The 57,671-nt window shown below is 33.8% G+C and carries 54 protein-coding genes (1 of these 54 running past the window's edge); 16 read left to right on the forward strand and 38 right to left on the reverse strand.

Going from position 1 to position 57,671, the window contains the following annotated elements:
- Positions 1 to 346: 346 nt before the first annotated feature.
- The 3 genes from FLACHUCJ7_RS09805 to FLACHUCJ7_RS09815 all read left to right on the forward strand — a co-directional run bounded on the left by FLACHUCJ7_RS09805 (position 347) and on the right by FLACHUCJ7_RS09815 (position 1,674).
- Positions 347 to 616: a helix-turn-helix domain-containing protein gene (locus FLACHUCJ7_RS09805; protein WP_180908765.1), complete on the forward strand. Its 270-nt coding sequence runs from the start codon at positions 347 to 349 to the stop codon at positions 614 to 616.
- A gap of 22 nt (positions 617 to 638) precedes the next feature.
- Positions 639 to 935: a helix-turn-helix domain-containing protein gene (locus tag FLACHUCJ7_RS09810; protein WP_180908766.1), complete on the forward strand. Its 297-nt coding sequence runs from the start codon at positions 639 to 641 to the stop codon at positions 933 to 935.
- Between the two features lie 283 nt (positions 936 to 1,218).
- A complete protein-coding gene (locus FLACHUCJ7_RS09815; RefSeq protein WP_180908767.1) occupies positions 1,219 to 1,674 on the forward strand; it encodes a response regulator transcription factor in 456 nt (151 codons plus the stop codon).
- 114 nt (positions 1,675 to 1,788) lie between these two features.
- Here the strand turns inward: FLACHUCJ7_RS09815 and FLACHUCJ7_RS09820 are convergent, their stop codons facing one another.
- The 4 genes from FLACHUCJ7_RS09820 to FLACHUCJ7_RS09835 all read right to left on the reverse strand — a co-directional run bounded on the left by FLACHUCJ7_RS09820 (position 1,789) and on the right by FLACHUCJ7_RS09835 (position 4,503).
- The gene (locus tag FLACHUCJ7_RS09820) at positions 1,789 to 2,001 is read right to left on the reverse strand and encodes a hypothetical protein (RefSeq protein ID WP_180908768.1); all 213 of its coding nucleotides are present in this window, start codon (positions 1,999 to 2,001) and stop codon (positions 1,789 to 1,791) included.
- Complete coding sequence (locus FLACHUCJ7_RS09825; RefSeq protein WP_180908769.1) at positions 2,001 to 2,711, reverse strand: FAD-binding oxidoreductase; 711 nt, start codon at positions 2,709 to 2,711, stop codon at positions 2,001 to 2,003. The genes FLACHUCJ7_RS09820 and FLACHUCJ7_RS09825 overlap by 1 nt, the downstream gene beginning before the upstream one ends.
- Before the next feature lie 79 nt (positions 2,712 to 2,790).
- Entirely contained in the window at positions 2,791 to 3,648 is an 858-nt protein-coding gene (locus tag FLACHUCJ7_RS09830) for an AraC family transcriptional regulator (protein ID WP_180908770.1), read from the reverse strand.
- Positions 3,649 to 4,074: 426 nt separating this feature from the next.
- Complete coding sequence (locus tag FLACHUCJ7_RS09835) at positions 4,075 to 4,503, reverse strand: hypothetical protein (protein WP_180908771.1); 429 nt, start codon at positions 4,501 to 4,503, stop codon at positions 4,075 to 4,077.
- A gap of 650 nt (positions 4,504 to 5,153) precedes the next feature.
- Here FLACHUCJ7_RS09835 and FLACHUCJ7_RS09840 point away from each other — a divergent pair.
- Complete coding sequence (locus tag FLACHUCJ7_RS09840) at positions 5,154 to 5,912, forward strand: DUF6597 domain-containing transcriptional factor (protein WP_180908772.1); 759 nt, start codon at positions 5,154 to 5,156, stop codon at positions 5,910 to 5,912.
- A 29-nt stretch (positions 5,913 to 5,941) separates the two neighbouring features.
- Complete coding sequence (locus FLACHUCJ7_RS09845; RefSeq protein ID WP_180908773.1) at positions 5,942 to 7,081, forward strand: FAD-dependent monooxygenase; 1,140 nt, start codon at positions 5,942 to 5,944, stop codon at positions 7,079 to 7,081.
- 215 nt (positions 7,082 to 7,296) lie between these two features.
- On the opposite strand, the gene FLACHUCJ7_RS09850 is transcribed toward FLACHUCJ7_RS09845, so the two are convergent.
- From FLACHUCJ7_RS09850 to FLACHUCJ7_RS09865, 4 genes are all read right to left on the reverse strand, one after another.
- Positions 7,297 to 8,286, reverse strand: coding sequence for a hypothetical protein (locus FLACHUCJ7_RS09850; protein WP_180908774.1), 990 nt, complete (start codon positions 8,284 to 8,286; stop codon positions 7,297 to 7,299).
- A 339-nt stretch (positions 8,287 to 8,625) separates the two neighbouring features.
- Positions 8,626 to 9,063 (reverse strand): nuclear transport factor 2 family protein, encoded by a 438-nt coding sequence (locus tag FLACHUCJ7_RS09855; protein ID WP_180908775.1) that lies wholly within the window; start codon positions 9,061 to 9,063, stop codon positions 8,626 to 8,628.
- A 50-nt stretch (positions 9,064 to 9,113) separates the two neighbouring features.
- Positions 9,114 to 9,497, reverse strand: coding sequence for a DoxX family protein (locus tag FLACHUCJ7_RS09860; protein WP_180908776.1), 384 nt, complete (start codon positions 9,495 to 9,497; stop codon positions 9,114 to 9,116).
- 168 nt (positions 9,498 to 9,665) lie between these two features.
- Entirely contained in the window at positions 9,666 to 10,022 is a 357-nt protein-coding gene (locus FLACHUCJ7_RS09865) for a winged helix-turn-helix transcriptional regulator (RefSeq protein WP_180908777.1), read from the reverse strand.
- Positions 10,023 to 10,160: 138 nt separating this feature from the next.
- Here FLACHUCJ7_RS09865 and FLACHUCJ7_RS09870 point away from each other — a divergent pair, with 138 nt between their 5' ends.
- Both FLACHUCJ7_RS09870 and FLACHUCJ7_RS09875 read left to right on the forward strand, forming a co-directional pair.
- Positions 10,161 to 10,901, forward strand: a complete 741-nt coding sequence (locus FLACHUCJ7_RS09870) for a 3-oxoacyl-ACP reductase family protein (protein ID WP_180908778.1) — start codon at positions 10,161 to 10,163, stop codon at positions 10,899 to 10,901.
- A 255-nt stretch (positions 10,902 to 11,156) separates the two neighbouring features.
- A complete protein-coding gene (locus FLACHUCJ7_RS09875; RefSeq protein WP_180908779.1) occupies positions 11,157 to 11,543 on the forward strand; it encodes a winged helix-turn-helix transcriptional regulator in 387 nt (128 codons plus the stop codon).
- Positions 11,544 to 11,757: 214 nt separating this feature from the next.
- Here FLACHUCJ7_RS09875 and FLACHUCJ7_RS09880 read toward each other — a convergent pair whose 3' ends face one another.
- From FLACHUCJ7_RS09880 to FLACHUCJ7_RS09950, 15 genes are all read right to left on the reverse strand, one after another.
- Positions 11,758 to 12,312, reverse strand: a complete 555-nt coding sequence (locus FLACHUCJ7_RS09880) for a nucleotidyltransferase family protein (RefSeq protein ID WP_180908780.1) — start codon at positions 12,310 to 12,312, stop codon at positions 11,758 to 11,760.
- 329 nt (positions 12,313 to 12,641) lie between these two features.
- Complete coding sequence (locus tag FLACHUCJ7_RS09885; protein ID WP_180908781.1) at positions 12,642 to 13,448, reverse strand: PRTRC system ThiF family protein; 807 nt, start codon at positions 13,446 to 13,448, stop codon at positions 12,642 to 12,644.
- On the reverse strand, positions 13,448 to 14,167 hold the full coding sequence (locus FLACHUCJ7_RS09890; RefSeq protein WP_180908782.1) for a PRTRC system protein B: 720 nt from the start codon (positions 14,165 to 14,167) through the stop codon (positions 13,448 to 13,450). The genes FLACHUCJ7_RS09885 and FLACHUCJ7_RS09890 overlap by 1 nt, the downstream gene beginning before the upstream one ends.
- Entirely contained in the window at positions 14,164 to 15,330 is a 1,167-nt protein-coding gene (locus FLACHUCJ7_RS09895; protein ID WP_180908783.1) for a hypothetical protein, read from the reverse strand. The genes FLACHUCJ7_RS09890 and FLACHUCJ7_RS09895 overlap by 4 nt, the downstream gene beginning before the upstream one ends.
- Before the next feature lie 17 nt (positions 15,331 to 15,347).
- Entirely contained in the window at positions 15,348 to 15,566 is a 219-nt protein-coding gene (locus tag FLACHUCJ7_RS09900; protein ID WP_037438461.1) for a PRTRC system protein C, read from the reverse strand.
- Between the two features lie 18 nt (positions 15,567 to 15,584).
- Positions 15,585 to 16,190 (reverse strand): PRTRC system protein E, encoded by a 606-nt coding sequence (locus FLACHUCJ7_RS09905; RefSeq protein WP_180908784.1) that lies wholly within the window; start codon positions 16,188 to 16,190, stop codon positions 15,585 to 15,587.
- A gap of 4 nt (positions 16,191 to 16,194) precedes the next feature.
- Positions 16,195 to 16,398, reverse strand: coding sequence for a hypothetical protein (locus FLACHUCJ7_RS09910; protein ID WP_180908785.1), 204 nt, complete (start codon positions 16,396 to 16,398; stop codon positions 16,195 to 16,197).
- Positions 16,399 to 16,450: 52 nt separating this feature from the next.
- Complete coding sequence (locus FLACHUCJ7_RS09915) at positions 16,451 to 17,524, reverse strand: DUF932 domain-containing protein (protein WP_180908786.1); 1,074 nt, start codon at positions 17,522 to 17,524, stop codon at positions 16,451 to 16,453.
- Positions 17,525 to 17,567: 43 nt separating this feature from the next.
- Entirely contained in the window at positions 17,568 to 17,945 is a 378-nt protein-coding gene (locus FLACHUCJ7_RS09920) for a single-stranded DNA-binding protein (protein WP_180908787.1), read from the reverse strand.
- Between the two features lie 677 nt (positions 17,946 to 18,622).
- A complete protein-coding gene (locus FLACHUCJ7_RS09925) occupies positions 18,623 to 19,933 on the reverse strand; it encodes a site-specific integrase (RefSeq protein WP_180908788.1) in 1,311 nt (436 codons plus the stop codon).
- Between the two features lie 476 nt (positions 19,934 to 20,409).
- Entirely contained in the window at positions 20,410 to 21,078 is a 669-nt protein-coding gene (locus FLACHUCJ7_RS09930) for a DsbA family oxidoreductase (protein ID WP_317170892.1), read from the reverse strand.
- A 205-nt stretch (positions 21,079 to 21,283) separates the two neighbouring features.
- Positions 21,284 to 22,402, reverse strand: a complete 1,119-nt coding sequence (dnaN, locus tag FLACHUCJ7_RS09935) for a DNA polymerase III subunit beta (RefSeq protein WP_180908789.1) — start codon at positions 22,400 to 22,402, stop codon at positions 21,284 to 21,286.
- 105 nt (positions 22,403 to 22,507) lie between these two features.
- Positions 22,508 to 24,193, reverse strand: a complete 1,686-nt coding sequence (gene gldG / locus FLACHUCJ7_RS09940) for a gliding motility-associated ABC transporter substrate-binding protein GldG (protein ID WP_180908790.1) — start codon at positions 24,191 to 24,193, stop codon at positions 22,508 to 22,510.
- Positions 24,193 to 24,918: a gliding motility-associated ABC transporter permease subunit GldF gene (gldF, locus tag FLACHUCJ7_RS09945; RefSeq protein ID WP_180908791.1), complete on the reverse strand. Its 726-nt coding sequence runs from the start codon at positions 24,916 to 24,918 to the stop codon at positions 24,193 to 24,195. The genes gldG and gldF overlap by 1 nt, the downstream gene beginning before the upstream one ends.
- Before the next feature lie 170 nt (positions 24,919 to 25,088).
- On the reverse strand, positions 25,089 to 25,916 hold the full coding sequence (locus FLACHUCJ7_RS09950; protein WP_078229968.1) for an SAM hydrolase/SAM-dependent halogenase family protein: 828 nt from the start codon (positions 25,914 to 25,916) through the stop codon (positions 25,089 to 25,091).
- Positions 25,917 to 26,098: 182 nt separating this feature from the next.
- Between FLACHUCJ7_RS09950 and FLACHUCJ7_RS09955 the strand changes: the two genes are divergently transcribed.
- The 6 genes from FLACHUCJ7_RS09955 to FLACHUCJ7_RS09980 all read left to right on the forward strand — a co-directional run bounded on the left by FLACHUCJ7_RS09955 (position 26,099) and on the right by FLACHUCJ7_RS09980 (position 33,425).
- On the forward strand, positions 26,099 to 27,049 hold the full coding sequence (locus FLACHUCJ7_RS09955; RefSeq protein WP_078229967.1) for a PhoH family protein: 951 nt from the start codon (positions 26,099 to 26,101) through the stop codon (positions 27,047 to 27,049).
- A gap of 170 nt (positions 27,050 to 27,219) precedes the next feature.
- Entirely contained in the window at positions 27,220 to 27,666 is a 447-nt protein-coding gene (locus FLACHUCJ7_RS09960) for a hypothetical protein (RefSeq protein WP_180908792.1), read from the forward strand.
- Between the two features lie 158 nt (positions 27,667 to 27,824).
- The gene (locus tag FLACHUCJ7_RS09965; RefSeq protein WP_180908793.1) at positions 27,825 to 28,655 is read left to right on the forward strand and encodes a Cof-type HAD-IIB family hydrolase; all 831 of its coding nucleotides are present in this window, start codon (positions 27,825 to 27,827) and stop codon (positions 28,653 to 28,655) included.
- 152 nt (positions 28,656 to 28,807) lie between these two features.
- Entirely contained in the window at positions 28,808 to 31,156 is a 2,349-nt protein-coding gene (locus tag FLACHUCJ7_RS09970; RefSeq protein ID WP_180908794.1) for a S9 family peptidase, read from the forward strand.
- A 143-nt stretch (positions 31,157 to 31,299) separates the two neighbouring features.
- Positions 31,300 to 32,256 (forward strand): phosphoribosylaminoimidazolesuccinocarboxamide synthase, encoded by a 957-nt coding sequence (locus tag FLACHUCJ7_RS09975; RefSeq protein ID WP_180908795.1) that lies wholly within the window; start codon positions 31,300 to 31,302, stop codon positions 32,254 to 32,256.
- A gap of 29 nt (positions 32,257 to 32,285) precedes the next feature.
- Positions 32,286 to 33,425, forward strand: a complete 1,140-nt coding sequence (locus FLACHUCJ7_RS09980) for a glycoside hydrolase family 26 protein (RefSeq protein ID WP_180908796.1) — start codon at positions 32,286 to 32,288, stop codon at positions 33,423 to 33,425.
- 120 nt (positions 33,426 to 33,545) lie between these two features.
- Here the strand turns inward: FLACHUCJ7_RS09980 and FLACHUCJ7_RS09985 are convergent, their stop codons facing one another.
- Positions 33,546 to 34,025 carry an SRPBCC family protein gene (locus FLACHUCJ7_RS09985; RefSeq protein WP_230408807.1) on the reverse strand — a complete coding sequence of 160 codons (480 nt, stop codon included), beginning with the start codon at positions 34,023 to 34,025 and terminating at the stop codon, positions 33,546 to 33,548.
- 332 nt (positions 34,026 to 34,357) lie between these two features.
- Between FLACHUCJ7_RS09985 and FLACHUCJ7_RS09990 the strand changes: the two genes are divergently transcribed.
- The gene (locus FLACHUCJ7_RS09990; RefSeq protein WP_031456215.1) at positions 34,358 to 34,741 is read left to right on the forward strand and encodes an ankyrin repeat domain-containing protein; all 384 of its coding nucleotides are present in this window, start codon (positions 34,358 to 34,360) and stop codon (positions 34,739 to 34,741) included.
- 267 nt (positions 34,742 to 35,008) lie between these two features.
- Here FLACHUCJ7_RS09990 and FLACHUCJ7_RS09995 read toward each other — a convergent pair whose 3' ends face one another.
- The 7 genes from FLACHUCJ7_RS09995 to FLACHUCJ7_RS10025 all read right to left on the reverse strand — a co-directional run bounded on the left by FLACHUCJ7_RS09995 (position 35,009) and on the right by FLACHUCJ7_RS10025 (position 44,565).
- Complete coding sequence (locus tag FLACHUCJ7_RS09995) at positions 35,009 to 38,107, reverse strand: efflux RND transporter permease subunit (RefSeq protein WP_180908797.1); 3,099 nt, start codon at positions 38,105 to 38,107, stop codon at positions 35,009 to 35,011.
- Positions 38,108 to 38,110: 3 nt separating this feature from the next.
- Positions 38,111 to 39,196, reverse strand: a complete 1,086-nt coding sequence (locus FLACHUCJ7_RS10000; protein WP_180908798.1) for an efflux RND transporter periplasmic adaptor subunit — start codon at positions 39,194 to 39,196, stop codon at positions 38,111 to 38,113.
- A gap of 11 nt (positions 39,197 to 39,207) precedes the next feature.
- The gene (locus FLACHUCJ7_RS10005; protein ID WP_180908799.1) at positions 39,208 to 40,455 is read right to left on the reverse strand and encodes a TolC family protein; all 1,248 of its coding nucleotides are present in this window, start codon (positions 40,453 to 40,455) and stop codon (positions 39,208 to 39,210) included.
- Positions 40,456 to 40,553: 98 nt separating this feature from the next.
- Positions 40,554 to 41,912: a sensor histidine kinase gene (locus tag FLACHUCJ7_RS10010; RefSeq protein ID WP_180908800.1), complete on the reverse strand. Its 1,359-nt coding sequence runs from the start codon at positions 41,910 to 41,912 to the stop codon at positions 40,554 to 40,556.
- The gene (locus FLACHUCJ7_RS10015; RefSeq protein WP_180908801.1) at positions 41,909 to 42,589 is read right to left on the reverse strand and encodes a response regulator transcription factor; all 681 of its coding nucleotides are present in this window, start codon (positions 42,587 to 42,589) and stop codon (positions 41,909 to 41,911) included. The genes FLACHUCJ7_RS10010 and FLACHUCJ7_RS10015 overlap by 4 nt, the downstream gene beginning before the upstream one ends.
- A 141-nt stretch (positions 42,590 to 42,730) precedes the next feature.
- Positions 42,731 to 43,405 carry a DUF3575 domain-containing protein gene (locus tag FLACHUCJ7_RS10020; protein WP_180908802.1) on the reverse strand — a complete coding sequence of 225 codons (675 nt, stop codon included), beginning with the start codon at positions 43,403 to 43,405 and terminating at the stop codon, positions 42,731 to 42,733.
- 71 nt (positions 43,406 to 43,476) lie between these two features.
- Positions 43,477 to 44,565 carry a M42 family metallopeptidase gene (locus FLACHUCJ7_RS10025; RefSeq protein ID WP_078229954.1) on the reverse strand — a complete coding sequence of 363 codons (1,089 nt, stop codon included), beginning with the start codon at positions 44,563 to 44,565 and terminating at the stop codon, positions 43,477 to 43,479.
- Between the two features lie 82 nt (positions 44,566 to 44,647).
- Here FLACHUCJ7_RS10025 and FLACHUCJ7_RS10030 point away from each other — a divergent pair, with 82 nt between their 5' ends.
- Entirely contained in the window at positions 44,648 to 45,325 is a 678-nt protein-coding gene (locus FLACHUCJ7_RS10030) for a DUF4294 domain-containing protein (protein WP_180908803.1), read from the forward strand.
- A gap of 177 nt (positions 45,326 to 45,502) precedes the next feature.
- Here FLACHUCJ7_RS10030 and FLACHUCJ7_RS10035 read toward each other — a convergent pair whose 3' ends face one another.
- The 5 genes from FLACHUCJ7_RS10035 to FLACHUCJ7_RS10055 all read right to left on the reverse strand — a co-directional run bounded on the left by FLACHUCJ7_RS10035 (position 45,503) and on the right by FLACHUCJ7_RS10055 (position 54,682).
- Positions 45,503 to 46,132, reverse strand: coding sequence for a response regulator (locus FLACHUCJ7_RS10035; protein ID WP_180908804.1), 630 nt, complete (start codon positions 46,130 to 46,132; stop codon positions 45,503 to 45,505).
- Complete coding sequence (locus tag FLACHUCJ7_RS10040; RefSeq protein ID WP_317170893.1) at positions 46,129 to 47,487, reverse strand: sensor histidine kinase; 1,359 nt, start codon at positions 47,485 to 47,487, stop codon at positions 46,129 to 46,131. Before FLACHUCJ7_RS10040 ends, FLACHUCJ7_RS10035 begins: the two co-directional genes overlap by 4 nt.
- A 589-nt stretch (positions 47,488 to 48,076) precedes the next feature.
- Complete coding sequence (locus FLACHUCJ7_RS10045; protein WP_180908806.1) at positions 48,077 to 49,900, reverse strand: leucine-rich repeat domain-containing protein; 1,824 nt, start codon at positions 49,898 to 49,900, stop codon at positions 48,077 to 48,079.
- A 517-nt stretch (positions 49,901 to 50,417) separates the two neighbouring features.
- Complete coding sequence (locus tag FLACHUCJ7_RS10050) at positions 50,418 to 51,563, reverse strand: hypothetical protein (RefSeq protein WP_180908807.1); 1,146 nt, start codon at positions 51,561 to 51,563, stop codon at positions 50,418 to 50,420.
- A gap of 485 nt (positions 51,564 to 52,048) precedes the next feature.
- Positions 52,049 to 54,682 (reverse strand): valine--tRNA ligase, encoded by a 2,634-nt coding sequence (locus FLACHUCJ7_RS10055; protein WP_180908808.1) that lies wholly within the window; start codon positions 54,680 to 54,682, stop codon positions 52,049 to 52,051.
- A gap of 290 nt (positions 54,683 to 54,972) precedes the next feature.
- On the opposite strand from FLACHUCJ7_RS10055, the gene FLACHUCJ7_RS10060 reads away from it, so the two are divergent.
- Positions 54,973 to 55,353: a DUF1573 domain-containing protein gene (locus tag FLACHUCJ7_RS10060; protein ID WP_180908809.1), complete on the forward strand. Its 381-nt coding sequence runs from the start codon at positions 54,973 to 54,975 to the stop codon at positions 55,351 to 55,353.
- A gap of 80 nt (positions 55,354 to 55,433) precedes the next feature.
- On the opposite strand, the gene FLACHUCJ7_RS10065 is transcribed toward FLACHUCJ7_RS10060, so the two are convergent.
- Together FLACHUCJ7_RS10065 and FLACHUCJ7_RS10070 are read right to left on the reverse strand one after the other, a co-directional pair.
- Complete coding sequence (locus FLACHUCJ7_RS10065) at positions 55,434 to 55,916, reverse strand: hypothetical protein (protein WP_180908810.1); 483 nt, start codon at positions 55,914 to 55,916, stop codon at positions 55,434 to 55,436.
- A 92-nt stretch (positions 55,917 to 56,008) separates the two neighbouring features.
- A protein-coding gene (locus FLACHUCJ7_RS10070) for an OmpA family protein (protein ID WP_180908811.1) crosses the window boundary here: on the reverse strand, positions 56,009 to 57,671 show its 3' portion. Its footprint extends 467 nt past the window's final position; only the last 1,663 of its 2,130 coding nucleotides appear in the window; its start codon lies beyond the right edge, outside the window; its stop codon occupies positions 56,009 to 56,011.

The following is a 57,671-nucleotide window of genomic DNA, read 5'->3' on the forward strand; positions in this document are numbered from 1 at the left end:
TGGTCAATTTGCTCCGGAATTAGGTGGTCAGTTTGCTCCGGAACGGGTGGTCAATTTACTCCGGAATTAGGTGGTCAAATTGACCGGTTTTTCCACTAAAGGATCAAGTCCAGTGATTAGATTTATTGATGCTCCCCAAAACGGATAATTTGATTTGCCTTTTTGTAATACTGCCATTAAAAATTTATTTATCAATAAACTATATTTTTCAAATTTACAAAATAAACTATATTGAAATTTATATTGTGGCGACAAATACTGCCTCTCAACGCCAACTTATACCACAACTCCTAATGCTTTAAAAATCCTTTATAAATTCGACTTCCACAGAAAAATGAAGCAAGCTATGGAAGTTATCGCAATACAAAAATCCGCATTGGACAGAATGAAAAATGAGTTGAAGGAACTTTTGGAACTGGCCGAAAATGCTACTCGAAAATATACCTCGATTTTCAAAGAAGAGAAATGGCTGGATAACCAGGAAGTGTGTCTAATGATGAACATTACCAAACGTACTTTGCAGACCTATAAGGACAAAGGTTTATTGCCGTATTCCAAACTGAACCGCAAGAATTATTATAAACTCTCGGACGTACAGGCTTTGCTCGAAGCCTGACAACCATACAACACCAATGATAATGGATTTACTGACGAATGAAGCCGAAGAAATTATTGAACAACAGCAGATGATAATGCAGTTGAGAAGCCGTATCGAAGAAATATTAAAAAATTACCGTCCTGTAATGAACGGAGAGATATACCTCTCTGGTCAGGACGTATGTGAATTGCTACACATTAGTAAGCGCACTTTACAACAATACAGGGATGATAAAATACTTCCTTATATCCAGATAGGCGGTAAGATTATTTTCAAGCAATCAGATATACTCTTGATACTTGAGCAAAATTACATAAACAATGCTAAATGCTTATAAAAGTTCTTTATTCAATCGTTGAAGTCTGATTGTGTATCGTTAGAGAGTTTTAGTATCTTTGTAGCTATATATAGAAAATTCTTAAAGTGTTTTTACTTTAAGTCCCTCATTGAAAACTGGTAATTTTTAAGACAACGGGACAAATAAGGAGGAACGCTCATGCCATAGGCGTGGGCGCTCACTTATTCGTTGTCGGGCGTACCAGTGCCTCAATGTCGGTAAGTGTAGTTTGCCTGCGTCTTCTTTTTTGTTCAGGGCTACATCAACTCAAAAAAGGTATGATATGAAAACAGCACAACAAAAAAACACCCTAGCCTTTATCAATGATAAAAGCCCGATTTTGGATTTGACATGCAACGATCTCATTTCTTCAGGAATTGAAGTATTGCTTCGTTCAGAAAACACTAAAGACGGACTATCTCAATTATCCGCTTTAAAAACACCTCCCGAAGTCTGTGTTATTGACCTCGATTTTTATGATAAGAATATATTGGCACAGCTTCAAGAATTGAGGATACAATACCCAACAATAAAACTGATTGTCCATAGTGATATTGACGCAGAAGAAACTGTAAAATCTATCTTAAAAATTGGTTTTGCTGGTTATCTTCTCATTGGTAGCGATGCAGACGATTTTAAAAAAGCCATTGAAGTTGTTATCAATGGCGGAAGATATTTTAGTATGGGAGTAGCGGAAATTGCTAAAGAATATTTTATAAATAACGAAATAACGCTCTAACGGTTCAGAACTTTGCGTATTGGAGGCTTTTTAGAACAAGAGTTCAATCAAAATCGTTCAGCCCCAATTTCAAAAAATCCCTGTTATCGGCTTCCATTTTGTTGTTCTGTGGTTTTAATCCACTAATTCTTCGCAGTAAAAACCTTTGTCTTTCAAGAGATTAATTATAGATTGGGTAATTTCCGTTTCAATGTCAATTCGTAAAATTTTGTCACAATCTTCAAGGTCAAAATTCCATTTTGCCTGTTTTAACAAATCATTTAAGTGTGGTTTTAATTGTCCGACCTCTTGTTCCGTTTTTACTGATGTTATAAATACATAAATCATTACAATCCTTTTTTTCCTTCAAGCCAATAGCCCTGTGAATTAATTTTACTTTTTATTCTGCTCTTTAATATTTTTCTGAATGTTTGAATCGATTTTACATTTCCCGTTAAAATATAGTTGGCAGTCTGCAATTCTAATGATTTGAAAATAGGTAAATCATTTATCTGGTTTTCGCTTTTGAATGTATTTTTCTTGGGGAATACAGTACAGTTCTCCAAACCTAATAAATTGGGAACGTTTTTATTTTCATCATCTAATTCAAAGTAGAATTGATATTGATGCTCATTTTTCTTTAGAATTGAAAGAAATGAATAAGCAAGTCCTAACGATGTTTCATCGCCAAAAAAGAATTGATATTTTGCATTTGAATGGTAAATTTTCAGCCCTCTTGGTGGACTTACAAATATCTCATCGCCTACTTTTAAGCTGTCAATGTATTTACATCCAACTCCGTTGCCGTGAATATGGAATACAATTTCAAAAATTTCATCTTTCGTATTGTGATATGCCACCGTATAATTCCTAAACTCGGTTTCGCTCACACGAACAACGCTTGCGTATCCAATTTGAAAATCCCATTTTGATATATCGCCTTGGAAACGTATTTTTTTGATGTGCGGACTTAGGCAATGCGTTTCCATAACTCTCATATTCGGTCGCATTGTGCTTCCGAACAAATTACTAACCCATTTTGGTATGCTTGAAATCATTATTCTATACATTAAATTATAATGCAAAGGAACAACGAATGGAAATATCAAACAATATAAGAAAAGGGTTAGTATTGGACTAATCGTGGTTTTTGTTTCGGAATGCTACGGCAGATATTCCTGAAACTTTAGTAAACAGCCTTGAAAAATAAGGATAGTTGTCATAGCCTAATTCCGTTGCAATTTCTTTTACCGATATATCGGAATGATAAAGCAAACGTTTGGCTTCTAAAACAATACGTTGCTGTATGTGATGCGAAACAGAATGACCTGTCGTGTTTTTTACGCATTCGTTTAAGTAAGAGGAGGAAATATTTAATTGTTGGGCGTATTCTGTCGGTCGTTTGGCAGTTATAAAATTTCGCTCCAATAATTGCTTAAAAGCTTTGGTTACAATTTCAAACCGTGAAAGTTTGTCAAATGGTTTTGATTGAACTAAATACTGTGAAATAACAAGTCCAATTAAGGTATTGCAACTTCCATTTAGTAAGGAGTAATATAATTTTTCGTTTTTACGTTCAGAAAATTTTAAACATAATGATGCTGCTTCGGAAATAACAGCAAGCGTTTCTTTATTTAAAGTCAAGGGTTTTACTGGTGTAATGTCTTCCAATAATTTCAAGTATTCAGAATTTAGGTTCTCATTATTAATCGCCCAAAAACTGGCAATTACATTTTCAAAAGCCCCCATACGATGTACCTGATTGGGATGAATGTAAATCACACACGATTGTGACACGTTATACTGCTGAAAGTCAACTTCAAAAGAAACATTTCCTTTTTCCAGCAGGAAAAATATGTGATAATCATCCCGATGTGATTGTTCAGCTTTCTCAAAAATTTGCAAGTCTTTAATGGTTGCTTTTCCAATAGCAATACCCGTACCAAACATATCTGCCATCGTGTTTACAGGAATAGTTTTTATATTTTTAAGCATCGGTTTCCATTTATTATGCAAATTTATTACTTGAATTTTGTTAAGAGGTGAGTTTATATTATGGTCTCCATAGTATCACTAAAACTCTCAAATTTAAGAGATGTGTATTTTACTGCACAAACTTAATGAATTAGAATATTCCTTTTGGACGTTAGTAAAACAAAATTTAACATAACCAAGCGACATTCTTTTGCTTCTTTTCCTTGGTCGCTGTGTGAAAAGAAAAGAAGTCAACTGAAACAACAAAGGGATACCGAATATCCCACTAAATAATAACGCAACCTTTTTGATAAAATGTAGAGAGGTAGATTTATGGAGCGGTACATTTTGGCAAAGTGGTTGCACCGATTAAATGCAAAAATGCGTTTCCGACCGCAGTAAGGAATTGCATTTTCGTAACAACTATTATTAAACTAATAACGGACATTAGTTACTCTCGTTTTTTAATGATATGGCTTTTGCAGTATTGAGTTCGAAAAACGCAAGCAATAAAATCACTACTATTTCTGCTGACAAATAGGTTATACCAAAAACTGTTAGTTCTGACCAGTGATAGATTAAAACTCCAATGGTTAAAGCACAATAAGCAATATTGATTACAGAAATTGAAATTAGAAATGACATCCAACGATGTTTTACTCCAAGAGAACAAAGGGTTAAATAAAAAGCCATTAATAATGCAAGAAACGAAAGTTTAACCCAAACTGCCTCTGAAATACCAAAATTCAAACTAAACTTTTTTGCAATCATAAATAGAAAAACAGACGATAGTAATGCTCCTATTGCATCTATTACGAAAAGCATTTTAGGATTTCTTGAACACTGAATTATGATTTTATTTATTATTTCTATCACTTTTATATTTTTGAACATTATATTTATCTATCTCTAATTTGAGACCTAAAATAGTATTCTATAAAATTAGTGTAATTTTTGGGATACCGAATATTCCACGAAATAATAACACAACCTGTTTGATGAAATGTAGAGAGGAAGATTTATGGAACGGTACATTTTGGCAAAGTGGTTGCAGCGATTTAATGCAAAAATGCGTTTCCGACCGCAGGAAGGAATTGCATTTTTGCCACCCTATTTTGGTTGTCAGGCAACTTTTATATAATGGATGGTAAAATCCTTTAGATTATGAAAAAATGCACTTTTTGACAATAGCTTATTAGCCATCTGTTCTTTTTTATCGCAAATGTTTTGGATCAAGATTTTGCTTTGCACTTTATACAATTTCGGCAATGCGTTTTTGTCTGTTTTCCTGTTACTTAACTCAAATTTTTACTTTCTAAAAAATAAATCTCACGTTACCAAAAAAATATCAATCATATTGTTCTTTTTTTGTGTGGTATTGTAAACTTTACGGTATATTTCGTGGCTTTATATACATCTATAAAAAAAGGTTGATAAGTGCTATTATAACGGGGATTTAAGAATTATCTAAAACCCTAAAAATACCCTAAAATATTTTAAATCATAAATTTGACTACACCAAACGGATGGACAACGAATTAAAATTATCGACTATCCAAGCTGACCCATCACTTTCTGATTTTGTTGATGTCTTTTATATGTTTGAAAATCATTCGGACAAAGGCATTGAAATTGCCAGTTTGCCAGATGGAAAAGTTGATTTAATTTTTATTGCTTCAGATAATGAACCTTTTAAAACGTTGCTTATGAACTTGGATAGGCAACCTTTTCAAGGAACTTTTCCAGCGAAAACTACTGTGTTTGCCATTAGTTTTAAATTACTTGCCCTCGAATATGTTCTTGAAACTTCTATTGCTGAACTACAATCACAACCTAAACAACTATCCGATAATTATTGGGACATTAGTATTTGCGATCTAAATGACTTTGAAATTTTTGTAAACAACATTTCAAAAAAAATAAAGAATATTCTAAGTACAAAAAAAATAGATGAGAAAAAACGACTTTTGTTTGAATACATTTATTTATCAAACGGAGAAATGACGGTTAAAGAATTATCTGAAAAATCATTTTGGACAAGCCGAGATATCAATCGTTATTTTAATAAATATGTTGGACTTTCATTAAAGGCTTATTGCAATATTTTAAGATTTAAGGCATCGTTACCACAAATAAAAAAAGGTGATTTTTTTCCTGAACAAAAATTTGCCGATCAAAATCATTTTATTAGAAATGTAAAGAAATATTCAGGTGTTACACCCAAAGAATTAAATAGAAACGAGAATGACCGATTTGTTCTATTGTTAGATTTTCCGAAGAAATAAGTTTGCATTGAATTTAAAAACAATGTAAAATGGAAATAGTAAAAAATAAAAAAGTACTCATTTCGGGTGCAAGTATATCAGGACTTACGACAGCTTGGTGGATGAACAAATTAGGCTACAAAGTAACAGTAGTAGAAATTGCAAGCCAAGCAAGGACAGGTGGAACATCTCTTAATTTGAGCGGAAACACAATTGAATTCGCTAAACAAATGGGGATTTATGACCAAATTTTGTCAAACAGTTTGAGTTTGGCTTTGATAGAATTTAAGGATAATAATGATATAACTATAAATTCGATAGTGATAAATGATGGTGGCGAAGAACAAAATTCCAATGAAGTTGAAGAGCACAACTTTGATGAAATAGAAATTGACAGAAGTAAATTAGTGGGTATTCTGCTTAATGCAATTGGGAATGATGTTGACTTTATGTTTAACAATAGTATTACAGTATTAAACGAAATCGAGGATGCTATGGAAGTTACGTTTGCTGACGGTTCACAAAAGTCATACGAACTTGTCATTGGTTGTGATGGAATGCATTCGGGGGTAAGGAAACTTTGGTTTGGTGTCGAAAAGGATTATACCTATTTCCTAAAAGCTTACGGTTCTATTACTACTTTAGACAAAGAGTTGATAGCACCAAACACAATGCAGTGGTACAATGTTCCAGGTAAGGCATATATGTTAAGCGGATATAAAGATAAGACAGATATAGTATTCTTCTTCATTTCCGAAAAAGAAATTACTTACGATTTCCGTAACATTGAGCAACAAAGAAAAATTGTTTTAGACCAGTTTGTCGATGGTTGGCGTACAGCAGAACTAATGGGAGAAGTGAAACAATCAGATAATTTTTATTTTGTTAATTTGAGTCAAATAAAAATGCCATCGTGGACAAAAGGCAGAGTCGCTTTGGTTGGCGATGCTGCACATTGTGCCTCTCCAGCAGCAGGAATGGGTGGCTCGCTGGCAATGGAAGGAGCAGGAACATTGGCTCATGCATTAGAAAAGAACAACGGAAATTATGCATTTGCATTTGAAGATTATAATAAAAATCTGCGACCGTTTGTTGAAGAAATACAAGCTAGAGCAGAATCAGACATAAACGAAAATTGGATTCCAAGAACCCAAGAAGCTATAGACAAAAGAAACACCGACGGTTTTTAGTTTTGACTGTGAAGAAGGAACCGAAACGAAATGCTTAATCAACAGCTTCACTCCAATTTAATATCTGAACATTCGACTTTTTAGTGAAACAAACAAGCCAACAGATTGTTCTAACTGGTGTTTTTTTCAAGCCATTTTTGCCAATCTGTTCGGCTTTTAGGTAAATATGATTTAATTTTCATTTAAGTTTTTTAGCCGAATTTCACTATTTATTATTAAATTTCATATACGATACTGACAATCTTGTTATTGTCTAATCTAAAAATCATTTGTTCATATTTAAGATTGAACTTACTTCCCTTATCAACTGAAGCAGGAAAATATTTTATACCAATTGTGATATTAGGAAAATTAATTTTCCAAGACGACCTGATTTTAAAATCCTTACCGCATAATTCTTGTTCAGAAGAACTAAGGTATTCTTTAAATTTTGAAATTCCTTCGACTTCAAAAATGGTTTTCCAATTCTTACGTTTCTCAAAAATCGTATGTTCGTCAAAATGTTTCAGAATATTATTTTCATCGGAGCTATTGCAAGCATTTATAAAATCGCGAATAATTTTTCGAGGTAGCTTTTGAATTTCTCTGATTTCTTTCTTTTTGTTTTCAAGGTAAATGCTAAAATCCTTATCCACCAATTCAGACAACTTGTAGTATCCTGAATGAAAAGCTTCTAAAGGAGATTTATACAATCTATCTTTAAAAAATGTTGCTTCATCAGTTTCATTGGTTTTAAAATGATCCAGAAGCAAAAAACCTTTTTCTTCAGTAGCACTGTTAACACCGTCTACAATATTTACAAAGTAGTATTGCTCTTTATCTTCAAACAAAACTTTGATTTTAGGATTGAATTTTTCAGGTTTATTTGCCGATGCCTTTACAAGATATTTCGTTTCATCTAAAGGATTTTCAATCCGTCTTCCCCAGCCATCGGTGGATAATTCTGATTGGTATCGGGATATTTGAATTCGTATTTCCTTTCGTCCTTTTTCAAGGTCTGTGGTAAATTCATATCCAGGAAAAGAATTGATAATAGCCGTGTCTAATTCCCATTCCTCATAATCACTTGTGAAATTTATTTGATAGCTAAATTCATATTCCCGAATGTAAACCGGAAATTGGAACTTGTTCCCGACAATTGTTTGCTCTAATAAGGTAATATCGGATTTTCTGTTTACGGTTATTGAGATTTCAGTTTCAATCATTTTGAAATTTATTGTTACTAGCAGACTTCAAATTTAGTCAATTTAGCAGGTTCTATAACTTTCAAAAAAACAAACGCCAAATAAATAATGTGATGTTCTTATGCTATATTTCTTTGGTCGCTGGGTGGAAAAAAAAGAAGTCAGTACTATATAGAATAAGTAAATATCCCACTAACAACCTGTTGTGTAAAAATATAAAAAAAGGGAATGGTGTATAGACATATTTTACCAAAGGGGTTACCTCAATTTTAAATGAAAAAATGCGTTTCCTATAGTAACAAGAAAATGCATTTTTGTCTCCTATTTTTTTGAGACTATGTTATAGCTTCAATTTTATAATTAGGGCAAATTATTTGACTTTACTACAACAAAATGTGCAACCCTGTCCTTGATAAGCCATTTTCCATTTATCTTAACATAATAATCATCGTATTTTACACTATAATCCGTTAGAACATCTTTTCCTTCAATTTCTCTGATCATTTTAATTTGACTATAAGAAACTCCTGACGCTGTCTCGTCATTGATTTTTACCGTGTGCTGTCCGTTAAGAGTAAAGTATGTTTTTACTTCAGAGGAATGCAAATTAAAATCTCTTTCCATACTTTCTCTACCCGAAGCATCGGCTACCAAAGCTCCGCCCATATATACTTTATAGCTAAGATCTGAAGTGAATAATTCCATCTGTTCTGCAATTTTTTTCTCATCACCTAAGTAAGCATAATCATCGATTAGGTTTCTCAAATCTTCTTTTGTTCTTAAAATTTCTAAAGTCATAATTCTGTTGATTTTAAATTAATTTATTTCTGATAAATATTGTTGTATCGTTAGTTTGCTGTTGATTCGGCTGTACCGAAAAATACTGAACGTTCACGCAGAAAAGCGCTCATCCAAACTAATATTAAGGGAACTGCAGGATTAAAAATAGAGCCATCGTGTGACAATTCTGTTCCCATTGCACCTGCATAATAGCAACTGATTAATAGGAAACCGATACGCATCGTTTTTGGAAATACAAATAAAATAATGAAGGAAATTTCCATCAAACCTAATGCAGTTGCAGAATTTGGCAAGTTGGTTTTAGCCAGACCTTCCACTGACCAAGGAAGATGAATGGCTTTCATCAAACCGCTTAATACTACCATAATCGTAGTCAAAGCTGTAAGCCCGATTGTGATTATTTTTTTCGTCTTTAAATTTTTAACTGACATAATTTTGTTGTTTTAAAATTCTTACTCGACAAAATTATATCGAAATTACTAATATTTTATTAGTCGTTACTTAAAGGTTATCAAGTAATAAATTGGTTTCGAACGACAATAGTATACAAGACAATTGCTTAAAGCATTCTAATAGATTTAAAAATTCAACGAATATTATTAATTATCCAAGGAAGAAATTTCATTCGCCATCTGAGAAATAGCCCAATCATCCAAATGTTTAAAGAATGGAAGCAATTCTCTGCCACTTTCAGTTAAGGTATATTCAACTTTTGGAGGTACTTGATGATAAACTTTGCGAATAATCAGATTATCGACTTCTAATTCTCTTAAAGCCTGAGTAAGCATTTTTGTACTTACATCAGGCAATGTTCTAAGCAGCTCACCAAAGCGGAGCTGATCACTGGTTTTAAGATTCCATAAAATTCTTGCCTTGTATTTTCCACCGATTCTCTTAAATGCATATTCTATCCCGCATCTTGAACACTGAGTCTCCGCTTTACTATTATTTTTCATTTTTTTTAAAATTTTAACTAATTGATTTACAGCATTACTTACTTTTTTGTTTCTACAATACAAATAAGTAACTACTTGACAAAAGTAAAGTAAAGGTATAATTTTGCACAATAATTAATACAATCAAAATTTAAAAAAATGGAATCTATTAAGAATAAAACAGCATTCGTAACTGGCGGGAGCCGTGGCATCGGGCAGGAAATTGTACGTAAATTATTTTCAGAAGGCGTAAATGTTGCCTTTACGTATTCGAATTCAGAAAATGAAGCAAATCAATTAGTATTGGAATTATCAAATGAAGAAACTAAAGTTATTGCATTAAAAGCAGATAGCGGGAATGAAAAATCAATTGTTAATGCTATCAATAGAGCGTTTGAAACTTTTGGAAGGCTTGATATTTTAGTCAATAATGCAGGAGTTGCAATTAACGATTTGCTTCCCAATGTTAAAATGGAAGATTTTGATAAAATGGTTGCCGTCAACATTAAGGGTGTCTTTGTGGCTATACAAACAGCATCAGCCATAATGAATGATGGTGGGAGAATAATAACGATTGGCAGTGCAGCAGCAGAAAGATCCATCTTCCCGAGTGGTGCGGTTTACGCTATGACCAAAGCTGCAGTGGCAGGATTGACAAGAGGAATTGCCCGTGACCTGGCACCTAGAGGTATTACTGTGAATACAGTTCAGCCTGGTCCGATTGAAACTGAAATGAATCCTGCGGATTCACAATTTGCAGATATCATCAGAGGTTACGTCGCATTGGGACATTATGGAACTAAAACTGATATTGCAGAATTGGTTGCATTCCTTGCAAATCCTTCCGCAAAATATATCACTGGTACGAGTATCAATATTGATGGCGGACTGGTAAGCTAGATTAGGTATTGTTCTGAATGAAAATTTAGAATTCTCAAAGGCTTAGATTTTTGTCTAGGCCTTTTCTGATTGTACTGCCAAAAGATTAAAATTTAGGGTTATTATTAAATTTTAATCTGTAATAAAAATGATGATTGGTAAAATCTTTTTGATTTCTGAGTGACCAAATTATTTAAAAACAACAATTAATAAATATATTTGCTAACATTATATTAGTTGTTATCCAAAGGTTAATAACTGGTAAATAGATTAGTTATGAAAGAATCAACAGAAATTCAAACAGATAATAAGGAGTTTACCGAAGAATGTCACACGATTTTAACAGCAGTTTCAGATGCCTTATACGTTATCGGCGGTAAATGGAAACTAATGATTATCATCGCAATGGCGAGAGGAAATAAGCGGTTTACAGAAATCCAAAGACAAGTCACCGGAATTTCAGCACGTGTACTTTCCAGCGAATTGAAAGATTTGGAACTCAATGGTTTTATCGTCAAAAAAGTGGAAAATGGTTATCCGGTAAGTATTGAATATGAATTACTTCCTTACAGTCAAACTTTAGAAGAATTGGTTAATGCAATGACAAAATGGGGAATTCAGCATCGCCAGAAACTGAAAGCTGAAATATCTTCCAAGAAATAAATTAGTTTTCAGAAAGCAATCTAGCGACGTTCTTTTGCTTCTTTTCTTTGGTCGCACTCTGGAAAGAAAAGAAGTCAGTATTAAATACAACAAATGGGATAATGAATATCCCAAGCAAAATCTCGCAACCTATTTGTTGAAATGTAAGAGAGGAATTTGTGGAGCGGTACATTTTGACAAATAGGTTGCACCTAGTTCGGACTTATTTTGTATGTTAACTATGGTTTTTTATATACTTGAGATTTCTCCATTTTGTGAGCCACTTTTTTTCTCTTAATCTTTTTTCAACTATGATTGTATCAAATTTGGGTGTTGGTTTTACAATTAAATTAAATAAATCTGTTAATCCATAAGGTGCTATCAAATCTAAATTACCCAGTTCATCAAGCCTGATAGCAATTGAAGTAGCCGTTTCGGGCCAATAAGATATGGCATCTAAAACATTAATGTAATTTTTATGACCATTTTTCAGGTGCATTCGAGCTTGGTTTTTAACCGACCATTGTAAATTAGGTGTTTTAGCTAAAAGCTTTTTTTCTAATTCTTCTTCATAGCTAACAGAAATATTTTCAGGGAAATAAAAAACAACATCAATATCATAATCAATATCTACGTTTATAATATTGTGCAGTTTATCCCAAACATTATTTCTTACAAATCCTGCCCCAATCCAACAATCATCTAAATTTAAATCTTGAACAGCTTTAAGTATTTTTAGATTTAATGGTTTTTCTTTTATGATTGAAAACAATTCATCTTTAAACTTCATTTTTCTTTAATCCGTGTATAGTTTAGAACGACAAACTTAACGAATTAAGTATTTCCTTCGATTGAAATTATAATAAAAGCCAATGTAAACAAGCGACGTTCTTTTGCTTCTTTTCTTTGGTCGCAGTCTGGAAAGAAAAGAAGTTGGTTTAAACAAAAAATGGGATACTGAATATCCCACGCAATAATCTTGCAACCTGTTTGGTAAAATGTAAAGAAAGGGAATTGTGGAGCGGTGCATTTTAGCAAAGTGGTTGTGCCTATTTTAACCGCAAAAATGCGTTTCCGACCAAAGCGAGGAATTGCATTTTTGCCGACCGCTTTTTCGGGTCAGGCGACTTTTATCGGGTGGGTGCGGAAATCTTTCAGATTGTGAAAAAATCCTTTGTATTCGGTCATTCCCCTGCGGAATAAATTCCACAATAAGGAACAACCCATTTGTGTCAATGATGAATTGATAAACAAATCTTGGTGTTCCAATGCTTCGGCAAGTGAGCAACTTGGCGTTTTATCCTCTTGTTCGGATTGCTTGAGTAATTCGCCAAATTCATCGGTAACAAACGGCAGGCTTGCCACAGTTTGGTATTTCTCTGAATTGGGTTGCTTTATGGCTCCAATAGTAGATAGTAGTACTTGTCCTGTATGCTGGCTGTTACCAAAATCTAACCAATATTTTGGCTCGTCTTGGTAGTGTCTGCGGTAGCTTATTTCTCTAAGAATTTCAGCTACACCAAACCTCGCCTGTACATTGTCCACACAAGTAATGGTAATAGTAGCCCTTGCTTTTTCGGGTAGTCTGCCAAAATTGTCTTTTTCAAATTTTACCGTTTTGGCTTTCCAATTTGTACCTGCCCATCGATTACAACGGTTGATTAAGGCAACGGATTTGTATAATCCTGTTTCACTTTCTGCAAAACGCTGTCTGCCTAAATTGGCACTCGTGATAACATCATCATCCCACAGCCTAACGGACAACCCTGCGTGTCTTAATTCTATTAAACTGTGGTTCATTTCCATTAAGGCGGTCAATACCTTTGAACCCGTGCCACCTGCTCCGATAAGGTTTACCGAAATCGGGTTTGTCGGATTGAGCAGATAATTGTCCGTAAAATGGACTACTATTTTTTCTGTATTCATCACAATAGATTTTTAAGGGTTGTGTTATTTTTTTTCAATACCTCTTTAGGAAAGGGTTTATCTGTATTGATTAGGTCTTTCCAAAGGGTTACAATATTTTTTCTTGTCAAGTTTTCGCATAATGAATGGCTGAAATAGGAAGTGAAAAAATAATGTTCCCACGCCTGTATAAATTCCTCAATCGAAGCCGAATTTTTAATGTCAATACTCACAGTACCCATACATACATTGCCCTTTTCGTAGATATTGAAGAAAGGTGCATAATGCAATGGCGTTTTCTCGGTGGGTCTTCTGTCGTTTGCTAAAGCAAATACCGTAAGACTGCTTTTATTGGCAAACCATAGCATTGGCGGTACTTGTGCCTTGCCGTTGGAAATACCTAAACTATCCACAAAATATATCTGCCTTTGCTGTGTTTTGGTGTACCATAGCACCGTACCTTTTTCGCTTGGATTGATATGCAAAATGTTTGTCGGTAAAATCCCCTTTGGTTTTAAAAAGGCTTTGCTGTTTTCTTCATCGGTCTTTAGAGCCTTTGCCAATACATTGGCTTCTTTTACTGTTAATGGGTGGGCATTTATAGGTGTTCCGTTGCTATCCATATCAAAATGCTCCACATACATATCGGTTTCTGTTCCTGCGGTTTCATAGAAAACCAAAGCGGATTTTGGATGGTATAATGTTCCAAAATTCTCGGCTATGTTATTTAGGTTGTTCATTTTTCTGTTGTTTTATAGTCATATAGCAAACCACATAAATCGTTCAATAAAACAAACAAACGGTTCTCAAAATCAAGATTGGTTGCTGTTATTTCGCTTCCGTCAAATTGTTTGCTAATGGTTGGTTCTTCCATTGCCCCATACTCGTTAAATTCATTGTTGATGTTATCCGAAAGGCTTTCATATAACCAACCTTTAGTATCTGCAATAAATGAAATGTACTTTTCCATCCCGATTGCTTCATTTTCGCAATCATCATTATAAGGGTCTTGTTCGTGTAATGGTGCATTTCTGAAAATGGTTGCGTTTGGATATTCATTACAAAGGGCAAACGCATCGCAAGCTACCTGCCAACATTCCCTGTCGAACGTATCAACGCTTTTAAATTGGCTCAAGCGTTGTTCAAATACCTTTAAATTGCTACGGTTGAATAGCTTCTGTTCTATCTTATCGCCAATATATTCTGCATTTCTCAACTCTCTTTTGTACGCTTCGGTTTCGTCCGTTTCATCGTCCTGTTCTATCCAGTCTTTTTGCATTTCATATAGCCAATACAAATAGCTGTCTTCCTGCCTGTAATACGGAATATTGGCAATATGGTACAAATAACTGCATACCGATATAAGTAGCTGTGCGGTCTTTTTACGCTTCGGGTCTTTGAGCATTTGAAACAGTGGCATAATGGGAATATAATACAAGGTTGTACCCACATCGTACCTTTCCTCACTCACAAAAAATGTTTTCTTACTGTCCAGTACCAATGTAAAACTATCCCAATTTATGTTGATACGTTTTACTTTGGTTTCCATATCCCACATAGCCAATGCTATATTGTAGGGAAAATCAAAATCTTTGGTTTGCATTGGTTCAATGCTGTAATGCTCGGCAAGTTTGGAAAGGGACTTGTAAAAATCCCTCTCCGTTTTCTGACAAGCCTGTACGGATTGTACTGTTTTCAGTTTAGGCAGAAACGTACATTTTAGAATACCATTGGTAGCATTGCTATTGGTACGGATTTCTGTTTGTCCTTTTGTACTTGGTTTGCATCCTTTGGTCTTTGTATCCAATTTGCGAACTCGCCCAACTGTCGGTGTAACTGTTGTTGTCGTTTCTGTTCGGGTATGCTGATAATTCCCGATATGATGTTGCGTTGCATAATTCATCGTTTTATAATTTTGGTTTAACCTTTCGTACCCATTACGCTTTCAAATTTGTACTCTACTGCATCATCTTTGATTTGTGGTGCAGATACTTTTGCAGTAGTCAAAATCGGGTACATATTGGCGTAAAAATTCATTACTGCTTCCACGCTCCAACGTGGTTCGGGGTCGGTCAATCTGATGTCCTGTCCTTTATCTTTGAGTATAAAAACTCGTTCTAATTGGGTTGCTAATAACATAATTGCTCGTTTTAATTGTTAATACTGTTCTTCTTCCGTTTCATCAATGGGATAATCGGTAGTAGCTTCTTCCGCTTGTGGCAGTTCGGGTGTTGCTTCTTCCATTGCTCCAAAAAGGCTTGGCGTTCCAAACTTGTCAGATAATGATGTTTTGCGTTTACGTATCTCGTCTGCTTTTTCGGGGAACTCCGTTATATCGGGTACTTTTATCCAGGCTTCACGGAATTTACCCTCTTTTTCCAACTCATCAGCCTTTGCCATTCCGTCTTTAAACTTTTTGTCTTTGGCTTCGTTTTCCTTTTTCGCTTTCTCGGTCTTTTCTTTCTCCATTGCCGATTGCTGTTTGACTATTTCCATTTGTTTTAGGAATTTTTCCATATCCACCATTAAGCCCGATACTTTTTGTATAGGTGTTGTTATCTGCTCAAAAAACCCCTCGTCAAACTCCTGCGGTGTGGCGTTGAATGTCAATGGAGGAATACCGTTTTTGGCATTATCTCCGCATTGTTCGTTGTTGAGCATTACCGTTACTATTAGGTTGCTTTCTATTCCTTTTGAAATGTTCAGTTGCAATACTCCTGTAAAGTCCAACTGCTGTATCTGATTGAAAAAATTTGTGTTCATTGTTCTAAAATTTTAAAGTTTCGTCTAATCGTTTTTTGATTGTTGTTAATTTCTCGTACATATACGTCCAATAGATTTTTTGCCTTTTGTTGAACTCCGAGAAACTTTTGTCCTCGTGGCGGTATTCTTTGTATTCTGCTGTTATTCGGATAGCTTCATTAAGGTCTATTATTTCAATTTGGCAACCATTTAAGTCTGTTATTTTCATAGTTATAGCTTATAATAGGCTACCATCGATTAAGGCGGTAGCCTGTTGTTATTTAGTTACCGTTTAGGATTTCCGCACCGTCCGTTGCAAAAGAGGCACACAAGTCAAATGCTTTCTGTGATTTGAGTTGGGCAGTACCACCCAATACAATGCTCTGTAATTTGGCTTCATCGTTCTTGTAATTTCTTACATTCTGATAGTAGCCTGTAACGGCATTGTATGCCCCAAACAAAGTACCTTTCGTGGTGTCCATTTGTTGCGTGTCGCTTATCATCGCATAAGCAAATGCATCCTCAACGGTGTTTTTAAATACGGTAGAAATTTCATCTTCCGCACCTTTTTTAATTAAATCAAAGGTTTCTTTGTTTGGGCAAAGTGCCAATTGGATGAGTTTTTTAACTTCTTGGTCTGATACCTTTACTTTTGCCCACTCATTAAAAATCCCCTCTAATTGGTTACTCAATGTGTCGGCAAGTCCCATAATCTTGTGAGCGTTCTCGATACGTTGCTTTGCTCCCGAAGTGTGTTTGATACGGACTACATTGGTCATACTGCGTAACGAAGCGTTAAGGGTGTTTTGACAAACGATACGGATAGGCGTAAATGCGGCTGTGATACTCCCGCTACCATCGTGCGAAGTGGTTAGGAAAATGTACTTTTCCGTTACATCATCGCCATTTCCAACTCGAATATAATCGGGCAATTTGGCTGTGATAAAAATGCGTTCTCCGTTGCCCAATGCTCCTGCAGTTTCATAGAGAATGCCGTCGCCACCGCCTACAATAGCATCAAAGAAATTAAAGGCTTCACGATTCTGTACAATATGGTAATCTCTACCCACTACGCCCAATACTGCATTGTTATCGGTGCGTATGTTAGCGAAATAGTTAGGTACTTCCAATTCGCTACTGCCTATCTCAATGCCGTTAGCCGTTTCAATAATGCCCGAACCTTTAGTAAATAGTGGAGATTTTACGACTTCGTAATCTAACCCTGCGTGTTGGATAGCTTCCTCGCTTGTTGGATATTGCTCTACGATTTGCCCTAAACCGTGCCACGCTTTTTGTTGTACACTAAAAAATGAATAATGTCCTGTTCTCTCGTTGAAATTGATATTATGTGCCATAATGCTTAAATTTTGATATTTAAAAATGATTGAATACTCGTTGTTAAAATGGGAGGTCGTCTTCTGCCTTGTTATTGTTTGTGCTTGTGGTAGCTTGTGCCGTTTCCGATTTTTTGACACCTCCGTGCAGTTTGATTTGTGAGGTATGAAAATTCAGTCCTGCTCTTGGCTCTCCGTCATTACCTGTCCACGCTCTTGTACTTACTCGTCCCGATAGCTCTACTAAAGTGCCTTTTGTAAGTAGCTTGGCTACATTCGAGGTTATCCAGTAGGAGCAGTCGAAATAGGTTGTCTGCTCAATGCGTTCGCCTTGTTTGTTACGGTAGCTGTCGTTTATCGCTACTGAAAAATTTACAACCTGTTTGTCCTGTGGCGTTGTGCGTACTTCCGCATCCCTTGTCAATCTTCCTGTGATGTTCATGATTTTCGATTATTACGTTATTGAATTTTTGTTTGATTTTTTTACCTTGATTTATTCGGCAATGAGAGGAGGTGCTGAAGTTTCGTTTCACTTTTTTTACCATTTCCAATGCTATATTTTTTCATTTCTGACATTTTTTTTATTCGTCTAAAGAGCCGGAGTATGCTTTGTTTCGTTTCACGAGCAAGAAAGGTTAGTGTTTAGCAGGAACAAGGTTTTGTCAAAAAAATACGACCCGAATGGGTGGAGATTATTTTGCAAACCCGGAGGGCATGACCTTGTTTCTGCGTTAAGAACACGGAAATACCTTTGCTCTTGAAATGGGACAAAACAGCATACCGGCTTCTTGGATAAAACCTGATGTGGAAGCCAATGGAAAAGGCATTTAGGAAATGGTCTATGTGATTACAAAACGGGCAATTTCATTTAGTAGAATTTATAAACAACCATTATTATAATAGTGGCTTGAGATGCCACTGAAAGAGTATTGAAAAAATATCATTGAGGAATAGTGACGGGAGATTTTTTCAATATGCTTTATCAAGTATCCAATCAAAGCTCTTTTATAAGTATTGGGATTTGCGTTGGAAAAATAAATGTGCTTTGAGGATTAAGTATGGGCATAAAAAAAGCAGGATGGTTAAGTCCTGCTTATATTAATGGTGTGATGAAAGAAATCACGTGACAAGTTCAAATTCTTCTCCGCCCAAAATAATTTCTTCCCCTAATGATACATCCGATTCCATAGCAACAAATGTAGCTTCCATTCTGGCGAATTTATGCGATACCAAATCCATATCCTTGCTGATCTTCTGACTTGTAATCTTGGCATAAATCTGTGTTGTGGAAATATTTTTATGCCCCATCATTTTACTAAGGCTTTCAAGTGGCACACCTTCAGTTAAGAACATAGTAGCAAATGTGTGGCGTGCAGTATGAAAGGTTACTTTCTGTTCTGTAATGATTTCCGCTTCCCCTATTAATTTTTTAATGTGAGTATTACAGGTTGGATTGGAAGGTATTAGAAAAACATAATCACTACGGGTAATTCCTCTATACTTTTCGATAATATGCTTTGGAATTTCCAATAGCCTAACGTTGGAAGCAACATCTGATTTCTTTCTCCTGCTAATAATCCATTGGTGTCCATCAAAGAATGCCTGTATGTTGCTCCATTTTAGTTTTTGAATATCTACATAGGAAAGTCCTGTAAAACAACTGAAAATAAAGAGGTCTTTTACAAGTTCATATTTTGATTTAGATGGCTTTAGAAGCATCAACTTTTCTACGCCATCTTTTAAAAGATAGCTACGATCAGTTTCTTCCATGCTGATTTTATAATCTTCAAAAGGTTTTTTGCGTATCAGACCTTTTTTTATAGCCAATTCTGTCAAAGCAATGATTGGCATTGTATAGACCCAAACCGTATTATGTGTACAATCTTTATCTATGCGTAGAAAGAAATCGAACTCCCGAATAAAATCGGAAGTAAATTCCCTAAAGTCCATATCCTCCCTATGATAACGTTCCTTTATAAATTCACAAAGATGATTATACACCGTCTTGTATTTATTGTAGGTGTTTTGAGAACGCTTTCCTTTGCTGACCATTCTTTCAAAATCCTCATTTTGCTCCTTAAATACTTTAAGGATTCCATCACCCATAACACCAACTCCTAAAAAGGAAAACTTTACTTTTTGTGCGGTAACAAACCCCTCGTCTTTGAGCATATCATCATAAATCTTGTTGATACGCAATCGTATATTATCCAATTTAAGATTGGCACTTAATGCATTGGCACTCTTGCCCAAAACTCTTCCGTGCTTTAATTCCCAATTATCAGGATTGATTTCTAACTTTGTTCCAAATGTTTTCTGGGTTCCGTCAATGGTAATACGCCCCATAATGGGTACATTGCCATTCTTCTTAGGCTCGTTCTTCTTTAGGTAGAAAAGCAGTTTGAACGTGGATCTTTTTACTTTTTCCATAACTCAATTGTTTAATGTTTAAAATTAAATTTTAATGAGTTACAAGGAGACATGAAAAACGGCGCAAATTACTGAAATATAGATTATTACATTTCATTTAGTTAAATTATAATCAGTAATGATTTAGTAACCTAACCTTGTCGTTTTAAGTCCAAAACCTATCGGACAATGACCTCTAACTTTAGACTGCAATTTTATAAACTACTGTATAGTAACGGTTTTATCCGTTTTGCTTATTTTTGCTTTTTACTAATCTTTTTTCTTTAAAAAGCAAAAGATTGAAGTGAATAGCGGGATTAAGCTCCCGAAATTTAAATTATGAAATAACAAATTCAAAAGGACTTCGACTTCGTTTACCCTGACAAAGAACTACTCTTATTATATTATGAGTATAATCCGTCCTTATATATGTATAAAAACAAACCCGACAAGTTTCGAAAAACTGTCGGGTTTGAGATTGCATTATGTACTATGCTTTACTTATTAGTCTCATTAATTGTTTGAACAAAAGTTTCATGAGGCTGTGCTCCAGAAATAGCATATTTTCTATCAAAAACAAAAAAAGGAACACCCTGCACTCCAATTTCCTGTGCTTCGGCAATATCCTTTGTTACATCATTTAAATACATCTTTTCATTTTCTACGACTTCACGAACTTCATTTTCATTTAATCCAACCTGACTACCTAGTTCTATTAAAGTTGAAGCGTCATTTAAATCCTTTCCTTCCGTAAAATATGCCTTAAAGAAAATCTCTTCCATTTCATCGCCCAACTTTTGGGTTTTAGCCAAATGTATAATACGATGAGCTGTTAATGAATTTGAAATAACTGCTTTTTCAAAATGATAGTCTAAACCAACACTTTTAGCACGTTCAACAACACCTTTATGCATTTCTATTGATTGCTCAAGCGAAACACCTTTGCGCTCTGCCAAAAAAGTATAAACATCTTTGCCTGATTGGGGCGTAATAGATGGATCGAGTTGAAAACTTTTCCATTCTATCTCAAATTCATCATTTGGAAATTCAGCCAATGCCTTTTCCAACTGTCTTTTTCCTATATAACAAAACGGACACATGATATCCGACCAAATTTCTATTTTCATATTACAAAAATAATTAAATATTTCAAGAAGTTTTTCCATTAAGAAAAGAATAAGAGAAAAACATTCAGATTTTTTTCAAAATTTCACCAGGAATGAGATAAAATAAAAAACCGCAACTCTTTTTTAAGAATTGCGGTTTTCAGGTATAAAAAATGGTTGGTTAATAGCGATATTTTTTTTTTACAATGATATGTCTTTAATTTGAAACTAAAAAAAATCCCTGTAACAAAAAGAACTTTTGATGTTAACTATTTAACATCACAGGCATTACCAACATTGTAACGGTTTCGCCTTCTTCTAAACCATCAACCGGCGTTAGAATCCCAGCTCTGTTAGGCAATGACATCTCTAACATAATCATATCTGATTGTAAATTAGTTAGCATTTCTGTTAAAAAACGTGAATTGAAACCAATTTGAAGATCATCACCCTGATAATCACAAGTTAATCTTTCTTCCGCCTTATTTGAGTAATCAATATCTTCTGCAGAAACATTTAATTCGGCTCCAGCAATTTTTAAACGGATTTGATGTGTTGTTTTGTTTGAGAAAATTGCAACACGACGAACGGAACTTAAAAACAAGGAACGATCGATCATTAATTTGTTTGGATTTTCTTTTGGAATTACAGCTTCATAATTTGGGTATTTTCCATCAATCAAACGACACATTAATATATAGTTGTCAAATGAGAAAGTCGCATTTGAATCGTTATACTCAATTTTTACTTCGGCATCAGAACTTCCTAAAATACTTTTCAAAATATTTAAAGGTTTCTTTGGCATAATAAAATCGGCAACCTGAGATGCTTTTACATCTGTGCGGGCATATTTTACCAATTTATGAGCATCTGTTGCAACAAAAGTCAAACCTTCTGGTGAAAACTGGAAGAAGACTCCAGACATTACCGGACGTAAATCATCGTTTCCTGCCGCAAAAATAGTTTTACTTACCGCAGTTGCCAATACATCTGCAGGAACCAAAGTTACCGATGGATCTTCTAGATTTACTGATTTTGGAAATTCTTCTCCTGCAGCATACGCCAATGCATATTTTCCTGAATTTGAACTAATCTCAACTGTATTATTATCTTCAACTGTAAAAGTTAAAGGCTGTTCCGGAAATGTTTTTAAAATTTCAAGTAAAAGTTTTGCAGGAACCGCTACACTTCCTTTACTTTTAGAATCGATTGATAATGTGGCTGACATTGTGGTTTCAAGATCTGATGCCGAAACTGTCAACTCATTATTATTTAGTTCAAATAAGAAGTTGTCTAAAATAGGCAGCGTATTGTTGCTGTTAATTATACTACCTAAAACTTGTAATTGCTTTAATAAGTACGAACTCGATACTATAAATTTCATCTGTGTGTTTTTAATTTTTGATCCTATTTTAGAAATTTTAACCTAAAATATGGGATTACAAATATATCGTAAACAATCTTAGTTTTACAATTTTTTTATTAACATCTATTTACTGTATTTTCTTTTTCGAATATAGGTAAATGCTAGTCCGAAAATCAACAAAATCAGGATTGGAAGTCCGATAGTTAAGAATTGTGTATGTGTGTAGTTTTCATAAACTTTCTCTTTATCTAATAACGGCAAATCTAAATCCTTACTTCTAATGTTAATAAGTCCGGTATCATCTAATAAATAATTGATACAATTCATTACAAAATCTTTGTTGTCGTACAAGTTTCCGGAGCGTTGGTCGTAACCTAATTCGACAGGCTGCATGTTTTTATCTAATTGGTTTCGGGCTATATCTCCATCCGCTACAACAATCATTTTAGTTGGTTTTCCGCTTGTCGAAAATGAGTTGTCTCTGAAAGGCAAAACGCGGTTTTCAAAAGCGGAATGAAAACTTCCTTCCAATAAAACAGAAAGTACTAAATTACCTTTATTAAGATAATCTTTAGGTGAAGTCTGCTCTGTGACAATCTCTAAATTAATTTCAGCCGGCGCTCCGATTTTTTTAGAATAAGGTGACGACTGTAATAAAACTGTTTTTTTAATTCCGTTTTTAAGAGTATCGATTGGACTAGTAAAATCAAGCTTGATTCCACCTAAATTTTTCACAATAGGATGCTTGCTTTCAGGCGAAACGATTGGAGCAAATTTCCAGATAAAATCCTGGTATTGCGTAGCACTTCCCTGTTCCCCGGTTGCTAATTTTATTGGACTTCCCTGTTCGTCTTTTACTAAATCCGGATTGATTCTGAATCCATATTTGAAAAACATATCATTCAGATTAAGATCTCTTGGGTATGCCAGAGTTGCACCCGCCTGATTGTAAAGACTATCCATATCTGCTACGACCTGATCTATCAGCCATAATGTTTTTCCGCCATTCATTATAAACTGATCTAAAACCTCTTTTTCTTCATCAGAAAAAGTCTCTGTAGGCTTAGCTATAATTGCCAAATCATATTTTTTTAATGCATTTAAGGTTCCGTTAGGATCTTTAGCGACAGAATCCAAGGTGAAAGGTCCAATGTAATAGCTTTCATGGATTTGTCGCAACATTTTGTCAAGATGAATTTCGCGCATTTCTCCATTTCCTTTTAAGATTGCAATCTTCTTTTGTCTTTCTTTAGTAATCTTATTGACAGCATCGGCAATAGAATATTCAAGATGCTGGATGGATCCAATAACTTTTTGAGTTGTAGAAGCCCCCATTCTATTTTTTAACAGAGGGATATTTATCTCCTTATTATTGTAAACTGCAATTGCCCACGGAAAAACCATTGCCTGAGATTGTTTTCCTTTATCGTCAACAGTTATATTTATTGGAGTAAGGCCTTTTTGATACAATGACTTTATTAAATCCATGCTCTCGTCTTCGTTTTCCATAGGATTTACAAATTCGAAAACAATATTAGGATTATAGGCCTGAAATTCTTCCAGTAATTGCTTAGTCTCCTGCTGCAAACGTCTAAAATCTGCAGGAAGTTCTCCCTGCATGTAAATTTTAATCGATAGCGGATTTTTAATCTGTTTTATAATTTGCAACGAAGTTTCAGATAAAGTGTATCGCTTGTCTTTAGTTAAGTCAAATCGGTAAAAAAACAAAGTTGCTAATACATTCAGAACAACCAAAATAAAGATGGTTATACATAATGTTTTAATATTTATTTGAGCAGATGCTTTCATTAGGCTTTAAAAGATTTTAATTTATAAACTGTAAAAGACAAAAACAAAACAGTAATACTTAGAAAGTAAATTACATCGCGAGTGTCAATTACTCCCCTACTCATACTTTTAAAATGATCCTGCATACCCAGTGAAGATACAAAGCCAGAAAAACCAGGGATCAGCGATGCCAAACCTTGAAATCCAAAATAAAAGAAAAAACATAAAAAAACAGAAACGATAAAAGCTACAATTTGATTTTCTGAAAGTGTGGAAGTGAAAATTCCTATCGCTGAATATGAAGCAATCAAAAACAACAATCCAAAATATGAACCAATTGTGCTTCCCATATCAATATTACCTTCCGGAGAGCCTAAGCCCGAAATTACTTTTACATAAATGAATGTTGGAACTATTGCCATGATAATCAAAAAAAGAGCCCCAAGAAACTTACCGTTTACAATTTCCCAAATTGACAATGGTTTTGTCAAAAGCAATTCAAGAGTCCCTTGTTTTTTTTCATCAGAAAAACTTCTCATAGTAACAGCAGGGATCAGGAAAATCAGAATCCATGGTGCTAAAGTAAAAAATGGCGTCAGATCGGCGTAACCCGTATTCAGGATATTGTAGTCTCCTTCAAAAATCCATAAAAAAAGTCCGTTACTGATTAAGAAAACAGCAATGACCAAATAGCCAACCGGAGAACCAAAAAAGGATTTTATTTCCCGTAAAATAATTGATTTCATGTAAAAACGTTTATTCGTTTAATCGTTGATTTGTTTATTTTGGCATCAACATCCAAAAGCATTACAAACCCGCAAAAGTACCAAAATTGATTGTTCTTTTTAAGAAAAAAAATAAAATCCAATATTGAAATTCTAAATTCCAAGTTTCCAGTATTCTAAAATTTAAAATTTTACGAAAACTTCACCGTAATGACATCACGATAATTCAACCCAAGTAAACTATTTGCAGAACCCACTTTTGAAGGATTACTTCTAAAAATAGCAATTTCCAAAAACCCGGCTTCATTAAAAATTGCCAGTTTTTCTCCTTCATAAGTCTTAATGGGGTATTTGTCTGATGTTGCAATAGCCGAATAATTTGGCAGAATGGTTTTTATGTTTTTGGGTTTCATTTCAATTTCGTAAGGACGCCCTCGTGAAACTTCCATGAATTGTTTCTTAGAAATATTGGTTACGACATTTCCAAAATGGTCGATATAAATTACATATCCCTTTAGTGAATTTCCATCGGCAGAAATAATGGCCTGTAGTTCTGTTACCTCTTTAATCTCTGGAATTTCTTTTCCGATAACATTCAATAATCCTCCTTTTGCAATATGACAGGCAACCTGAATAAAAATATCCAAATCGCTAAACTCACTTGGGAAACGATCATGTATATTGATTTCTACAATTTTCTGCGGGACAATTTTCTGCGTAAGCATGCTTAAAATTCCGTTATCAGCACAAATAAAGTAATGATCGTTCCATTGCATAGCAATATGCTGATTCTCTTTATTACGCTCAATATCGACTCCAATTAAGTGAACGGTTCCTTTTGGAAAACTTAAATACGACGCACTGATAACGTAACTTGCTTCGGCAGTATTGAATGGATCAATATCATGAGAAATATCAATTATTTGAGCCTCTGAATATTCAGAAAGAATTTTACCCTTTAAAGAACCAACAAAGTGATCTTTCAAGCCATAATCGGTAGTAAGGGTAATTATTGACATCTTTTTGTTTATAACTATGATAGTATTTAAATCTAATTTTCATTAAATTTGAGAAATGCAAAGCTAATAATACTTAATGCAAATTGAAAGAAGAAAAGACAAATTGCATTTAAAGATATAAACAAGACCCGACAGCCACCTATTTATAAAACAGATTTATTTTTAATTTAAAACTACCTCATTTGAACGAAAGAATAATCGAGCTCATAGACATCGCTCCAAAAGACTTCTGGGGCGCTCAAGACACTCATCTTGAAATCATTAAAAAGTACTACCCAAAGCTTAAAATAGTAGCAAGAGGAACGACTTTGAAAGCATTTGGCGAAAAAGAAGTTTTAGATGAATTCGAAAAGAGATTTCAAAGGCTCATGCTCCATTTTACACGATACAACAACATTGATGATAATGTAATTGAGCGCGTAATAATGAGTGATGGCCAGGATGAAAGAAAATCATTAGACCATGACAAAATACTGGTTCATGGAGTTGGCGGTAAGATTATAAAAGCCATGACACCAAACCAACAGTTGTTGGTGGATACCATTAAAAAAAATGATATGGTATTTGCAGTTGGTCCGGCCGGAACGGGTAAAACCTATACAGGTGTAGCGATGGCCGTAAAAGCACTTAAAGAAAAAGAAGTAAAAAGGATCATACTTACCCGACCAGCGGTAGAAGCAGGAGAAAATCTTGGTTTTTTACCCGGCGATATGAAAGAAAAACTGGATCCATACATGCAGCCTCTTTATGATGCTTTGCGCGATATGCTGCCAAACGAAAAGCTTGAAGACTATATTTTAAAAGGAATTATTCAGATTGCACCGTTGGCCTTTATGCGTGGACGGACTTTAGATAATGCTTTTGTAATTCTGGACGAAGCGCAAAATACAACCCATTCACAAATGAAAATGTTTTTGACACGTATGGGTAAAAATGCAAAATTCATGATTACGGGAGATCCGGGACAGGTCGATTTGCCACGCAGAACTATTTCCGGTCTTAAAGAAGCTATCTTGGTTCTGAAAGATGTGGATGGAATTGGAATTATTTATCTTGATGATAAAGATATCGTACGTCACAGGTTAGTTAAAAAGGTAATTGACGCTTATAAACAAATAGAAAATCACGATTAACTTTTATAAAAATGTCAGATGTAAATCGTGAAAGTGTTTTGACATTTATTAATATTCGTTTTATACTTATCTTTTATGGAAATGTATAAAACGAATATTTTTTTTGAGAAAATTCTAAAATAGCAATTAAATGAAAATTAGAACATTAGCTTTCTTAATCAATTATCTGTTTGATTTCATGTAGAAAATCAGAAATCCCAGTTAGTAAATTTGTCGGAACCTGGCATGATACAGAATATATTGTTCCGGGAAAATCAAGTATTATAATAAAGAAAGATAGTTCATTTTATTATAGAAGCGCAGGCTGTGATTGGAGAGTAAAATCTAAAGGTAATTGGAAAATAATTGGGGATTCAATAGAGTTAAACAGTACAACCAGTGATACATGTTATAGAATGTTTCCATTTGTTGAATGTATTTCTTTTGGAAAATACAAAGGGAAAGATTTATTGACAATTCCAAACTGTAATCCTAAAGACGATGCTTCTTTTGCTATTTTCAATAAAGAAATGTTTTATATTAAAAATGATTCTTTAGTTTATAAATTAAAAGCCAGTTCTAATTGTCCTGATACTTTGAAAATAGCTTATGCAAGAACTCAAAAAATTAAAAGGTAAGATTAACGACTAGAGTTTTAATCTATCAACATAAATTTTAAGCAAATCGTTAAATTAATAATAAACTTTACCTCATTTCAGCCTTTCAAACATTTTAAACTTTGGACTTCCAGGCTTAAAGCAGTAAATTTGCATCTCATAAATGTTTGATTATTAATATGACAAAACTTAAAAACATAAAAGTTGTTGTAAGTGACCTTGACGGAACCTTACTCAACCCTCAACACAGAATATCTGATTATACCAAATCAATTTTTCAGGAACTTCACAATCAAAATTATCTTATCGTTGTTGCTACAGGCCGTCATCATCTTGATGCCATGGCAATTATTGAAACACTTGAAGTTCCGGTTTATCTGGTAAGTTCAAACGGAGCCAGAATTCATTCGCCTGAAAAAGAAGAACTTTTTTCGTTCAATTTAGATAGTGATATTGTTAAAGCAGCTTTAAATGTTGATATCGATCCTGAGATTACCGTCGTTTTATTTAAAGAAAATGTTTGGCAGACAAATAAAGTCAGCGAAAAACTAAATGCTTTTCAAGCCGAATTAAAATATCATCCTGAGTTGGTTGATTACAAAACCCTGGATGATTTTGGAGCCATTAAAATTTTCTTTTCTTGTGATGATCATGAAAAATTAGTAAAATTAAAAGATGCTATTCTCGTAAATTCATCAGAACATTTGCATCACGCCTTTAGCCTCCCAACTTGTCTGGAATTTATGGATAAGTCTATTGATAAAGCCGTAGCGATTGAAAGAGTGCTCGAAAAAAAAAGTTTTACTTTAAAGGAAGCTATTTCTTTTGGTGATGGTTTTAACGATGTTCAAATGTTATCAGCGTCAGGAAAAGGTTTAATTATGGGAAATGCTCCTATATTATTAAAAGAAACCCTTCCAGATTTGGAAGTCATAAAAACCAATGCTGAAGACGGAGTCGCAAGATATATTGCTTCAAAAATACTAGACAAAGAACTTATAGGAGGTTAGTTTAAAATATAAGTTTTCATCAAAATACAGAATCCCTGAAATACTTATTCAGGGATTTTTTTATTAAACTGATGTATTACAAAGAATTTCGCAAAAAAAAACATTTTTTAATACTTTCGTAATGTATTTTTGTTTTCTCAAAAAATAATATAATGACAAAAAATATTTTTATCCCTATCTTCTTATTTTTCCTGATTTCTGGACAAAGCCAAAAACTGAAATTGGAAGAAATAATGAAAGGCGAGTCTTTTATTGGAAACCAACCAACAAACGGACGTTGGTCATTGGATGGTAAAAAAGTTTATTTTGAATGGAATCCTAAAGATGAATTGGGAGCCAGTACATACTTTTGGCAAAAAGGTATGACAAAGCCAGAAATTGTTACTCCTAAAGAAGCTGCTTTTTCTCAACTTGATTTTAAAACCAAACCTGGCTCAGATATCGTTTATTACCTTGATAAAGGATCTTTGTATTCCTATTCTATTCATTCAAAATCAATTAAAAAATTAATTCAACAATCTGTTCCAATATCTAATTTACAGTTAGGATCTCAGGCAGGAATATTGTTTTTTGAACAAAAAGACAATCTTTTTAAATACAACACCAAAGAAGGAACCCTTTTGCAAATTACAAATTTGAATAAAGGCAATAAAAAAGAAACAAAACCTGAAAAAGAATCTTTTTTAAGTACACAGCAAAAAGAACTGTTTCAGTTTATAAGAGATGCAGCAGCTAAAAAGGAATGGAATCTTGCTAAAGAAAAAACTCTTAAGTCGGATTTTGCAAAAGAATACTTTTATGGTAAAGATAATTTATATAGCCTGCAGATTAATCCAAACGGAAACTTTGCTACTTTCATTTTAATTGAAAACTCAGAAACCAAACAAGAAAAAATGGAGGTCTTTATAACTTCTGACGGTTATAATCAAACACCGGAAACAAAAGAAAAAGTTTCAACCAATAATTTTGTAAAAAACAGATTTGCTATTTATTCTGTCGCAAAAGATTCCGTTTATTATGTGAATTTTTCAAGTTTAAGTCATATTCAGGATACTCCAATGTATTATGAATCGTATACTAAATTAAAAAACAAACCAAAAGAAGATAAATTAATTGTTGCCCAGTCTCCCGTTTATAATCAGGATGGATCGCTGGCTGTAGTTGAGATTAGAAGCCAGGATAATAAAGACAGATGGCTAGTGAATTTAAACTTAGATAAAGGAACTTTTGAAGAGATCGAATATCAGCATGACGAAGCATGGATTGCCGGTCCGGGGATTCCATCCTATTCCTTTTCTTCAGGCATGTTGGATTTTTTAGCAGATAATGAAACCATTTATTTTCAATCTGAAGTTACTGGATATTCTCATTTATACACTTATAATTTAAAAACCAAAAAGAAAACACAATTAACAAAAGGTAATTGGGAAGTACGGAATGTAACTTTATCAAAAGATAAAAAAACATTTTATCTAACAACAAATACAACACATCCGGGAAACAGAAACTTCTATAAATTAGCTCTTGCTGATGGTTTGTTACAGCCAATTTTGACAAAAGATGGTGCAAATGAGGTAGTAGTTTCTCCAGACGAAAAGTCACTTTTAGTTCGTTATTCGTCTAAAAACATACCCTGGGATTTTTACATTGCCGACAATAAAAAGAATACCAGTTTACATCAAATTTCTTCTTCAATCTCTGAGGATTTTAAAAAGTATCAATGGAGAGAGCCGGAAATTATTACATTTAAAGCACAGGACGGAACTCCGGTCAACGCAAGATTATATACTCCTAAAGCAGAAATTGCCAATAAAGCGGCTATCATTTTCGTTCATGGTGCAGGTTATCTTCAAAATGCGCATAATTTCTGGAGCAATTATTACAGAGAATATATGTTCCATAATCTGTTAACCGATTTGGGGTACACCGTTTTGGATATTGATTATCGCGGAAGTGACGGTTACGGACGTGATTTCAGAACCGGAATTTACCGTTTTATGGGAGGAAAAGACTTATCAGATCATATTGACGGTAAAAAATATTTGGTAGAAAAATACGGTATTGACACTAACAGAGTAGGAATTTATGGAGGATCATATGGTGGCTTTATTACGTTAATGGGAATGCTTACAACACCTGGTGAATTTGTTTCGGGAGCTGCATTACGTTCAGTGACAGACTGGGCACATTATAATCACGGATATACCAGTAATATTTTAAACTTCCCAGAAACGGATCCTGAAGCGTATAAAAAAAGTTCTCCTATTTATTATGCAGACAATTTAAAAGGTAATTTAGTAATGCTTCACGGAATGGTGGATGATAACGTAGAATATAAAGACATCGTTCGTTTGTCTCAACGTTTTATTGAATTGGAGAAAAAGAATTGGAGCCTTGCTTCTTTCCCGGTTGAAGCACACGGATTCAAAGAAACATATTCGTGGATTGATGAATACAGCAGAATCTTAAATTTATTTAATTCGACACTTTTGAAAAAATAGGTTGGTAGTTGATCGTTTGGATTGCAATGCAGTTGACCTAAAAACTATCAACCATTAACAATAAACTATCAACAAATAAACATTTGTTTGCTCTTTTAAATAGTTTTAAATTTGCATTTATAAAAACAACACAACTAAGGATAATGAGCAATACAATCACAACTACAAATTTCAATTTCCCGAATCAAAAATCAGTTTATCGCGGAAAAGTTAGAGAAGTTTATAATATTAACGACGAACTTTTGGTGATGGTTGCAACCGACAGACTTTCGGCTTTTGATGTGGTTTTGCCAAAGGGAATTCCATACAAAGGACAAATACTAAATCAGATTGCCACAAAATTCATGGAATTGACGGAAGATATTGTTCCAAATTGGCTGATTGCAACTCCGGATCCAAACGTTGCTGTTGGACATTTGTGTGAGCCATTTAAAGTTGAAATGGTAATTCGCGGCTATCTTTCAGGACATGCTGCTCGTGAATACGCTGCAGGTAAAAGACAAATTTGTGGCGTAACAATGCCAGAAGGTTTAAAAGAAAATGATAAATTTCCTGAACCAATTATAACACCAACTACAAAAGCAGATAATGGTTCTCATGATGAAGATATTTCTCGCGAAGCTATTTTATCAAATGGAATTGTTACAGAAGAGGATTATATTGTTTTAGAGAAATTTACCCGTGATTTATTTCAAAGAGGAACTGAAATTGCTGCAGATCGTGGTTTAATTTTGGTTGACACCAAATACGAATTCGGAAAAACAAAAGAAGGTGTAATTGTGCTTATTGATGAAATTCACACACCGGATTCATCTCGTTATTTTTATGCTGACGGATACCAGGAAAGACAAGATAAAGGAGAAGAGCAAAAACAATTATCAAAAGAGTTTGTACGCCGCTGGTTGATAGAAAATGGTTTTCAAGGACAGGAAGGGCAGCAAATACCTGAAATGACAGATGCTTACATTGAATCAGTTTCTGAAAGATATATTGAATTATATGAGAATATTTTAGGTGAGAAATTTGTAAAAGCTGATATTGATAATATTGACCAACGTATTGATAAAAACGTATTAGATTACCTTACTGCTAAAGAGTAATTTTAGGGTTTAAACTAACTATTTAAACCATGAACATTATTACTAATAAAAAAAATGCCTTGCTGTTCGTATTTATGACAGCAGGGCATTTTCTTTTTGCTCAGATTGATAAAAAGGCGACAGAAGAGACTCGAAATTTATATCATAATCTTAAAACCATTGCAAAAGAGCATATTCTTTTTGGACATCAGCATGCTTTGGAATACGGACATGGGTGGTCAGGCGAAACTAACAAATCAGATGTAAAATCAGTTACAGGCTCCCATCCTGCTGTTATTGGAATTGATTTTAGTGATTTTTCAGGACAATCAAATGAGAGAATTGAAAATGCGAAAGAAATTTTAAGGCAAAATGTTGTGGACACTTATAAACGTGGCGGGATTACCACTGTTGCCTGGCATTTTAATAATCCGGTATCTGAAGGAGGTTTTTATTGGAAAGACGGAATCTCGACTGCTTCAATTTCCTTAATTAAACCGGAAGGCTCCCATCACGAACAGTATAAAGAAATTTTAAAAATAATTGCTGATTTTGCCCATTCTGTAAAAGCAAAAGACGGTAAACTTGCTCCCATGATTTTTAGACCTTACCATGAATTTGACGGGGATTGGTTTTGGTGGGGGAAAAAATATACCTCTCGTGAAGATTTTATTGCAGTCTGGCAATTTACGGTTTCGTATTTAAGAGATACTTTGGATGTTCATAATTTCATTTATGCTTTTTCACCCGATAACCGATTTAACTGTGAAGAAGAATATTTGGAACGATACCCGGGAGATGATTTTGTAGATTTGTTTGGAATGGATGATTATGGCGATTTTGGACGTGACGGCAAATACGATCTTGAGGCTGCAAAAAAGAAATTGAAAATAATCTCAGACGTCGCAATCCAAAAGAAAAAACTGGCCGCTTTTACCGAAACAGGTTTAGAATCAATTCCAAATGCAACATGGTGGACTGATACTTTATTAAAAACATTACAATCTGAGAAGTTAGAACTGGCTTACGTTTTGGTCTGGAGAAACGATGCTGTGAGCCCAACACATTACTACGCTCCTTTTCCCGGACAAATAAGCGTTCCTGATTTTCTACAGTTTTACAAAGACCCTTACACTCTGTTTGAAAAAGATTTAAAGAATGTTTATCGCGGGAGTTTTAAACTGAGATAATTTTTAGCCGCAGATTAAATCAATTAATATGATTTAGAATCTGATCTGTGGCTAAAAATTTAGTTTTCCATTTTCGTTTTCAAATTTACAAGTCCTTTTTGCAGATCATTACCAATCATTTTATCCATTTTCATCATTGGAAGCATAATATTTATTGGATAGGGTATCACAACCACTGATTACCCATTTTACTTTAGTCTGATTACCAGAAACAGTTTCGGTTGACATAAATGCGCCGGCAGTATCCTCCATTGGTTTCTTAAAACGCAGTGCAAAATCTATTCGTTTCCCTTCGATAATTTTTGTTACCTCCTGTTCGCCAACACCAACATCCTTTACATCGCTTTCCCATGCCGAAATGGCTCCAACTGTTCCGTCTGTTCCTCTATAAGTTAATTTCATTTTCGGATCAATTTTAGACCAGACACTAAATTCGTTTTGATTTTTAAAATATCTGATATAATTAAAAACCGAATCAGCTGGTCTATTAATCGTAATTTCTTTTGTAACAGCATATTCTCTTGGCATAAAATAGGCTGTAATTAATACTATTGATACAATTAAAATAAGCGCAATTAAAATTCTTTTGATAATGAACATGGCTTTGTAATTTAATGTAGTTAATAAAGTATTTATTAGTTTGAAGAATAGTAAAGTTAAAAAAGAAAAAATTAAGATTTACACTATCTGTTTTTTTGATAAGATTTTTTTCATTTTTTTTAATTATAACTGTAACATATTGGTTTATTCATCGTCTATATAGGAGAGATGTAATTTAACATTTTTAAAAAGTGTACAAGGGCAACTTATTAAATAAATGTTAAGAATTAGTTAAAACATAGTACCTTGTAATGCATAATACAAAAATTAGATTACCTTTACATCAGAATTAAAAATCATCATCATTAATCAATCAACAAACAACAATCGTTATGAAAAAATCAATCGTTTACTTAGGAGTAGCTTTAGTAGCTTTTACAAATGTTTCTTTAGCTTCAAATTTCAAGTCTTTTAATAAAGACAAAAAAGTTATAACTTCGGCTTATGATGCTTCACCACTAAATGTGGCAATTTTAAAAGGTGATCTTCAAATCGTTTTGAAGTTTATTGAATACGGAGCTGATGTAAATCAAATTTCAGAAGATATGACTCCGTTAATGACAGCTGCACGTTACAACAAAGTTGAAATCATTAAAATCTTATTGGCACAGGGAGCAAAACCTGGCGTTAAAAATGAAAAAGGATTTACCGCTTTAAAATATGCACAATTATCTAATGCTGCAGAAGCAGTTGCTATTTTGAAAGATATGAAATAAAAAAATCTCTAAAAATTTATAAGAGTTTGAGTTAGTAATTGAAACGACCTTCCTGAGTAGAAGGTCGTTTTTATTTTTAGGTCTTTTTAGCCCCGATGGGACTGGCATCCTTTTATGGCGGGGTTCGCCATAAAAGATATAAGGGACAGCGGGATCAGCTTCTGAAAATTAATATCCTCTCATTACTATTTCTGTATAATACAAAAAGCACCATTATAAAAATAATGATGCTTTTCTCCCCAAATTAAAATAACCAACTATTACTATTTACTCAATTGGAGCATGCTTTTTACGATTGAATATCCAGAACAGAATTGGGAAAACCAACAAAGTCAAAACTGTTGCAGTGATTAATCCCCCAATAATTACAATGGCTAATGGTTTTTGTGACTCAGAACCTATTCCGGTTGAAATTGCCGCCGGTAGCAAACCAATTGAAGCCATCAAAGCTGTCATCACTACGGCTCTGGTTCTGGCTTTTACCCCCATGAAAATAGATTCTTCGAGAGAAAATTTAGCCTTGAGGTTATGATGAAATTCGGATATCAGGATAACCCCGTTTTGAATACAGATTCCGAGTAAGGCAATAAAACCAACCCCTGCCGAGATTCCAAAATTCATTCCCGTCAAGTGCAATGCTATAATTCCTCCGATTATGGCAAACGGAACATTAGACAAAACGAGCAGTGAATCTTTTATATTTCCAAATAGAATGAACAGCAGCACAAAAATTCCAATTAAACTGATGGGTACGACCTGAGCGAGACGCGCACTCGCACGAACCTGATTTTCAAATTCACCTGTCCAGCCTGTCGTATAACCTGCCGGCATTTTCACTTCGGCTACTTTTTCCTGTGCTTCGGCAATAGTGCTTCCTAGATCACGATCACGAACAGAGAATTTCACACCAATAAATCTTTTGGTATTGTCTCTGTAAATAAACGCCGGACCTGTAACGGTCTTAATATCACAGATTTCCTTTAACGGAATTTTAGCACCGCTGATTGTTGGTACTTTTAATTCGGCTAAATCTTCTTCATCTTTTCTATATTCTTTGGAGAAACGAACCCTTACATCAAATTTCTTTTCGTCTTCGTATTTTTGAGTAGCGGTTTTTCCTCCAAAAGCTAATTCTAAAACAGCCTGAGCATCTCCCAAAGTTACTCCGTAAGCAGCCATTTTTTCTCTGTTGAGAATCACACTGATTTCAGGCTGGCCAACATTTCTCAGAATTCCGACGTCTTTAATACCCGGAATATTTTTGATTTTCGCTAAAACCTCATTTGATAATTCATCCAGTTTGTCCAAGTCATCTCCATAAATTTTCACAGCATTTGAAGCTTTGAACCCGGCTACAGATTCGGCTACGTTGTCAATAACAGGCTGTGAATAGTTATACGTAATTCCCTGATGTACTTTTAGTTTCTGATCCATTTCGTTAATCAGTTGATCCATATTGATTTTACGCGTCCATTCTGATTTAGGTTTTAAATCTACCTGAAGCTGTATAAATCCAAAACCGTTTGGATCTGTTCCATCGTTGCTTCTTCCGGTTTGCGAAAGCACTTTTTTAACTTCCGGAAAAGTTTCCAGATCTTTTCTGATGAGTGCCGCCGTCTGAACACTCTCCGGAAGCGACGTACTCATTGGCAGTTCTGCTGTTACCCACAAAGCCCCTTCATTTAACTGAGGTAAAAATTCTGTTCCTAAAAACGAAGCCGAAAAGAAAGTTACCGCAATAATAGAAATTGAAATAACCAATGATTTCACTTTATGTTTAAATGTCCAGGCAAAGCCTTTCCCTACAATTCTGTCCCAAAAATTCACAAAAGGATTATTTTTTTCCTTTACATTTTTGTTTAAAAGAATGTGCGACAAAACCGGTACCAGTGTCAAAGTGAAAAGTAAAGCTCCCATTAAGGCAAAACCTAACGTAAAAGCCAAAGGGGAGAACATTTTTCCTTCAACTTTTTGAAAAGAAAATATAGGTAATAAAGCCGTAATGATGATTAACTTAGAAAAGAAGATGGCTTTACCCATTTCTGTTCCTGTTTTTTTGATCAGGCTTCCTTTTGCAATTTTGTTATAGGCTGTCATTCCTAATTGATGTGCGCGGTGATCTAAAACTACAAACAGCCCTTCGACCATTACGACTGCCCCATCAATAATAATTCCGAAATCGACTGCACCCAGACTCAGCAAGTTGGCACTCATTCCCATCATTTTCAGGCATAAAAATGCAAACAATAAGGAAAGTGGAATGACGATAGAAACTGTAAAAGTAGTTCTCCAGTCGGCCATGAAAAGAAACACAACGCAGGTAACCAGAATAATTCCTTCAAATAAATTGTGCATCACCGTTTCTGTCGTGAAATTCATCAGATTATCACGATCATAAAAGGTTTCAATTTTAATGTCTTTCGGCAGTACATTTTCATTTAAATCTTTGATTTTATCTTTGATTAAAGCCAAAGTTTCCTGTGCATTTTCGCCTTTACGCATCACAACAATCCCTTCAACGGCATCGTCATTGTTTCCAATACCCGTCTGTCCTACTCTAGGCATTGAGCTTTCGTAAACAGAAGCTACGTTTTTAACCAAAATTGGATTTCCTCCGGCCTGATCAACGATGATGTTTTCAATATCTTTTCGGGATTTTAAAAGTCCGACTCCGCGAACCACAAATGCCTGTCCGTTTTTTTCGATGATATCACCACCAACATTCAAATTTCCTGCATCAACGGCATTATAAACCTGAAGCGGCGTAATATTGTATTTTGCTAATTTAACGGGATCAACACCAACTTCGTAAGTTTTAGTCTGACCTCCAAAAACATTCAAATCGGCCACACCGGGAACAGAACGAAGCTGTTTGTCGATCACCCAGTTTTGATACGTTAATAATTCACGGCTGTCTCTGCTGTCACTCTTTACAATATATCTAAAAATTTCTCCTGTTGGTCCATAAGGTGGCTGAACATCGGGTTCTACATCATCCGGAAGCGTAACGTTTTTTAGCAAATTATTGACCTGAAAACGGGCAAATGTATCATCGACTCCATCATCAAAAATGATTTTGATAACCGATAAACCAAACATGGTAATACTGCGGACACTCGTCTTTTTCTGTACCGAGTTCATGGAAATTTCGATAGGAGAAGTCACAAAACGCTCTACTTCCTCAGCACTTTTTCCGTTCCATTGTGTAATGATGATAATCTGGGTGTTGGTTACATCCGGAAAAGCATCAATTGGCATATTTTTGAAGGAAATAAATCCTGCAACGGCCAGTAATCCTACCCAAAAAAAGGTGAATGCTTTGTTCTTGAGCGAAAAAGCAATAATATTTCGTATGAATTTGTTCATGTCTTATTCGTTTAAAGCACGGTAAATAAATAGCTGATTGTTGGTAATGACTTTTTCATTTTCTTTTAAACCGCTTGAGATATAGGTAGTTTTCCCAACCACTCGGTAAACCTCAACTTGTCTGGTTTCGATGTTATTTCGGTCTTTAAAAATCATGACGAAATTTTTACTTTTATCGAAAACAATAGCATCGCTCGGAATTGCAATCATCGATTTATCTTCTTTAAAAGATAATTTGATGTTGGCATTCATATCCGGTTTCAGTAAAAATCCTGGGTTTTGCAGTTTAACTCGCGCCTGCATCGCCTTGGTTTCGGGATCAATCACGTTAAAAATTTTATCTACTTTTCCTTTAAAAACTTTATCAGGATAACTTAAAGTGGTAACATCTGCATCGATTCCTAATTTTACTTTATTGATGTCGATTTCATTAATGTTCGCCATTGCCCAGACTTCGCTTATTTCGGCAATATCAAAAATATTTTCTGAGCGATCGCTTCGCAAAAGCATATCCTGATTAATACTTTTTTGAATCACAAAACCACTGATTGGCGCTGTAACTTCATAAATAGAACCTGCTTTAATGTTGTAGATTTTATATGTTTCCTGAACTTTGCTTAATTGCGACTGTGCTTTATTCACTTCAGATTTGGCCTGAAGCACATCGCTTTCAGAATTTAATTTTCCGTCAAATAATTCCTGAGCCACTTTCAGATTATTTTTAGCAACCAGCAAGTCACTTTTGGCATCGAGCGATTGTTTTTCAAAATCGGCAATGTCAGTACTTTTTATAGTTGCCAGTACCTGCCCTTTTTTTACATAATCTCCAAGCTCTACATTGACCTTGATTACGTTTCCTCCCACAAGCGGGTAAACATCGATCATTTTATTGTTGTCGGCCGTAATTTTTCCATAAAAATTTAATTCGTTTGTTACGGGCTGTAGTTGTGAAACTGCTGTGGTTGTCGTTTTCAGCATGTTATCACTCAATGCAAAAGAAGTATTGATTTGCGGATTTTCTACTTCTTTTTTACAGCCTGCGATGGATAAACTCACAATTGCAATTCCGATGATTAGTTTATGTTTCATTTTATTTCGTTTTAAAATAAGTCTTTGTTGATTGTACTGTTTAGTTCTTCGGCAGACAGCGCCAGTTTTTTCTTTAGCTCGTTTACCTGAATATTTGCCTGATTGTAGCTTTCCATAAAATCAGTAAATTCTAATAAGCTGATGTTTCGTTTCTGGAAATTGGTTAAGATCCCATTATAAACGGCTTCAAAATCTGAGTTTACGGTTGGTTTTATCACTACATAGTTTTTACGGGATTCCTCCCATTTATTCCAGGCAGATGTAATTTCGGTCTGAAGCTGTAGTTCAAAATTTTGCTTTTCAATTTTTGATTGTTCCAGAATGGTCTTTGCGTACTTAATATTTCCTTTGTTTTGATTCCAAAGCGGCAAGGGAATTCCAACGGTTAAATTCGCCTCATTATTAAAAGCACCGCTTCGCTGATCGTATTTCGCTCCTAAGGTTATATCCGGAACAGAAAGCGATTTTTGCCACTTTACATTCAGTTCATTAGCATCGATTTCCTTTTGTCTCGCCAGATAATCAGGTCTATTGGTAATGGCTTCATTTTCGAAGGATTTTAAATCGAAATCAATCGTTTTTAAGTATTTGCTGAATTCATCTTTTGAAACATTCGGAACAATTTCTTCAGTAGAATTTATAAGCAATTTTAAATTCGCCTGTTCTTCTATATTGTTATTTACTACTTCCATTCGCTCGTTTTTAAAATTCAGATAAAGCGACTGCAGACGAACAACATCTTTCAAAGGAATATTCCCCTTTTGCGCCTGAACTGAATAGGAATTGATTAAATCTTCAATGTGAGCCAATTGTTTATCTGTGGTTTCCAGACTTTTTGAATTGTAATAAACCGTATAAAAACTTTTACGTAATTGTAGTTTCAGTGTTCTTAGCAAATCATTGAATTGCAGTTCTGCCAGCTGTTCATTGGTTTTCGCTAATTTTACTTCATTACGTTTTTTTCCGCCCAGATAAATCAGCTGTTCGATGCCAAATACTTTCTGACCTTGTTTTCCGATATCAAAATATTTATCACGATCAGGATTGTAGGCGTTCAGTTCTGCGGAAATCACTGGGTTGTCCCAGATACCCGCCTGAATCGTCAGCGCTTTTGAGGCATCGATATTGTAATGCGAAGCCAACAGGAAGAGGTTGTTTTTTAAAAACTGACTTTCACAATCTTCTAAAGTGACTGTTTTTTGAGCCAGAACCATCTGATTCATGGCAATCAGCAGCAATAATGCAAATAACTTTTTCATCGTATCATTTTTATTTGATACAAATATGCTATTGAGAGACTTTAAGACACCTTAAGAAAGACCTTAAAAAGTGCTTAAAAATTTATAAGGAGATTTGATTAATGAAAAATCAATTCGAATAAATTGGTCTTTTCTGCAGGTACGCTATAATTGATTTTTGCATTATGAAGCATTAAGATTCGGTTTACAATACGCAAGCCCAGTCCAAAACCGGAAGTTCCTTTTGAATTTTCGCCACGCATAAAAGGCTGAAAAAGATTTTTCTGTTCGTTTTCGCTGAGTGTTTTTCCGGTGTTTAAAACTGAAATCACCAAATGATCTTCTTTAGTACTTATTTTGACTTTTGCCTGTTTGTTATCCGAGTAAACACAGGCATTTTTTAGAACATTACTCACAGCAATTTCCAAAAGGTTTTTATTCCCTTTGATTTCTAAGGCCGTATCGAGATTCTCGCTTTCTTCTATCTCGAAAAGAATAACAAAATCAGGAAAGGTTTTATTTAAATTTTCAATGGCCGAAAACAGAATTTCATCCATCCTTTGAATTTCATCGTTGGCAGCAGTGTTTGTATCAATTTTAGACAACACCAGTAAAGAATGAATCAGTTCCGATAAATGATTAACATCTGATAAAATGGTGTTTAAAAAAAATTTTCCTTTAAGAGATGTTTCCGAATCGGCAATTGTATTTTCAATTTGTGCCGTTATTCTCGATAAAGGAGTTCTGAGTTCGTGTGAGGCGTGAGCCGTAAATTCTTTTTGTTTTTGATACGAAACCTCGATTCTGTCCATCATAAAATTAAACTCATTGGCAATCAGGTCGATTTCGTTTTTATTGCTTTTGGATTCCACACGGGTGTCCAGATTGTTCTCGTTTATATTTTTAATTTTTTGATGAAAAATACTTAAAGGGTTCATGGCTTTTTTTATCATCAAAGAGGTCAACACCCAGCAAATACAGGTAAAAAAAATGTAGGATATAATTAATGTGTATCTTAAAAAAAGTAATTTTCGTTTGCCATAATCATCTGTCGCCGATATTAAGGCATAAAAATCCCTGTCTTTGGTATCATAAAAAACGCCGTAAACTTCGTAATCGCCCTGCTGCTTAAAAAATGTTTTATGCTTTTTAAGGTATTTTAAATCGTCAACAGACCAGTTAATTTTGGCATCATCAATACTGCTGTAAATCAGTTTAAAATGAGAATCGAAGACCAGCGTTTTTTCATCATACAATTTATTGATTGAATTCTGATCGATCATTTTTAAAAGCTGATCATCAACTTCTTTTACATTTACGAGAAGTTTTATATTTGAAAGTGCTTTTATCTCCAAGCGGTCACGAAACTCTTCTTTTCGAAAATTAGAATACAATACAAAAATCACAGTAGAAGCCAGCCCAAAAAGAATTGTAAAGAGCAGACTTACTAAAAGTGATATCCTGTTTTTTAATGTCATTCCTGGTCGCTTAGATAATATCCGTAACCAATTTTAGTTCGGATTAGTTTTGTTTCGTGGTCTTTATCGATTTTTTTTCGAAGAAAATTAATGTAAACTTCAATGGTATTCTGATTGGTTTCAATATGATAATCCCACAGTTTTTCGGCTATGAATTGTTTTGAAAGCACTTTCCCTTTGGCCTGAGCCAAAATCAGAATCAGTTTAAATTCTTTAGGCGTAAGTTTGATTTCTTCGCCTGCGCGGAATACTTTCATTTCTGATTCTAAAATTTCCAAATCCTGAATTATAATCTTTTCTTCTGTCAGCTGCGGAATTTCCTTTCGTCTTAAAAGAGAAGAAATCCTGGCGTACAACTCTTCAAAATGGAAAGGTTTTACCAGATAATCATCTGCACCGCTATCAAAAGAAGCCAGCTTGTCTTCGATTTCACTAAAAGCGGTCAGCATGATTATGGGCGTTTTTTTATCAACTTCACGAATCTTTTTACAAACTTCGATTCCGTTTATACCGGGAACATTGATATCTAGAATAATCAAATCATAATCATTCGAAAAATATTTCCGGAGCAAAAATCCACCATCATAGTAAGGAACGCACTCGAATTCTTTTGAAGCAAAGAACACCGCTATTTCTTTGGATAAAGTAAAATCGTCTTCGAGCAGTAAAATTTTCATGCATATTTTTATTAGTTAATCTGACTGTCAAGTCTCTGCCATATGAAGATTTCAGGTTTTACAATGATCCAAGTTCAAAACTTAAAAACAAATCTCAAACCTTCTTCATATAGCCAGCCTTTATGCTCTGATTTTATGTGTTTAAAATCTATATCCAAGCCTGCAACCAAGTCCAAAATTGAACATATCTCCTGAATTACTTTCCAAATCGCTACCTAGAAAAAAAGCATGATTCATATTCAAAGAATGTTTACTTTCATCATACTCAAGATCGCTATTGATTGTTTTTCTATTCATATAACCAAATACTACAAATGGCTCTAAAATAAATCTTGCAAATGAAAATTGATTACCTACAGTTAAATTAATTCCTTTAGCGGTTTTCTTAACTCCAAAATCATCCAAATATTCATCTTCATTTATTGGATCAATCGGAACATATTCTATAAAATTATTTCTCTGATTCTCTCTATAAAATACCTGAATACCCGCGTACAACTCACTTCGTTTAGATTTAACTCTTGAGTTAAACAGTTTTTGCAAATAAATTCGTCCTTCGATATTGGTTTTAAATCCTTTTGGCTTTAAAAAAATGGTATCCGTATTTGTAAAATCATAAAGTTGATAGCCAACTTCAATATTCAAACTTGAATAATAATTTATTTTTCTTTCAACAGATAATTGTAAAGTTGGAAATGAAGCAATATCAATTAATTGAACTGGATTAATTTTTATGCCCCAATTTCTTTCTTTTGATTCTTGTGAATAAACACAAGCTGAGAGCATCACAATTAAAATTACTATAGTTCTTTTCATTAATTCTTTTTAATAAATTTCTTTTAAAGTTCAAAAATCAATACAACCAAGTTAACATTACAAATTATCTCTTATTTGAAATAAGAAAAAGTTTCGTTGTTTTCGATTTTCAATAATGATTCATAAATCAGCTGAATCACATTTTCAACATCTTCCTTGTGAACCATTTCAACAGTCGTATGCATATAACGAAGCGGCAACGAAATCAATGCTGAAGCTACGCCTCCATTGCTGTAAGCAAAAGCATCAGTATCCGTGCCAGTAGCTCTGGAAGTCGCATGGCGCTGAAAAGGTATGTTTTTCTCCTCGGCTGTATCGACGATTAATTCTCTCAGATTATTTTGTACCGCCGGAGCGTAAGCAATAACAGGTCCTTTGCCTATTTTAAGATCGCCTTCAACTTTTTTATCAATCATTGGTGTTGTAGTATCATGACAAACATCCGTCACAATAGCAACATTTGGTTTGATTCGCTGCGAAATCATTTCGGCACCGCGAAGACCAATTTCCTCCTGCACAGAATTCACAATATATAAACCAAACGGAAGCGTTTTATTGTTCTCTTTCAATAAACGTGCTACTTCGGCAATCATAAAACCGCCCATTCTATTATCGATGGCACGACAAACAAATTTATTTTCGTTTAAAATCATGAATTCATCTGGATAAGTTATCACGCAACCAACGTGAACACCCATTTCCAGAACCTGCTCTTTTGTTTCACAACCTAAATCAATAAAAATATTGCTTAGTTTCGGAATTTCCTCTTTATCTCGTAAACGTGTATGAATTGCCGGCCATCCGAAAATTCCTTTTACAATTCCTTTTTTGGTATGGATATTTACTCGTTTTGAAGGTGCAATCTGGTGATCAGATCCTCCGTTTCTGATTACATATATCAAACCATCATCTGTGATATAATTTACATACCACGAAATTTCATCAGCATGCCCTTCAATCACTACTTTGAATGGGGCATCCGGATTGATAACACCAACGGCAGTTCCGTAAGTATCCGTAATAAAAGTATCTACATAAGGTTCCAGATAATTCATCCAGATTTTTTGTCCTTCGCTTTCATAACCTGTCGGCGAAGCGTTATTTAGGTAGCTTTCCAGAAAAGCAATTGAGGTATCTTTTAAGATAGATTGTGTGCTCATAAAAATATTTTTTTGCTAATTTATAAATTTGGTATTACAGTTGTGTATATAATGTATAATTTTACACTTAAATATATATTCCATGAGATTTACAACTTATATTTTATGTTTTCTTTTAATTTCTTTTGCTGCGAAAGCACAGATTACGCCTAAAGAGAGTGAAATGGGCTACACGCTTAGAGAGAATGATTCAATTTTGGGTGATACTATTGAGTTGCCTGAAATTATCATTTCAAAAGAGAAGCTGGATCCCGAAGCACAAAAACAATTCCTGATTCTTCAAAACAGAGTTTACAAAGTCTATCCGTATGCAAGATTGGCTGCAGACCGACTAACAGCACTAAACAATGGAATGGCACGTTTAAAAACCAGCCGTGAGAAGAAAAAATATTTTAAAATCGTTGAAGATTACCTCAATAATGAGTTTGAGGCGAGGTTAAAAAAACTTTCGCGAAAACAAGGGCAAATTTTAGTAAAACTTATCAATCGACAGACTGGAATAACAACATACGAATTGGTAAAAACTTTGAAAAGCGGTTTCAAGGCATTTGTATCAAATGCTACGGCCAATATGTTTGACATTAGTTTAAAAAGAGAATATAAACCCTTTGAAGTCAGCGAAGATTACCTGATAGAGACCATTCTTGTCAGGGCATTTGAATCGGGCAGGTTAGCCAATCAAAAACCTGCAAATCCAATTGATTACGGTGCCCTTGAAACACATTGGGAAAAAAAAGTAGAAGAGCTTAATAAGAAATAAGCTTTTAAAAAGGTACATTCATAACAATATAAGTTATTGTTTTTTCAATAAAACAGAGATTACATCCCAAAAAAGAATATTAGTGTGGCCCTAAATGGATTGGAGCCACACTAATATTGAGTTCTTTATTATGAAAATTAAGGTTAAATTTGTTTCTATTTAGAATGCGTTTTTGTTTTATACCAATCCTTTTTCTAATGCAACTCTAACCAGGCCGGCAGAATTTCTGACTCCTAATTTTTGTATTAAATTACTTCTATGAGAATCTACAGTCTTTGCGCTTATAAATAATTTCACTGCTATTTCCTCAGTGGTAAATTCTTGAATAATTAACTGCAGAATCTCTTTTTCCCTTTGGGTTAATTTTGGAATAAAAGAAGACGTCTGGTTTATACCAATCGAGTCATTTAGTAAAATATCCTGGATGTGTTTCGGTAAATAGCGATTTCCATTAGCGACCTCTTTTATGGCTTCTATAAGTTCTTTTTTACTGGTATTTTTTAACAAATAGCCCATCGCACCATTCTTTAAAATTTGTTTTATAAAAATACTGTCCTCAAAATTAGTCAGGGCAATTATCTTTAAATCAGGGTGCTTTTTTAGCAAGTCTTTACAAGCATTTATACCATTTCCATCGGGTAAATTAATATCTAACAACAATACATTTATAGAGGAGTTGATACTTTCTATAGTATTTTTGATGTTTTCAAATGACTGCTGTAACTGTATTTCTTTATTCGAATAAAGCATCGTTTTAATTCCTTCAATTACAATGGGATGGTCGTCAGTGATAGCAATTGGAATCATTTTATTTTATTTAAATTGATGGAAATGGTATAAGAGCTGCCTGAAGCGGAACTATCTATGTCTAATTGAGCATTTAAAAAAGCAATTCTGGTATTGATGTTTTTTAATCCAATTCCATTTGAAACCGCACTTTTATCAAAACCAATTCCGTTATCTTCTACGGTTATAAAAAGTTCATCCTCTCTGTAATTGAATTGAATCATTGCTTCTGTAGCTTTGGAATGTTTTAGAATATTAGTTACTAATTCCTGAATAATTCTATACACAACTGTTTCATTTTTCTTGGATAAAGCGATATAATCGCCATAGGTCTGAAAATCAATTTTGAAATTATCTGAACTTTTAATTTTAATGCAATATTCGCCAATACTTTCGATTAATCCATATTCTAAAATAGACGAAGGCATTAAATTATGTGAAATACTGCGTACTTGCGCACAGGATTCATCTATCATATTGATGACTTTATTCAAATTTTCAGTATCAATAACACTTAAACCCGATTCTTCCAGTGTTGACAAATGGTATTTTATGGCAGATAAATCACTGTTTAGACCATCGTGAAGTTCTTGTGCGATTCGTTTTCGTTCTTTGTCTTCTCCATCAATCAAGGCTTCTAATGTGGCTATTTCCTGGTTTTGTTTATCAATTTCTAATTGTGAATTGACTTTTTTTAATTCATCATTTGTCAATATGGTTTTGTAGGCAAGACCTAATGCAAAGCAAAAATTTTCGAGTATTATTCCGATAGAAAAATAAAGTATCGAATTGGGTGCTAATTTTAATACGGTAATGTAAAAAGAAAATAGTGCAAAAAAGATGTAAATAGTCAAACCAATTAAATACCAATACTTATGCTTTCCAGAATATTTTAATGCTTTTGGCACAGCATATAAACATAAAATTAAAACAGATGGCAGGTACAAATAATAAAAAAAAGTAAAGAATATTTGGAACTTGTTTAATTGAAACGTGATGAAAAACAATATCGTGAAGAAAATAAATAAAAATAATAATATTTTTATAACTCTATTGGAAACAACAGGAGTGTGTTTTTCTAAATCAAGAAAATAAATTGAAAAAATGAAATAAAAATTATAAAAGAGAACTTGTAAGTACCAATTGAAAAAACCTGAAAAACGGAGTGCATCAACAGGATTAAAAAGCAGTTTAAGATTTTCAAGGTATAAATGATACAGGTATTCATTTTTTGTAAAAAGATATATAATGATTGTAAAAAGATACATTCCATAAAATTTAAAACTTTTTTCGACGTTGTAAATAGACATAAAAATGCTTAACACCAAAAAAAGGATCAAATAAGATATGGTGCAATTCCACATAAATTCATACATATAGACTCACTGTTACTTTAAAAGAATTAAAGAAAATGGTTTGTAAGTTAGGAGTAGTTTTTCTATTTGCATCATTTTACTTTATTTAAATCAATAGAAATAGTATAAGATATTACGGCAGACGAACTCGCAACATCCATATTTGGATTCAAAAACACTATTCTGTTTTTGATGTTTTTATATTTAGAAACTCTATATTTTAATTATGAAAACATTAGATCAAATTGTAAAAGAAGCTAAAACTGTTTTTTTAGAAAAAAACAGTTAAACAAAATTGTTGGTGGCACATCATCAACTATTGATGAGACGGCAAAAAAAGCTATTTCGGCTATTCGTTAACAGTCATACAAATTCCATTATTATTATTTGATTTTGGAATTTATTACTCAAATAGTTTCTTACTCTTTTATAACTAAATACAAGATAATCATCTAATAAAAAGAGATTTTGCATTAAACAAAACAAATCTAAAAAAAGCTTTTGTATAGCAATCCATTTTGTATATAAAAATAAGAAAAAAAACAGTCTGTATTTGCTCTTTAATAACAAAAAAGATAGAACCACAATAGTGACATAAAAAACAAACGCTTTATTGTTTTATGATTTTTTTGTTCAAAATACTATCTCCGACATGGACTTTTAAAACATAAATGCCGCTTGTAATGTTACTAATATCTATTTGGTCCCTATTTACAGTTTTAATAGCAATTGTTTTACCTAAAATATCTAGAATTTCGATTTTTTCAATGGGAAGGTTTTCTGGATTTGAAATAGAAATAATTCCTGTTGTTGGGTTGGGGTATATTGAAAATGTATTTTTAGCTTCAAAAATATCGGTGGCTAAAGTTCCATTTATGGGATTAAAATTGGTCCAAATGGCGGCGGCTTCATACAATGATTCGGTTCCTGTAGGCACATTCAAAGCACATACTGCCTGATTCACATTTTGAAATACCGTAGTATTAATTACTAAAGGAGTCGGAATATAACAATTTATCGTAGTTAGGACCGGACAATACGAAAAAGCGCCATTGGCAATAGTAGTTATTGATTTAGGAATTGTTACCGAAGCTAATTTTTTACATTCATAAAAGGCATAAGCACCTATAGAAGTGACCGAATCAGGAATGCTTATAGATGTTAAACCTATACAATTTTGAAAAGCAGTCTCTCCGATAGAAGTAACCGAACTAGGAATACTTATAGAAGTTAATCCCGCACAATAGGCAAAAGTATCCGTTGCAATAGCTGTCACCGAATTGGGAATTATTATCGAAGGTAAAGCAATACATTGATGAAAAGCAGCGCTACCTATAGAAGTAACTGAATCTGGAATGGTAAAAGAAGTTAAGCCATAGCAGCCAGAGAATGCGCTGGCTCCAATAGATGTAACCGAATTAGGAATAGTGATGGAAGTTAATTTATAACAACGATAAAAGGCAGTACTACCTATAGATGTAACTGAATTTGGGATCGTAACCGAAGTTAATCCTGAACATTCATAAAAAATTCCAGTTCCAATAGAAGTCATTGAATCAGGAATGGTAACCGATGCTAATTTTATACAATTATAAAAGGCATAAGACCCCATAGTAGTAACCGAATTGGGAATAGTAACCGAAACCAGTTTTGAACAATTTTGAAATGCACCCTCGCCAATAGACGTTACCGAATTAGGAATGGTAAACGAAGTTAAACTAATACACGCATTAAACGAAACATTGCCTATAGAAGTGACCGAATTGGGAATAGTTATCGAAGTTAAACTCTTACATTCTCCAAAAGTTTCTGTTGCTATAGAAGTAACCGAATCAGGAATAGTTATCGATGTTAAATTTAAACATTTTCTAAAAGCAAATTGACCGATAGAAGTAACCGAATCAGGAATAACAATTGATGTTAAACTATAACAATAATAAAAAGCAGCCTCGCCAATAGAGGTGACCGAAGCAGGAATTGTTACAGAAGCTAATGAAAAACAATTGGCAAAAACATACCCCTGAATAACAGTAATAGAACTAGGGATGGTTACAGAAGGTAAACTTACACAAAATTCAAAGGCTCCCTCACCAATAGAAGTAACCGAATTAGGAATAGTAACTAAAGTTAAAATTCTACAATTGTAAAAAGCATCTTCTCCAATAGAAGTAACCGAATTCGGAATAGTAACTGAAGTTAAACTCAAACAATTGTAAAAAGCTTTAACGGCTATAGCATTAACTTCATAATTTTGGTTATTATACACAACCGTATTTGGGATGTTAGCATCACCCGAAAAACTCACATTACTGGCTACAGTAACCTTAAAATTGGTTGCATCTGTAATGGTATAATTGATACCGTCAAATATAAAATTTTGTGCAAAAGCGCTAGTGCTTATTATTGCAAATAGTATAATTAGTATTTTTTTCATGACTTTTACTGTTTAATTTTTTTTAGTTTTTTTAGATATTCAACTGTTTTTGAGCTGAATAAATATCATCGTTTAAAAGAAGCATTTTCACTTTTTGAAAATGTTCTTTGGTTTTTAATTGTGTACTGTTGTTTATTGCTATCAACCTGGCATTCCTTTTTTGCTGTATTTACAGCAAGAAAAAACAAATAAATTCATTGCAACTACTGTTTTTGTTGCAAAAAAGGAGTTGTTGGTAAAGAAGCACAAAAGCTATTTCTATTTCAAAAAACAGAATAGGAATAGTAAGATTTTGCTAAATTGGTTATCAAAATCGTTCCAGAACTTTTGTTCCACATCTAGTTTCGTTACTCTGGAATTAACCGTTTCATATCCCGCTTGTATAAATTGTATCGTTTTAGATGAAGATAGCGTCTAAAGATGCGTTGCTTAGCTACTTCCAAAAATTGTGAAAAAAACATTTTTTTATATTTCACCATTCATACAATTATCATTGCAGCCTACAAACAGAAAAATATTAATTTACAGTAACAATATCAAAAACCTCAGGTTCATTTCCTTCTAAAACGGTTGGTGCATTATTCAAAAAATATTTATTCTTTCCTGTAATGTGTACATCACCATTTTTTGAAATGGCTATTGCAGGATTGAAGATGTTTCCGTCGGCATCAGATGTTAAAACAGTTTCTTGACCATTTTTCCAGTATTTCAAAACTGATCTTCCAGAAGTTCCTGGATTTCTTTCAATACCAATAATGTGTATATCATTTTCGATAACTTTCATATCAAAAGGGGATGAAGAAGTAATTCCAGAGGTTAAATTTGTTTTTAATCCATTTTTCCAAAATCCAATTTTACTATTTTCATTACTAATGGCTAAACGTGCCGTTACAAATGTGCCGGATGAAGTGGTAACAATTTTTCCTCTTCCAATGCTAAAATCATTGAATATTCCAGACTCTAAAGTCGAAATCACTCCATTTTTCCAAACTTTTAGTGTGTATGTGTTATCTGCTGTTAATTCACTAAACAAAATGGAAATATCTGAACCATTGACGGAGATGCCATTAGCAAAAGCTCTGAAACTTGGATTTGAGACTGTAGTTGCAGCTCCATTTTTCCAATATTTTACAACATTTTTAGAGCCATTATTTTCAGAGCCTGTAATATGAACATCACCATTAACAACTACCATATCACTTACAAAGTTGTTGCTTAATCCATTGGTAAGTATGGTTTCTACTCCGTTTTTCCAGTATCTAAAAGAATTTCCTTTTCTTCCCAAAATATAAACATCACCGTTTTCTACTATTAAATCTTCAGCAATGGCGTTTTCGGCCACTACACTAGATATTCCATTTTTCCAGAGTATTATGGCATTCGTCTCATCAAAATTTCCGTTTATGGCATACACATCATTACCGCTTACAGTAATTCTAAAACCCGTAGTGTTAATGTTATTGTCGGAAGGTAAAATCGTAGGTTTTCCATTTTTCCATATAGTTGGTATTGCTTTATTGCTGGTATTTCGGGTAATTCCAACAATGTAAACATCCGTTGATTTTAAATCTGAGGGGGTTGTATCATCTTCTTTTGAACAGGATAAAATTGAGAAAGTAGTTGCGACAAGTATAAAAAAGATTGTTTTGAAATTTGTTTTCATTTAGTTACAGTTTTTATTTTGATATTGTTTTAATAAAAATAGAATTGTAATTTTTTTACTACTGCAAGCTACATTTGCCTAATGAATTAATTTCCAGAGTTATTCTTGATTTTTTTTTCTAGGGGTTTTCCCTGATAAAACTCCAGCTCATTTAAGTCTAGAAGATGGTGCCTTTTGACAAGTGTTGTTTTTTTTTAATTTAAAATAGCGTAAAAAAGAGACCTTTACTCATTCTTATAAAAGAACACTTCGGCGAGAGTATAGTTAGTAATGCTATAGCTTTTTTTAAGCGAAATAGCTGTTATTATAAGAAAAACGATATTACTCAAAATGAGTAAAATGGGTTCCTGAATATCAAAATCGATTGCTTTTTTATTGTTTAATTCTGACGTTTAGTCAGTTCTAAAATATGCCTTGAAAAATATAAAACCCCGGCAGATTTAAAATTCTGTCGGGGTCTTAACATTATAAACTAAGTTTGATCTTTACTTTAATCCAGCCAGACTCTGCTCAATTGTAGCAATTTTGGCTAATGCATCAGCTTGTTTTTGTTTTTCTATATTTAAAACTTTCTCGGGAGCTCCGTTTACAAATTTCTCGTTTGAAAGTTTGGCCTCAACAGATTTCAGGAATCCTTTAGTATAATTCAACTCTTCTGTCAGCTTTTTGATTTCAGCTTCAACATCTATATTTCCAGTAATCGGAATAAAATATTCATTTGATTTTACACGGAAAGACAATGCGCCGTCTACTTTTTCAGAAACATATTCGAAAGCAGAAATATTTCCTAATTTGGTTATGATCGAATCAAAATAAGTTGAAACATTTTCGCTGTTGATTCCTTTTAATTCGATTGCATCTTTAAACGGAATATTTTTGTCTTTTCTGATTGTTCTAATTCCTGAAATCACTTCAATAGAATTTTCAAAATCGGTAATTAATTTTGTATCGAAAGATTTTAATTCCGGCCAGGTTGAAACAATTAAAGCTTCTTCCGGAGTTCTTTCTGCAATTAACTGCCAAATTTCCTCTGTTAAGAAAGGCATGAAAGGATGTAACAATTTCAAGTTACTTTCTAACATTTCGATCGCTTTAGCGAAAGTTACGCTGTCAATTGGCTGTTGGTAAGCAGGTTTGATCATTTCTAAGAACCAAGAACAGAAATCATCCCAAACTAATTTATAAATAGCCATTAATGAATCTGAAATTCTGTATTTTTCAAAATTGTCTTCAATATCAACTAAAGTCTGCTGTAATTTTGCTTCATACCATTCGATGGCAACTTTTGAAGATTCCGGCTGTGCGATAGTTTCTGAAACTTCCCAGCCTTTAATCAGTTTAAAAGCATTCCAGATTTTGTTTGAAAACCCTTTTCCCTGATTACACAATTCTTCATCAAACATAATATCGTTTCCTGCAGAAGCACTTAAAAGCAATCCTACACGAACTCCATCGGCACCAAAAGCATCAATTAAATCTAAAGGATCAGGAGAGTTTCCTAATGATTTAGACATTTTACGACGCTGCTTATCCCGAACTAAACCAGTTAAATATACGTTTGTAAATGGTTTTTCGCCTGCATATTCGTAACCTGCAATGATCATTCTGGCAACCCAGAAAAATAAAATATCCGGACCTGTAACCAAATCATTTGTTGGATAATAATATTTAAAGTCTTCACTTTCAGGATCCATTATTCCGCCAAAAACAGACATCGGCCAAAGCCAAGATGAAAACCAGGTATCTAATGCATCAGAATCCTGACGTAATTCGTCAAAATCTGTAATGATAATTCCTTTTGTTTCTTCTAATATTGCAGCTGCCTCATGTTTGTCATTAGCAACTACAAAATCTTCTTTTCCATCTCCGTAATAATACGCCGGAATTTGTTGTCCCCACCATAACTGACGGGAAATATTCCAATCACGAATGTTGTTTAACCAGTGTGCATATGTATTTTCGAAACGTTTTGGATGTAATTTAATATCTCCCGTTTCTAAAACCGATTTAATTGCTGGTTTAACCAAATCTTCCATTTTCAGGAACCATTGATCCGATAATCTTGGTTCGATTACGGCTTTGGTTCTTTCTGAAGTTCCCACTTTATTTAAATGGATTTCGGTTTTAGCCAAAGCTCCGCTTTCTTCCAGTTCTTTTGCAATTTCTGTACGAACTACAAAACGGTCTTTTCCCTGATAATGTAATCCGAAGCTGTTTAAAGTCGCATCTTCATTAAATATATCAACGATTTCAAGGTTGTGTTTTTCACCCAACGTTTTATCGTTCATGTCGTGCGCAGGTGTTACTTTCAAACATCCTGTTCCGAATTCTACATCTACATATTCGTCTTCGATAATCGGGATTACTCTTCCGCAAATTGGAACGATCGCTTTTTTACCTTTTAAATGTGTAAAACGCTCATCGTTCGGATTGATACAGATGGCAGTATCTCCAAAAATAGTTTCCGGACGTGTTGTAGCAATGGTCAGAAAATCTTCCGAACCTTCGATTTTATATTTTAAGAAAAATAATTTCCCCTGTTGTTCTTCATAAATAACTTCTTCGTCAGAAAGAGTTGTTTTCGCTTCCGGATCCCAGTTTACCATTCGGTATCCTCTGTAAATTAATCCTTTGTTGTATAAATCTACAAACGATTTAATTACAGAAGCAGACATATCCGGATCCATAGTGAATTTGGTACGTTCCCAATCACAGGAAGCACCTAATTTCTTAAGCTGTTCTAAGATTGTTCCGCCATATTTATCTGTCCATTCCCAGGCGTGTTTTAGGAATTCTTCGCGGGTCAAATCGTTTTTATTGATTCCTTCTGCTTTTAATTTCGCTACTACTTTTGCTTCAGTTGCAATAGAAGCGTGATCTGTTCCCGGAACCCAGCAGGCGTTGAAACCTTTTAAACGTGCTCTACGAATTAAAACATCCTGAATTGTATTATTCAACATATGTCCCATGTGAAGGACTCCAGTGACGTTTGGCGGCGGGATTACAATGGTGTACGGTGTTCTATGATCTGGTTCTGAATGAAAATAGTTATTTTTCATCCAGTAATCATACCATTTATTCTCAATCGTCTTAGCGTCAAATTGTGCTGGAATTGTCATTTACTAGGGTTGTTTAATCGTTAATTTGTTTAACCGTTTAATCGGTTTTGATCATCGAATTTCAAATTGATTTGTTTTCTTATTTTCTGTTTTAAAAAATCATTTATAAATCAATCTCAACGATTAAACAAATAAACGATTAAACAGTTAAACAAAAAAACTGGTTCAATTTTTGTAATTATAACCGACAGCAAAAGTAAATAATTAAGTACACTATAAAAAGCGAAATAATAATTTGTGTATTAATTAAAAGAAAGTATATTTACTCCTATCTTAAAAACAATTTCAAAATGAAAAATGTTATTAAATTTATTGTAATCGTACTGTTTAGCGTAACGGGTTATTCTCAAAACGGTCCTAAAATTGAATTTTCAGCTCAGGACAACACTATTGATTACGGAAAAATTTCAAAAAGCGATAATGCTGTCAGATCTTTTGAATTTACAAATACCGGAGATGCTCCCTTAACAATAATTTCTGCTCAGTCAACACTAAGCACGATAGTCGTTACAAAACCAAGCGCAGCTATTTTACCTGGCAAAAAAGGGAAAATTGACGTAAAATACAACATGACTGCAGGACCAATCCGTAAAACGATTACCGTTGAAACCAATGCTGTAAATTACCCTGACGGAAGAGTAGCTCTTAAAATTAAAGGTGAAGTTTTATAAAAATAATTTCAACGAAAAATAGTAAAACCGTTTCATTAGTTTGAAACGGTTTTTTTATGGTTTTTTGTTCTCTTAATTCTTTATTTATTAACGCAATCAATGCTAACAAATTTATATTTCACACGTTCAAAGTCAATTGGTTTGTCTTTTACCAGATACGTTACGCCCATTGTAGTCTGCATTGTTCCGTTTCCTAAAATAAGCTGTTTATCCTTTTTTAAAAATGCCATTGGGTTTTTGAATTTATTATTTTTATTTGTGGCATCATGAAAAGTGTAATCTGCAAATAAAGTATCTCCATGAAATTCACCTGTAATTTCTCCTGTTCTTTCCGGAGTATCTACAACTTTCATCAACATAGTACCATTAATTTTTCCGTTTTTTAAAGTATTCAGTTTTAAATCAATGATATCATTTTCATAAGTTGCCTGATAGCATTGTGTACTTACAATCTTTTCTCCATCGGCTTTTGCTGCTTCAGCTGCTTTTTGTTTTTCATCGTTTTTACAGCTTTGTAATGCAATTAAAGGCAAAATCAGGCAAGATAAAACTAGGTTTCTCATAATTGAATATTTTTAATTTCATGATTATCCTCATAAAAATAATAAAAAAGAAGCCAATGAAAAGGCTTCTTAGTTAATTTATTATTCAAAATCTATAAATTTTTAATTACAAATTCAGATCTTCGGTTCAATTCGTGTTCTTCTTCTGAACAGGCATCATCTGTTTTACATTTTATAATTGGAACAGATTCCCCATACCCTTTTGCTGTAACCCTCTTAGAATCAATACCGGATTGTATGATAAATTCTCTGGTAGAGGTTGCTCTTTTTTGAGATAAATCTTCATTGAATTTAGCATTTCCCCTTGAATCAGTGTGTGATCCAATTTCGATTACCATTCCCGGATATTTTTTCATTAATTCTACTACCCTTCCTAAAACCACTTTTGATTCTTTTCGGATATACCACATATTGTAATCAAAATAGATAGGATCCGTTTTTATAATCAGCCTGTCTTTGTCTTTCACGACATCTTTTTCCTGAGCCAGGATCTGATCAACTTTCTCTTTTTTCTTAACTTCTGCAGCAGCAATTTTATCCTCTTTAGCTTTTTTGTCTGCTTCTTTTAAAGCGATAACAGCCAAAGCCTCTTTTTTCTTATTTTCTTCTTCTATAATAAGTTCCTGTTTTCTTTTATTCTCTGCAATCTGTTTTTCTTCCTGCTTGATAATTTCTAAAGATTTCAATGTCATAGAAGCATCATTATTTGTATTTCTGGTCTTCCCTGAAGTTAACGATTTTGAGTTGTTAGTATAATTTTCCTTAGAAGACAGCACAGTAAAAGAAGTTTCACAAGGCACAGTAAAACTAAATTTCCCGTCGGCAGTTGTTGTCACTACATTCAATTGTTTTTTATTTGAATCCTGAAGTTCTACGGTGACATTTTCTAAAGCTAATTTAGTATCAGCATCTGTTATTACTCCTGTAATAAACTGTTTGCAATCTTCAACAATTAACTCCTTAATTTCTTTTAACACATAAATATCATCACTGCCTTTTCCTCCTTTTCTATTGGATGCAAAATAACCTTCCTTTGTATCTGAATCAAAATAGAATGAAAAATCATCTAAATTGGAATTAACAGGCAAACCAACATTTACGGGCTTTTCGTATTCTTTTACTTTAATTTCAGAAACAAAAATATCAAGCGAACCATATCCTAAATGACCTTCAGACGAAAAATAAAGTTTATTGTCTTTTGAAACAAACGGAAACTGTTCTCTTTTATCTGTATTAATAATTGATCCCAAGTTTTTAGGAATATCAAAAGCGCCCTGGTTTATATTTACTGAAAAAATATCAAAAGAACCCACTGTTCCCGGCATATCAGAAGAAAAAAACAATACTTTTTCATCAGCACTTAATGCAGGATGCTCTACCGAATAATTCTCACTGTTAAAAGGAAGCGAAATTATATTGGTCCATTTTCCGTTAACCAATTCGGCTTTGAAAATTTGAAGATTTGAAATTTTCTCCACATTTTTTCTTTTACTGCCGTTTTTAGAATTATTACGGGTAAAATAAATTGTTTTGCCATCTTTTGTAAAAACAGCATTCGACTCATGCATTCCGGTTTTTAATTCATTCGAAAAATAATGCGTAATCTGATCTGGTGAATTGCTATTTTTGATTGGTACAGCTACAAGATTCAAATAGGTCGCATTATCCCATTTATACTTTTTATCAAATAATCCCGGTTTTAGTTTAACTCCCGCAAAAACCAGACTGTCATTATATTTTACTGCTCCAAACTCG

Origin of the sequence: Flavobacterium salmonis, from assembly GCF_903819435.1 — a bacterium.
Lineage (GTDB): Bacteria > Bacteroidota > Bacteroidia > Flavobacteriales > Flavobacteriaceae > Flavobacterium > Flavobacterium chungangense.

Excerpts from the sequence above, each read along its gene's own strand:
- FLACHUCJ7_RS09815 (WP_180908767.1), top strand. The coding sequence starts at position 1,219 with ATGAAAACAGCACAACAAAAAAACACCCTAGCCTTTATCAATGATAAA.
- FLACHUCJ7_RS09870 (WP_180908778.1), top strand. The coding sequence starts at position 10,161 with ATGGAATCTATTAAGAATAAAACAGCATTCGTAACTGGCGGGAGCCGT.
- FLACHUCJ7_RS09880 (WP_180908780.1), bottom strand. The coding sequence starts at position 12,312 with ATGAAGTTTAAAGATGAATTGTTTTCAATCATAAAAGAAAAACCATTA.
- FLACHUCJ7_RS09830 (WP_180908770.1), bottom strand. The coding sequence starts at position 3,648 with ATGCTTAAAAATATAAAAACTATTCCTGTAAACACGATGGCAGATATG.
- FLACHUCJ7_RS10010 (WP_180908800.1), bottom strand. The coding sequence starts at position 41,912 with ATGACATTAAAAAACAGGATATCACTTTTAGTAAGTCTGCTCTTTACA.
- FLACHUCJ7_RS09855 (WP_180908775.1), bottom strand. The coding sequence starts at position 9,063 with ATGACTTTAGAAATTTTAAGAACAAAAGAAGATTTGAGAAACCTAATC.
- FLACHUCJ7_RS09895 (WP_180908783.1), bottom strand. The coding sequence starts at position 15,330 with ATGAATTATGCAACGCAACATCATATCGGGAATTATCAGCATACCCGA.
- FLACHUCJ7_RS09930 (WP_317170892.1), bottom strand. The coding sequence starts at position 21,078 with ATGGAAAAACTTCTTGAAATATTTAATTATTTTTGTAATATGAAAATA.
- FLACHUCJ7_RS09950 (WP_078229968.1), bottom strand. The coding sequence starts at position 25,916 with ATGTCAATAATTACCCTTACTACCGATTATGGCTTGAAAGATCACTTT.
- FLACHUCJ7_RS10000 (WP_180908798.1), bottom strand. The coding sequence starts at position 39,196 with ATGAAACATAAACTAATCATCGGAATTGCAATTGTGAGTTTATCCATC.
- FLACHUCJ7_RS09890 (WP_180908782.1), bottom strand. The coding sequence starts at position 14,167 with ATGAACAACCTAAATAACATAGCCGAGAATTTTGGAACATTATACCAT.
- FLACHUCJ7_RS09850 (WP_180908774.1), bottom strand. The coding sequence starts at position 8,286 with ATGATTGAAACTGAAATCTCAATAACCGTAAACAGAAAATCCGATATT.
- FLACHUCJ7_RS09920 (WP_180908787.1), bottom strand. The coding sequence starts at position 17,945 with ATGAACATCACAGGAAGATTGACAAGGGATGCGGAAGTACGCACAACG.
- FLACHUCJ7_RS09900 (WP_037438461.1), bottom strand. The coding sequence starts at position 15,566 with ATGTTATTAGCAACCCAATTAGAACGAGTTTTTATACTCAAAGATAAA.
- FLACHUCJ7_RS10025 (WP_078229954.1), bottom strand. The coding sequence starts at position 44,565 with ATGAGCACACAATCTATCTTAAAAGATACCTCAATTGCTTTTCTGGAA.
- FLACHUCJ7_RS09995 (WP_180908797.1), bottom strand. The coding sequence starts at position 38,107 with ATGAACAAATTCATACGAAATATTATTGCTTTTTCGCTCAAGAACAAA.
- FLACHUCJ7_RS10050 (WP_180908807.1), bottom strand. The coding sequence starts at position 51,563 with ATGAAAACAAATTTCAAAACAATCTTTTTTATACTTGTCGCAACTACT.
- FLACHUCJ7_RS09980 (WP_180908796.1), top strand. The coding sequence starts at position 32,286 with ATGAACATTATTACTAATAAAAAAAATGCCTTGCTGTTCGTATTTATG.
- FLACHUCJ7_RS10045 (WP_180908806.1), bottom strand. The coding sequence starts at position 49,900 with ATGAAAAAAATACTAATTATACTATTTGCAATAATAAGCACTAGCGCT.
- FLACHUCJ7_RS09970 (WP_180908794.1), top strand. The coding sequence starts at position 28,808 with ATGACAAAAAATATTTTTATCCCTATCTTCTTATTTTTCCTGATTTCT.
- FLACHUCJ7_RS09925 (WP_180908788.1), bottom strand. The coding sequence starts at position 19,933 with ATGGAAAAAGTAAAAAGATCCACGTTCAAACTGCTTTTCTACCTAAAG.
- FLACHUCJ7_RS09965 (WP_180908793.1), top strand. The coding sequence starts at position 27,825 with ATGACAAAACTTAAAAACATAAAAGTTGTTGTAAGTGACCTTGACGGA.
- FLACHUCJ7_RS09885 (WP_180908781.1), bottom strand. The coding sequence starts at position 13,448 with ATGAATACAGAAAAAATAGTAGTCCATTTTACGGACAATTATCTGCTC.
- FLACHUCJ7_RS10065 (WP_180908810.1), bottom strand. The coding sequence starts at position 55,916 with ATGAGAAACCTAGTTTTATCTTGCCTGATTTTGCCTTTAATTGCATTA.
- FLACHUCJ7_RS10030 (WP_180908803.1), top strand. The coding sequence starts at position 44,648 with ATGAGATTTACAACTTATATTTTATGTTTTCTTTTAATTTCTTTTGCT.
- FLACHUCJ7_RS09840 (WP_180908772.1), top strand. The coding sequence starts at position 5,154 with ATGGACAACGAATTAAAATTATCGACTATCCAAGCTGACCCATCACTT.
- gldG (WP_180908790.1), bottom strand. The coding sequence starts at position 24,193 with ATGAAAGCATCTGCTCAAATAAATATTAAAACATTATGTATAACCATC.
- FLACHUCJ7_RS09865 (WP_180908777.1), bottom strand. The coding sequence starts at position 10,022 with ATGAAAAATAATAGTAAAGCGGAGACTCAGTGTTCAAGATGCGGGATA.
- FLACHUCJ7_RS09990 (WP_031456215.1), top strand. The coding sequence starts at position 34,358 with ATGAAAAAATCAATCGTTTACTTAGGAGTAGCTTTAGTAGCTTTTACA.
- FLACHUCJ7_RS10035 (WP_180908804.1), bottom strand. The coding sequence starts at position 46,132 with ATGATTCCAATTGCTATCACTGACGACCATCCCATTGTAATTGAAGGA.
- gldF (WP_180908791.1), bottom strand. The coding sequence starts at position 24,918 with ATGAAATCAATTATTTTACGGGAAATAAAATCCTTTTTTGGTTCTCCG.
- FLACHUCJ7_RS10055 (WP_180908808.1), bottom strand. The coding sequence starts at position 54,682 with ATGACAATTCCAGCACAATTTGACGCTAAGACGATTGAGAATAAATGG.
- FLACHUCJ7_RS09805 (WP_180908765.1), top strand. The coding sequence starts at position 347 with ATGGAAGTTATCGCAATACAAAAATCCGCATTGGACAGAATGAAAAAT.
- FLACHUCJ7_RS10040 (WP_317170893.1), bottom strand. The coding sequence starts at position 47,487 with ATGTATGAATTTATGTGGAATTGCACCATATCTTATTTGATCCTTTTT.
- FLACHUCJ7_RS09860 (WP_180908776.1), bottom strand. The coding sequence starts at position 9,497 with ATGTCAGTTAAAAATTTAAAGACGAAAAAAATAATCACAATCGGGCTT.
- FLACHUCJ7_RS09820 (WP_180908768.1), bottom strand. The coding sequence starts at position 2,001 with ATGATTTATGTATTTATAACATCAGTAAAAACGGAACAAGAGGTCGGA.
- FLACHUCJ7_RS09985 (WP_230408807.1), bottom strand. The coding sequence starts at position 34,025 with ATGTTCATTATCAAAAGAATTTTAATTGCGCTTATTTTAATTGTATCA.
- FLACHUCJ7_RS09845 (WP_180908773.1), top strand. The coding sequence starts at position 5,942 with ATGGAAATAGTAAAAAATAAAAAAGTACTCATTTCGGGTGCAAGTATA.
- FLACHUCJ7_RS09910 (WP_180908785.1), bottom strand. The coding sequence starts at position 16,398 with ATGAAAATAACAGACTTAAATGGTTGCCAAATTGAAATAATAGACCTT.
- FLACHUCJ7_RS09905 (WP_180908784.1), bottom strand. The coding sequence starts at position 16,190 with ATGAACACAAATTTTTTCAATCAGATACAGCAGTTGGACTTTACAGGA.
- dnaN (WP_180908789.1), bottom strand. The coding sequence starts at position 22,402 with ATGAAATTTATAGTATCGAGTTCGTACTTATTAAAGCAATTACAAGTT.
- FLACHUCJ7_RS09825 (WP_180908769.1), bottom strand. The coding sequence starts at position 2,711 with ATGATTTCAAGCATACCAAAATGGGTTAGTAATTTGTTCGGAAGCACA.
- FLACHUCJ7_RS09915 (WP_180908786.1), bottom strand. The coding sequence starts at position 17,524 with ATGGCACATAATATCAATTTCAACGAGAGAACAGGACATTATTCATTT.
- FLACHUCJ7_RS10020 (WP_180908802.1), bottom strand. The coding sequence starts at position 43,405 with ATGAAAAGAACTATAGTAATTTTAATTGTGATGCTCTCAGCTTGTGTT.
- FLACHUCJ7_RS09975 (WP_180908795.1), top strand. The coding sequence starts at position 31,300 with ATGAGCAATACAATCACAACTACAAATTTCAATTTCCCGAATCAAAAA.
- FLACHUCJ7_RS10015 (WP_180908801.1), bottom strand. The coding sequence starts at position 42,589 with ATGAAAATTTTACTGCTCGAAGACGATTTTACTTTATCCAAAGAAATA.
- FLACHUCJ7_RS10005 (WP_180908799.1), bottom strand. The coding sequence starts at position 40,455 with ATGAAAAAGTTATTTGCATTATTGCTGCTGATTGCCATGAATCAGATG.
- FLACHUCJ7_RS09810 (WP_180908766.1), top strand. The coding sequence starts at position 639 with ATGGATTTACTGACGAATGAAGCCGAAGAAATTATTGAACAACAGCAG.
- FLACHUCJ7_RS09875 (WP_180908779.1), top strand. The coding sequence starts at position 11,157 with ATGAAAGAATCAACAGAAATTCAAACAGATAATAAGGAGTTTACCGAA.
- FLACHUCJ7_RS10060 (WP_180908809.1), top strand. The coding sequence starts at position 54,973 with ATGAAAAATGTTATTAAATTTATTGTAATCGTACTGTTTAGCGTAACG.